This is a genomic window from Nocardia asteroides, assembly GCF_021183625.1.
Lineage (GTDB): Bacteria > Actinomycetota > Actinomycetes > Mycobacteriales > Mycobacteriaceae > Nocardia > Nocardia asteroides_A.
The window spans coordinates 1,125,620-1,180,737 of record NZ_CP089214.1; the positions used below are offsets into that span (position 1 = coordinate 1,125,620).

59 protein-coding genes (2 of these 59 running past the window's edge) are annotated in these 55,118 nt (G+C 69.5%); 32 read left to right on the forward strand and 27 right to left on the reverse strand.

Features of this window, described 5'->3' with window-relative positions:
• The 3 genes in view from LTT61_RS05590 to LTT61_RS05600 are tightly spaced (at most 14 nt apart) and all read left to right on the forward strand, a layout consistent with a single transcriptional unit that may run on beyond the window.
• Positions 1-888 carry the 3' portion of a polyprenyl synthetase family protein gene (locus LTT61_RS05590; protein ID WP_233018859.1) on the forward strand. Its footprint begins 228 nt before the window's first position, so the window shows 888 of its 1,116 coding nt (coding positions 229-1,116); its start codon lies off the left edge, out of view; the stop codon is at positions 886-888.
• Positions 889-902: 14 nt separating this feature from the next.
• The gene (crtI, locus tag LTT61_RS05595; RefSeq protein ID WP_233018860.1) at positions 903-2,399 is read left to right on the forward strand and encodes a phytoene desaturase family protein; all 1,497 of its coding nucleotides are present in this window, start codon (positions 903-905) and stop codon (positions 2,397-2,399) included.
• Positions 2,396-3,343, forward strand: coding sequence for a phytoene/squalene synthase family protein (locus tag LTT61_RS05600; protein WP_233018861.1), 948 nt, complete (start codon positions 2,396-2,398; stop codon positions 3,341-3,343). The genes crtI and LTT61_RS05600 overlap by 4 nt, the downstream gene beginning before the upstream one ends.
• 64 nt (positions 3,344-3,407) lie before the next feature.
• Here LTT61_RS05600 and LTT61_RS05605 read toward each other — a convergent pair whose 3' ends face one another.
• The 3 genes from LTT61_RS05605 to LTT61_RS05615 all read right to left on the reverse strand — a co-directional run bounded on the left by LTT61_RS05605 (position 3,408) and on the right by LTT61_RS05615 (position 6,073).
• The gene (locus LTT61_RS05605; protein WP_233018862.1) at positions 3,408-3,812 is read right to left on the reverse strand and encodes an ATP-binding protein; all 405 of its coding nucleotides are present in this window, start codon (positions 3,810-3,812) and stop codon (positions 3,408-3,410) included.
• 72 nt (positions 3,813-3,884) lie between these two features.
• A complete protein-coding gene (locus LTT61_RS05610; RefSeq protein ID WP_233018863.1) occupies positions 3,885-4,328 on the reverse strand; it encodes a response regulator in 444 nt (147 codons plus the stop codon).
• Positions 4,325-6,073 (reverse strand): PP2C family protein-serine/threonine phosphatase, encoded by a 1,749-nt coding sequence (locus tag LTT61_RS05615; protein ID WP_233018864.1) that lies wholly within the window; start codon positions 6,071-6,073, stop codon positions 4,325-4,327. The genes LTT61_RS05610 and LTT61_RS05615 overlap by 4 nt, the downstream gene beginning before the upstream one ends.
• A 106-nt stretch (positions 6,074-6,179) precedes the next feature.
• On the opposite strand from LTT61_RS05615, the gene LTT61_RS05620 reads away from it, so the two are divergent.
• The 3 genes from LTT61_RS05620 (at position 6,180) to LTT61_RS05630 (ending at position 9,922) form a co-directional block, all read left to right on the forward strand.
• Positions 6,180-8,501, forward strand: a complete 2,322-nt coding sequence (locus LTT61_RS05620; protein ID WP_233018865.1) for an ATP-binding protein — start codon at positions 6,180-6,182, stop codon at positions 8,499-8,501.
• Between the two features lie 202 nt (positions 8,502-8,703).
• Positions 8,704-9,033: an anti-sigma factor antagonist gene (locus LTT61_RS05625; RefSeq protein WP_233018866.1), complete on the forward strand. Its 330-nt coding sequence runs from the start codon at positions 8,704-8,706 to the stop codon at positions 9,031-9,033.
• 52 nt (positions 9,034-9,085) lie between these two features.
• Positions 9,086-9,922 (forward strand): crotonase/enoyl-CoA hydratase family protein, encoded by an 837-nt coding sequence (locus LTT61_RS05630; RefSeq protein ID WP_233018867.1) that lies wholly within the window; start codon positions 9,086-9,088, stop codon positions 9,920-9,922.
• 109 nt (positions 9,923-10,031) lie between these two features.
• Here LTT61_RS05630 and LTT61_RS05635 read toward each other — a convergent pair whose 3' ends face one another.
• Positions 10,032-10,631, reverse strand: a complete 600-nt coding sequence (locus LTT61_RS05635; protein ID WP_233018868.1) for an NADPH-dependent F420 reductase — start codon at positions 10,629-10,631, stop codon at positions 10,032-10,034.
• Between the two features lie 65 nt (positions 10,632-10,696).
• Here LTT61_RS05635 and LTT61_RS05640 point away from each other — a divergent pair, with 65 nt between their 5' ends.
• The gene (locus LTT61_RS05640; RefSeq protein WP_233018869.1) at positions 10,697-11,071 is read left to right on the forward strand and encodes a winged helix-turn-helix transcriptional regulator; all 375 of its coding nucleotides are present in this window, start codon (positions 10,697-10,699) and stop codon (positions 11,069-11,071) included.
• Here the strand turns inward: LTT61_RS05640 and LTT61_RS05645 are convergent.
• On the reverse strand, positions 11,059-11,388 hold the full coding sequence (locus tag LTT61_RS05645; protein ID WP_233018870.1) for a hypothetical protein: 330 nt from the start codon (positions 11,386-11,388) through the stop codon (positions 11,059-11,061). The two genes, LTT61_RS05640 and LTT61_RS05645, sit on opposite strands and share 13 nt — an antisense overlap.
• Positions 11,389-11,563: 175 nt before the next feature.
• Complete coding sequence (locus LTT61_RS05650) at positions 11,564-12,745, reverse strand: FAD-dependent monooxygenase (RefSeq protein ID WP_233018871.1); 1,182 nt, start codon at positions 12,743-12,745, stop codon at positions 11,564-11,566.
• 101 nt (positions 12,746-12,846) lie between these two features.
• Between LTT61_RS05650 and LTT61_RS32610 the strand changes: the two genes are divergently transcribed.
• Positions 12,847-13,428: a TetR family transcriptional regulator gene (locus tag LTT61_RS32610; RefSeq protein ID WP_269821852.1), complete on the forward strand. Its 582-nt coding sequence runs from the start codon at positions 12,847-12,849 to the stop codon at positions 13,426-13,428.
• Here LTT61_RS32610 and LTT61_RS05660 read toward each other — a convergent pair.
• On the reverse strand, positions 13,412-13,735 hold the full coding sequence (locus tag LTT61_RS05660; protein ID WP_233018872.1) for a DMT family transporter: 324 nt from the start codon (positions 13,733-13,735) through the stop codon (positions 13,412-13,414). The genes LTT61_RS32610 and LTT61_RS05660 overlap by 17 nt on opposite strands.
• 119 nt (positions 13,736-13,854) lie before the next feature.
• Here LTT61_RS05660 and LTT61_RS05665 point away from each other — a divergent pair, with 119 nt between their 5' ends.
• Positions 13,855-14,451, forward strand: coding sequence for a TetR/AcrR family transcriptional regulator (locus LTT61_RS05665; RefSeq protein ID WP_233018873.1), 597 nt, complete (start codon positions 13,855-13,857; stop codon positions 14,449-14,451).
• Here the strand turns inward: LTT61_RS05665 and LTT61_RS05670 are convergent.
• Positions 14,441-14,944, reverse strand: coding sequence for a hypothetical protein (locus LTT61_RS05670; RefSeq protein WP_233018874.1), 504 nt, complete (start codon positions 14,942-14,944; stop codon positions 14,441-14,443). The two genes, LTT61_RS05665 and LTT61_RS05670, sit on opposite strands and share 11 nt — an antisense overlap.
• Before the next feature lie 302 nt (positions 14,945-15,246).
• Between LTT61_RS05670 and LTT61_RS05675 the strand changes: the two genes are divergently transcribed.
• From LTT61_RS05675 to LTT61_RS05700, 6 genes are all read left to right on the forward strand, one after another.
• On the forward strand, positions 15,247-15,813 hold the full coding sequence (locus tag LTT61_RS05675; RefSeq protein ID WP_233018875.1) for an alternate-type signal peptide domain-containing protein: 567 nt from the start codon (positions 15,247-15,249) through the stop codon (positions 15,811-15,813).
• A 10-nt stretch (positions 15,814-15,823) separates the two neighbouring features.
• Complete coding sequence (locus LTT61_RS05680) at positions 15,824-16,378, forward strand: hypothetical protein (protein WP_233018876.1); 555 nt, start codon at positions 15,824-15,826, stop codon at positions 16,376-16,378.
• A complete protein-coding gene (locus LTT61_RS05685; RefSeq protein ID WP_233018877.1) occupies positions 16,375-16,956 on the forward strand; it encodes a signal peptidase I in 582 nt (193 codons plus the stop codon). Before LTT61_RS05680 ends, LTT61_RS05685 begins: the two co-directional genes overlap by 4 nt.
• Positions 16,953-17,564: a TasA family protein gene (locus LTT61_RS05690; protein ID WP_233018878.1), complete on the forward strand. Its 612-nt coding sequence runs from the start codon at positions 16,953-16,955 to the stop codon at positions 17,562-17,564. The genes LTT61_RS05685 and LTT61_RS05690 overlap by 4 nt, the downstream gene beginning before the upstream one ends.
• A gap of 311 nt (positions 17,565-17,875) precedes the next feature.
• Positions 17,876-19,654: a S24/S26 family peptidase gene (locus tag LTT61_RS05695; protein WP_233018879.1), complete on the forward strand. Its 1,779-nt coding sequence runs from the start codon at positions 17,876-17,878 to the stop codon at positions 19,652-19,654.
• Between the two features lie 46 nt (positions 19,655-19,700).
• Entirely contained in the window at positions 19,701-20,561 is an 861-nt protein-coding gene (locus LTT61_RS05700) for an LLM class F420-dependent oxidoreductase (protein ID WP_233018880.1), read from the forward strand.
• Here LTT61_RS05700 and LTT61_RS05705 read toward each other — a convergent pair whose 3' ends face one another.
• Entirely contained in the window at positions 20,562-22,121 is a 1,560-nt protein-coding gene (locus tag LTT61_RS05705; RefSeq protein WP_233018881.1) for a sensor histidine kinase, read from the reverse strand.
• A 112-nt stretch (positions 22,122-22,233) separates the two neighbouring features.
• On the opposite strand from LTT61_RS05705, the gene LTT61_RS05710 reads away from it, so the two are divergent.
• Both LTT61_RS05710 and LTT61_RS05715 read left to right on the forward strand, forming a co-directional pair.
• Positions 22,234-22,620 (forward strand): DUF1304 domain-containing protein, encoded by a 387-nt coding sequence (locus LTT61_RS05710; RefSeq protein WP_233018882.1) that lies wholly within the window; start codon positions 22,234-22,236, stop codon positions 22,618-22,620.
• 59 nt (positions 22,621-22,679) lie between these two features.
• Positions 22,680-23,999, forward strand: a complete 1,320-nt coding sequence (locus LTT61_RS05715) for an NAD(P)/FAD-dependent oxidoreductase (RefSeq protein WP_233018883.1) — start codon at positions 22,680-22,682, stop codon at positions 23,997-23,999.
• A gap of 6 nt (positions 24,000-24,005) precedes the next feature.
• Here the strand turns inward: LTT61_RS05715 and LTT61_RS05720 are convergent, their stop codons facing one another.
• Together LTT61_RS05720 and LTT61_RS05725 are read right to left on the reverse strand one after the other, a co-directional pair.
• Positions 24,006-25,019: a crotonase/enoyl-CoA hydratase family protein gene (locus tag LTT61_RS05720; RefSeq protein ID WP_233018884.1), complete on the reverse strand. Its 1,014-nt coding sequence runs from the start codon at positions 25,017-25,019 to the stop codon at positions 24,006-24,008.
• 86 nt (positions 25,020-25,105) lie between these two features.
• Entirely contained in the window at positions 25,106-25,252 is a 147-nt protein-coding gene (locus LTT61_RS05725; RefSeq protein ID WP_233018885.1) for a hypothetical protein, read from the reverse strand.
• Between the two features lie 116 nt (positions 25,253-25,368).
• On the opposite strand from LTT61_RS05725, the gene LTT61_RS05730 reads away from it, so the two are divergent.
• Positions 25,369-25,764, forward strand: coding sequence for a hypothetical protein (locus LTT61_RS05730; RefSeq protein ID WP_233018886.1), 396 nt, complete (start codon positions 25,369-25,371; stop codon positions 25,762-25,764).
• Between the two features lie 60 nt (positions 25,765-25,824).
• On the forward strand, positions 25,825-26,649 hold the full coding sequence (locus LTT61_RS05735) for a hypothetical protein (protein WP_233018887.1): 825 nt from the start codon (positions 25,825-25,827) through the stop codon (positions 26,647-26,649).
• An 11-nt stretch (positions 26,650-26,660) separates the two neighbouring features.
• Here the strand turns inward: LTT61_RS05735 and galK are convergent, their stop codons facing one another.
• Both galK and LTT61_RS05745 read right to left on the reverse strand, forming a co-directional pair.
• On the reverse strand, positions 26,661-27,884 hold the full coding sequence (galK, locus tag LTT61_RS05740) for a galactokinase (protein WP_233018888.1): 1,224 nt from the start codon (positions 27,882-27,884) through the stop codon (positions 26,661-26,663).
• Positions 27,881-28,996 carry a galactose-1-phosphate uridylyltransferase gene (locus tag LTT61_RS05745; protein WP_233018889.1) on the reverse strand — a complete coding sequence of 372 codons (1,116 nt, stop codon included), beginning with the start codon at positions 28,994-28,996 and terminating at the stop codon, positions 27,881-27,883. The genes galK and LTT61_RS05745 overlap by 4 nt, the downstream gene beginning before the upstream one ends.
• A 41-nt stretch (positions 28,997-29,037) precedes the next feature.
• Between LTT61_RS05745 and LTT61_RS05750 the strand changes: the two genes are divergently transcribed.
• Positions 29,038-29,973 carry an aldose 1-epimerase family protein gene (locus LTT61_RS05750; protein ID WP_233018890.1) on the forward strand — a complete coding sequence of 312 codons (936 nt, stop codon included), beginning with the start codon at positions 29,038-29,040 and terminating at the stop codon, positions 29,971-29,973.
• Here the strand turns inward: LTT61_RS05750 and LTT61_RS05755 are convergent.
• Both LTT61_RS05755 and LTT61_RS05760 read right to left on the reverse strand, forming a co-directional pair.
• Entirely contained in the window at positions 29,946-30,542 is a 597-nt protein-coding gene (locus LTT61_RS05755; protein ID WP_233018891.1) for a hypothetical protein, read from the reverse strand. The genes LTT61_RS05750 and LTT61_RS05755 overlap by 28 nt on opposite strands.
• Positions 30,543-30,616: 74 nt before the next feature.
• Complete coding sequence (locus tag LTT61_RS05760; protein WP_233018892.1) at positions 30,617-31,354, reverse strand: MerR family transcriptional regulator; 738 nt, start codon at positions 31,352-31,354, stop codon at positions 30,617-30,619.
• Between the two features lie 21 nt (positions 31,355-31,375).
• Here LTT61_RS05760 and LTT61_RS05765 point away from each other — a divergent pair, with 21 nt between their 5' ends.
• The 4 genes from LTT61_RS05765 to LTT61_RS05780 all read left to right on the forward strand — a co-directional run bounded on the left by LTT61_RS05765 (position 31,376) and on the right by LTT61_RS05780 (position 35,533).
• Entirely contained in the window at positions 31,376-31,900 is a 525-nt protein-coding gene (locus LTT61_RS05765) for a DUF6194 family protein (RefSeq protein WP_233018893.1), read from the forward strand.
• Complete coding sequence (locus LTT61_RS05770) at positions 31,897-32,487, forward strand: PAS and ANTAR domain-containing protein (protein WP_233018894.1); 591 nt, start codon at positions 31,897-31,899, stop codon at positions 32,485-32,487. Before LTT61_RS05765 ends, LTT61_RS05770 begins: the two co-directional genes overlap by 4 nt.
• Positions 32,488-32,568: 81 nt before the next feature.
• A complete protein-coding gene (locus LTT61_RS05775; RefSeq protein WP_233018895.1) occupies positions 32,569-34,683 on the forward strand; it encodes a catalase in 2,115 nt (704 codons plus the stop codon).
• 85 nt (positions 34,684-34,768) lie between these two features.
• On the forward strand, positions 34,769-35,533 hold the full coding sequence (locus LTT61_RS05780) for a phytanoyl-CoA dioxygenase family protein (RefSeq protein WP_233018896.1): 765 nt from the start codon (positions 34,769-34,771) through the stop codon (positions 35,531-35,533).
• Between the two features lie 7 nt (positions 35,534-35,540).
• On the opposite strand, the gene LTT61_RS05785 is transcribed toward LTT61_RS05780, so the two are convergent.
• The 4 genes from LTT61_RS05785 to LTT61_RS05800 form a co-directional block, all read right to left on the reverse strand.
• Positions 35,541-36,371 carry an alpha/beta hydrolase gene (locus tag LTT61_RS05785; RefSeq protein ID WP_233018897.1) on the reverse strand — a complete coding sequence of 277 codons (831 nt, stop codon included), beginning with the start codon at positions 36,369-36,371 and terminating at the stop codon, positions 35,541-35,543.
• A 61-nt stretch (positions 36,372-36,432) separates the two neighbouring features.
• Positions 36,433-37,464 (reverse strand): ABC transporter ATP-binding protein, encoded by a 1,032-nt coding sequence (locus tag LTT61_RS05790; protein ID WP_233018898.1) that lies wholly within the window; start codon positions 37,462-37,464, stop codon positions 36,433-36,435.
• A gap of 190 nt (positions 37,465-37,654) precedes the next feature.
• On the reverse strand, positions 37,655-38,590 hold the full coding sequence (locus tag LTT61_RS05795) for an alpha/beta hydrolase (protein ID WP_233018899.1): 936 nt from the start codon (positions 38,588-38,590) through the stop codon (positions 37,655-37,657).
• 125 nt (positions 38,591-38,715) lie between these two features.
• Positions 38,716-39,048: an MmcQ/YjbR family DNA-binding protein gene (locus tag LTT61_RS05800; protein ID WP_233018900.1), complete on the reverse strand. Its 333-nt coding sequence runs from the start codon at positions 39,046-39,048 to the stop codon at positions 38,716-38,718.
• A gap of 57 nt (positions 39,049-39,105) precedes the next feature.
• Between LTT61_RS05800 and LTT61_RS05805 the strand changes: the two genes are divergently transcribed.
• The gene (locus LTT61_RS05805) at positions 39,106-39,726 is read left to right on the forward strand and encodes an alpha/beta fold hydrolase (RefSeq protein WP_233018901.1); all 621 of its coding nucleotides are present in this window, start codon (positions 39,106-39,108) and stop codon (positions 39,724-39,726) included.
• A gap of 313 nt (positions 39,727-40,039) precedes the next feature.
• Here LTT61_RS05805 and LTT61_RS05810 read toward each other — a convergent pair whose 3' ends face one another.
• From LTT61_RS05810 to LTT61_RS05825, 4 genes are all read right to left on the reverse strand, one after another.
• Positions 40,040-41,149: a pentapeptide repeat-containing protein gene (locus LTT61_RS05810; RefSeq protein WP_233018902.1), complete on the reverse strand. Its 1,110-nt coding sequence runs from the start codon at positions 41,147-41,149 to the stop codon at positions 40,040-40,042.
• A 397-nt stretch (positions 41,150-41,546) separates the two neighbouring features.
• On the reverse strand, positions 41,547-43,160 hold the full coding sequence (locus LTT61_RS05815; protein WP_233018903.1) for an ADP-ribosylglycohydrolase family protein: 1,614 nt from the start codon (positions 43,158-43,160) through the stop codon (positions 41,547-41,549).
• 38 nt (positions 43,161-43,198) lie between these two features.
• A complete protein-coding gene (locus LTT61_RS05820) occupies positions 43,199-43,855 on the reverse strand; it encodes a DarT ssDNA thymidine ADP-ribosyltransferase family protein (RefSeq protein ID WP_233018904.1) in 657 nt (218 codons plus the stop codon).
• Positions 43,852-45,237: a 3'-5' exonuclease gene (locus tag LTT61_RS05825; protein ID WP_233018905.1), complete on the reverse strand. Its 1,386-nt coding sequence runs from the start codon at positions 45,235-45,237 to the stop codon at positions 43,852-43,854. The genes LTT61_RS05820 and LTT61_RS05825 overlap by 4 nt, the downstream gene beginning before the upstream one ends.
• Before the next feature lie 691 nt (positions 45,238-45,928).
• Between LTT61_RS05825 and LTT61_RS05830 the strand changes: the two genes are divergently transcribed.
• Positions 45,929-47,002, forward strand: a complete 1,074-nt coding sequence (locus LTT61_RS05830) for a serine/threonine-protein kinase (RefSeq protein ID WP_269821853.1) — start codon at positions 45,929-45,931, stop codon at positions 47,000-47,002.
• Between the two features lie 133 nt (positions 47,003-47,135).
• On the forward strand, positions 47,136-47,474 hold the full coding sequence (locus LTT61_RS05835; RefSeq protein WP_233018907.1) for a histone-like nucleoid-structuring protein Lsr2: 339 nt from the start codon (positions 47,136-47,138) through the stop codon (positions 47,472-47,474).
• A gap of 30 nt (positions 47,475-47,504) precedes the next feature.
• Here the strand turns inward: LTT61_RS05835 and LTT61_RS05840 are convergent, their stop codons facing one another.
• Positions 47,505-47,960 carry a hypothetical protein gene (locus LTT61_RS05840; RefSeq protein WP_233018908.1) on the reverse strand — a complete coding sequence of 152 codons (456 nt, stop codon included), beginning with the start codon at positions 47,958-47,960 and terminating at the stop codon, positions 47,505-47,507.
• A 60-nt stretch (positions 47,961-48,020) separates the two neighbouring features.
• A complete protein-coding gene (locus LTT61_RS05845; RefSeq protein ID WP_233018909.1) occupies positions 48,021-49,190 on the reverse strand; it encodes a hypothetical protein in 1,170 nt (389 codons plus the stop codon).
• A gap of 228 nt (positions 49,191-49,418) precedes the next feature.
• Here LTT61_RS05845 and LTT61_RS05850 point away from each other — a divergent pair, with 228 nt between their 5' ends.
• Both LTT61_RS05850 and LTT61_RS05855 read left to right on the forward strand, forming a co-directional pair.
• Positions 49,419-49,664, forward strand: a complete 246-nt coding sequence (locus LTT61_RS05850; RefSeq protein WP_233018910.1) for a helix-turn-helix domain-containing protein — start codon at positions 49,419-49,421, stop codon at positions 49,662-49,664.
• Between the two features lie 925 nt (positions 49,665-50,589).
• A complete protein-coding gene (locus LTT61_RS05855; RefSeq protein ID WP_233018911.1) occupies positions 50,590-52,143 on the forward strand; it encodes a hypothetical protein in 1,554 nt (517 codons plus the stop codon).
• A gap of 113 nt (positions 52,144-52,256) precedes the next feature.
• Here LTT61_RS05855 and LTT61_RS05860 read toward each other — a convergent pair whose 3' ends face one another.
• Positions 52,257-53,162, reverse strand: a complete 906-nt coding sequence (locus LTT61_RS05860; protein WP_233018912.1) for a helix-turn-helix domain-containing protein — start codon at positions 53,160-53,162, stop codon at positions 52,257-52,259.
• Between the two features lie 376 nt (positions 53,163-53,538).
• Between LTT61_RS05860 and LTT61_RS32615 the strand changes: the two genes are divergently transcribed.
• Positions 53,539-53,667 (forward strand): hypothetical protein, encoded by a 129-nt coding sequence (locus tag LTT61_RS32615; RefSeq protein WP_269821854.1) that lies wholly within the window; start codon positions 53,539-53,541, stop codon positions 53,665-53,667.
• A 570-nt stretch (positions 53,668-54,237) separates the two neighbouring features.
• Here the strand turns inward: LTT61_RS32615 and LTT61_RS05865 are convergent.
• Complete coding sequence (locus LTT61_RS05865; protein WP_233018913.1) at positions 54,238-54,579, reverse strand: hypothetical protein; 342 nt, start codon at positions 54,577-54,579, stop codon at positions 54,238-54,240.
• A gap of 224 nt (positions 54,580-54,803) precedes the next feature.
• Here LTT61_RS05865 and LTT61_RS05870 point away from each other — a divergent pair, with 224 nt between their 5' ends.
• Both LTT61_RS05870 and LTT61_RS05875 read left to right on the forward strand, forming a co-directional pair.
• Complete coding sequence (locus tag LTT61_RS05870) at positions 54,804-55,085, forward strand: hypothetical protein (RefSeq protein ID WP_233018914.1); 282 nt, start codon at positions 54,804-54,806, stop codon at positions 55,083-55,085.
• A protein-coding gene (locus LTT61_RS05875; protein ID WP_233018915.1) for a DUF6879 family protein crosses the window boundary here: on the forward strand, positions 55,085-55,118 show its 5' end (the start). 515 nt of this gene lie beyond the right edge of the window; the window shows 34 of its 549 coding nt (coding positions 1-34); it begins with the start codon at positions 55,085-55,087; its stop codon lies beyond the right edge, outside the window. Before LTT61_RS05870 ends, LTT61_RS05875 begins: the two co-directional genes overlap by 1 nt.

Below are 55,118 nucleotides of genomic sequence, written 5' to 3' on the forward strand. Positions count from 1 at the left end.
TACCTGGGCTGGCTCTGCGGCGCCGACCCGAGCCCGGCCGCGCTGCGCGCCGCCGCCGCGCTGGAGCTGCTGCAGGCCTTCGCGCTGCTGCAGGACGACGTCATGGACGAGGCCGAGCTGCGCCGCGGCGAACCGGCCGCGCATCGCGCCTTCGCGAACTACCACCGCGAGCTCGGGCTGCCCGGCGACGCCGCCCGGTTCGGCGAATCGGCCGCCACCCTGCTCGGTGACCTCTGCCTGGTCTGGTCCGAGCGCATGCTGCGGGAGAGCGGGATCGACGAGCGCGCGCTGCTCCGCATGTGGCCGCGGTACGACCGGATGCGGGTCGAGCTGGCGCTCGGGCAGTTCGCCGACCTGGTGAACGACGCCCGCGTCACCCCGACGCTGGAGTCGGTGCTCGCCATCGCGCGCGCCAAGTCCGGCAACTACACCGTGCGCAGGCCGCTGGAGCTCGGCGCGCTGATGGCGGGCTGCCAGGAGCAGACGATCGAGGCGCTCTCCCGGTACGGCACGCTGGTCGGCGAGGCGTTCCAGCTCCGCGACGACGTGCTCGGCGTCTTCGGCAGCGCGGAGACCACGGGCAAACCCGCCGACAGCGACCTCGGCCAGCGCAAGGCGACCACCGTCGTCGTCGCCGCGCAGGAGATGGCCGACCCAGCCACCGCCCGCGCGCTCGCCGAGCTGCTGGCCGCGCCCGTGCTCGACGCCGCCGCCGTCACCGCGGCGCGCGCGCTGATCAGCGCCACCGGCGCGGCCGAGCGGATCGAGGCGATGATCACCGAGCGGGTCACCGAGGCCCGCGACCGGATCCGGGGCGCCCGGATCGACGAGCCCGAACTGCGCCTGCTCGACGGCATGGCGCTGATCTGCACCACCCGCGAACTCTGAGGAGAAGCAGCACGATGCGCACTGTTCCCGGTCGTACCGACCGTGTCGTTGTGGTCGGCGCCGGCTTGGCCGGGCTCACCACCGCCATGTACCTCGCGGGCCGCGGCCGGGAGGTCACCCTGCTCGAGCGCGACGACGTCCCCGGCGGGCGGGCAGGCCGCGCCGACATCGCCGGCTACCACCTGGACACCGGCCCGACCGTGCTCACCATGCCGGAGCTGCTCGACGACGCCTTCGCCGCGGTCGGCGAGCGCACCGCGGACCGGCTCACCCTCGACCGGGTGGACCCGGCCTACCGCGCCCGCTACGCCGACGGCAGGGCGCTCGACGTGCACCACGACGCCGGGCTGATGGCCGCCGCCATCACCGAGTTCGCCGGCCCCGCGCAGGCGGGCGGCTACCTGCGGCTGCGCGACTGGCTGAGCCGGCTGTACCAGGCCGAGTTCGACGGGTTCATCGCGTCGAACTTCGACTCGCCGCTCTCCCTGGTCTCCCCCGCGCTGGCCAGGCTGGTGGCGCTGGGCGGCTTCCGGCGCTGGGACCGGGCCGTCGCCGACCACATCACCGACCCGGACCTGCGCCGGATCTTCACCTTCCAGTCGCTCTACGCCGGGGTCGCGCCGAGCAAGGCGCTGGCCGCGTACGCGGTGATCGCCTACATGGACACCATCTCCGGGGTGTGGTTCCCGCGCGGCGGCATGCGCGCGGTGCCGGACGCGCTGGCCGCCGCGGCGACCGCGGCCGGGGTGAAGATCCGCTACGGCGCCGCCGTCTCGGCGATCGAGCGGGACGGCGGCCGGGTGCGCGCGGTGCGGACCGCCGACGGCGAGCGGGTGCCCGCCGACGCGCTCGTCCTCACCACCGAGCTGCACACCAGCTACGACCTGCTCGGGCACCGCTCCCGGCGCCCGGTGCAGGTGAACCCGGCGCCGTCGGCGGTCATCCTGCATCTCGGCGTCGATTCGGCCCCGGAGCTGCCGCACCACTCGCTGCTCTTCGGGAAGGCGTGGGACCAGGCGTTCCGCGACATCACCAGGGACGGCCGGGTGATGACCGACCCGTCGCTGCTGCTGACCCGCCCCTCCGCGGGCGACCCGTCGCTCGCCCCGGCCGGCCGGGACCTGCTCTACCTGCTCGCCCCGGTGCCGAACCTGGACCGCGGCCGGATCAACTGGGACCGCTTCGCCCCGGCCTACGCCGAGGAGGTGCTCGCCATCGCGAACGCCAGGCTGCCCGAGCCGCTGCCGAATCCGGAGCTGCTGCGCGTGGTCACCCCGGCGGACTGGGCCAGGCAGGGCATGCTGGCGGGCAGCCCGTTCGCGCTCGGCCACACCCTCGCCCAGACCGGCCCGTTCCGGCCGGCCAACATGATCCGCGGCCTGGACAACGTGGTCCTCGCGGGCGGCTCGACCGTACCCGGCGTCGGTATCCCGCCGGTGCTCATCTCCGGGCGGCTGGCCGCCGACCGGATCACCGGAACCACGCAGCCCACCCGATCGGACCGCCCATGACCCGCACCGAGCTCGACGCCGCAGGCATCACCGACACCGCCCTGCGCGGGTCCTACCAGGCCTGCCGGGTGCTCAACGCCAGGCACGGCAAGACCTTCTTCCTCGCCACCCGGCTGCTCGCCCCCGACCAGCGCCCCGCCGTGCACGCGCTCTACGGCTTCGCGCGCAGGGCCGACGACATCCTGGACGAGTTCGACGAACGCTCCACCGCCGAGCGCGCCGAGGGGCTGGCGACGCTGGCAGCGCAGTTCCGGGCAGGCGAGGCCGAGGCCGACCCGGTGCTCGCCGCGGTACTGCACACCGCCCGCGCGCACCGCATCCCGGACGCGCTATTCGACGACTTCCTCACCTCCATGCGCATGGACCTGGAGATCACCGACTACCGCGACCGCGCCGCACTCGACCGCTACGTCTACGGCTCGGCCGAGGTCATCGGGTTGCAGGTGCTCCCGGTGCTCGGCACCGTCGGCGACGAGGCCGAGGCCGCCCCCTACGCCGCCGCGCTCGGCAAGGCCTTCCAGCTGACGAACTTCCTCCGCGACGTGAACGAGGACCTGGCCCGCGACCGGGTCTACCTGCCCGCCGACGAACTCGCCGCGCACGGCGTCGACCGCGACCTGCTGCTCTGGTGCCAGGCACACCGCGGCACCGACCCGAGGGTGCGCCGGGCGCTCGCCGAGCAGCACGCGATCACCCGCACGATCTACCGGCAGGCCGAAGCGGGCATCGCCCTGCTGCAGCCGCGCTCGCGGGCCTGCGTGGCGACCGCGCTCACGCTGTACTCGGAGATCCTGGACCGGATCGAGGCGAGCGATTTCGCCGTCTTCGAGCAGCGGGCCCGCGTCGGGATCCCGCGCAGGCTCGCCGTCGGCGGTGCCGGGCTGGCCAGGGCCTGGTGGGCCAGGCGCGCGCCGGGCTCGGGAGTACAGCCGCACCCGGGGTGAGCGGCCGTGGCCCCGGCGGCGGCGCGGGGTGGAACAGGTTCGGTGCAGACGGTGCCGGTGCGGCTCAGGAGGGCAGCGGGGCGCTCAGCTCGACGACGGTCCCGGCGTCGCCGACGATCACCCTGGTATCCGGCACGAGCGCCCGGATCAGCATGAGGCCGCGGCCGCGGTGCGAATCGGCGTCCTCCTCGGCCGGGAGCCAGGTGCCGCCGTCGGTGATGGTGACGCAGACCCTGCTGCCGTCGACCTCCGCGCGCAGCGTGATCACCCTGCCGTCCTCGCGGTGGCCGTGCTCGACCGAGTTCGTACACGCCTCACTGGCGGCGAGCAGCAGGTCGTAGGCCCGGTCCGGGTCGGCGGTGTGCTCCGCGAGCCAGTCGCGCAGCGCGTGTCTGACATCGGCCAGTTCGGCGGCGCGCGCGGGGAACTCGATCTCCAACGCTCGCGGGGAGCGATCCGATATGTCCATCTCTCCTCTTCACGTCGAAACCGGCATTCCTGGGCCTACCCGTCTTTCCGGGATGCACACCTGAGTCTCGGCTCACCCCGGTGCCAGCGGCCCTTCCGGCTTCTCGTGGTCTCGATCCTGCTCCAGCCAGTAGTCGACCGCACCCTGGAGCACGGTCCGGAACAGGGTGAAATCCACCGGCTTGTAGATATAACTGTCCGCACCAGCGGCGTAACACCTGTCGATGTCGCCGGAGGCCGTCGACGAGGTGAAGACCACCACCGTGAGCTCCGCGGCGGCGGGCTCGGCCCGGAGCAGAGACAGCACGGTGTAGCCGTCGGTGCCCGGCATGTTCAGGTCAAGCAGGACCAGCGCGGGGCGCGGCCTCCCGGTGTCGCGCAGCCGGGCAGGCCCGTCCGCGCCGTCGGCGACGAACTCGACGAGCAGGTCCGGGTGCGAGGCGCGCAGCGCGCGCTCGATCGCCTCCCGGTCGTCGGCGGAGTCCTCGATGACGAGGACGAGGCGTTGCCCGGTCACGACGCCGCCCCCCGGTGCCGGATGGCGAGCACGGCGGCGTCGTCGCCGACCCGGTAGCGGTCGGCGCCTGCCGCGAGCGTCTCGGCGAGCTCGGCGGCGGGGAGCTCGCGCAGCCCGGCCAGCGTCGCGGGCAGCTCGTCCTCGAAGAACCGGCCGTCCGCGTCCCGCGCCTCGGTGAGGCCGTCGGTGTAGAGCAGGATCAGGTCGCCGGGGCGCAGCACGCCGTCGTAGGGCTTCAGCCCCAGCTCCGGGCGCACGCCGACGAGCAGCCCGGAGCAGTCCGGCTGCTCCACCTCGCCGTTGCGGCGCAGGATCAGCGGCGCCGGGTGCCCGCCGGAGAGCACCCGGATCGGCACCCCCTCCGGGCCGCCCGCGGCGAGGTCGAGCGTGACCGCGGTCAGGGTCAGGAAGCGGCCGACGCCGGTGCGCAGCATCTTGGTGTTCAGGATGTCGAAGGCGCGCTCCGGGCTGTGCCCCTCGGCCAGGATGGTCTCCAGCGTGTGCCTGGCCAGCCCGGTCAGCGCGGCCGCGGGCGCGCCGCGGCCGCAGACATCGCCCATCAGCGCGGTGAGCGTGTGCTCCGGCTCGTGCACCAGGCCGTAGAAATCGCCGCCGACGTCGAGGCTGTGGTCGGCGACCCGGTAGGCGGTCGCCATCTCCAGCCCCGGCACCTCGGGCAGCGCGGCCGGGAGCAGGTGCTGCTGCAGCGACATGACGTCGGCGCGCTGCTGCGCGTACAGCGCGGCGTTGTCGATCGCCAGCGCCGCCCGCCCGGCCAGGTTGCGCAGGAAGGCGTGCGTCGGCCTGCGCGCCGAGCCGTGCCGGTGGAACAGCGTCAGCAGCCCGACGTCGCGCCCGCGCGCCCGCAGCACCGAGATGGTGGCGGTGTCCAGGTTGGCGTCGGGCGGGAGCCCGGCGGGCAGCGGGCCGTCCTCCCAGCCGGAGCGGTCCGCGCGCCGCACCACCGGCGCGCCCGCCCAGCGGCCGGCGCGCAGGTGCTCGCCGAGGCTGCGCTCCCGGCGCGCGTCCAGGTGGGCCACCGCGACCAGCTCCATCTGCCCGCCGCGGGCGATGTGCACGGCGGCGCCGTCGGCCAGGCCGGGCACGGTCATCCTGACCACCGCGCGCAGCGTCTCCTCGATCTCCAGCGAGGAGCCCATCCGCAGCGATGCCTCGGCCAGGATGGCATCGGCGAGGCCGCGGTCGGCGAGCGCCCGCTGCTCGGTGACCTGCCGGTCGATGGCGATCATGATGTCGCGCGCCTGCCGCAGGGCGGTCACGGTATCCGGCGGCACCGGGGGCGCGGCGACGGTGGCCAGCGCGACGAGCCCGCACGGCCCCGCCACCGGGCGGTACGGCGCCACCAGCAGCGCGGCCACGCCGAGCGCGGTCAGCCTGGCCGCGAGCTCGGGTGATCGGGGTTCCAGTTCGGCCGGTTCGACCTCGACCAGGGTGGCCTCGGCCGAGCCGTCGGCGCGGTCGGGGTACCACTCCGCGGCGCGCGCGGCCAGCTCGGCGGCGAGCGGCGCGGGGACGAAGGCGGTGCCGTCGCGGTCGGCCCAGCGCGCGGCGACCGCGGCGTCGGTGGCCGCCACGCCGACGGCGAAGGTCGCCGCCACGCCCGGCAGCGAGAGCAGCCCGCCGACCAGCTCGTCCGGCAGGTCGGCGATGCTGCGGGCGTCGAAGGCCGAGCGCCAGGAGGCGTGCAGCAGCGTCGCCCACGGGGTGCGCGGAGTCGTCGGCATGCGTTGCTCGTCCTCCCGCTCTCCGGCGGACCCCGATCGGTCCGACCCCTACTGTAAGGTTCCGCCACGTTTGCTCCACCCGGCGACCCATACGGAAGGAGCTGCGATGACGTCGCTCTCCGACGACGACGCGCTGTTCCGGCTCGACGACCGCGACCTGGCGGCCGAGCAGGCGGTGGGGACCGCGTTCGACCTGTCGCGGTGCGTCAACGAGCCGATCCACCTGCTCGGCGGCATCCAGTCCTACGGCACCCTGCTCGCCATCGATGCCGCCGACGTGATCGCGGTCGCCGGCTCGAACAGCGAGCGGGTGCTCGGCCGCTCGGCCGCCGCCCTGGTCGGCACCCCGGTGGCCGAGCTGATCGGCCCCGACGGGCTGGCCGCCGTGCACGAGACGCTGCGCGCCCCCACCGGCGACCGCGGGCTGCTCGGGCTGCACATCCCGCCCGGCGGCCCCGAGTTCGACGCCACCGTCTACCGCTCGGACGGCGTGCTCGTCATCGAGCTGGAGCCCGCCGCCGCCGAGCGGCCCTTCCAGTTCGCCCGCTTCTACCCCCGGTTGCGCAGCACGCTGACCCGGCTGCAGAACGAGCGGACGGTGCTCGCCGCCTGCGCCGCCGCGGTCACCGAGATCCGCGCGCTCACCGGCTACGACCGGGTGGTCGCCTACCGCTTCGAGGGGCGCGAGGGCCCCGGCGAGGTGATCGCGGAGTCGGTCGCCGACGGCCTCGACCCCTGGCAGGGGCTCTGGTTCCCGGCCACCGACATCCCGCCGCAGGCGCGCAGGCTCTACGAGCGCAACTGGATCCGGGTCATCCAGGACGTGGACGACGACACCGCGGTCCTGGTGCCGCCGCTGCTCTCCGACACCGGCGCCGCGCTCGACCTCTCCGACTCCACACTGCGCACGGTCTCCGGCTTCCACCTGGAGTACCTGCGCAATATCGCGGTGCGGTCGTCCATGTCGGTGTCGCTGCTGCGCGACGGCGAGCTGTGGGGGCTGATCGCCTGCCACGGCGTCGAGCCGCGCACACTGAGCCCCGAGGTCCGCACCTCCTGCGAGTTCTTCGGGGTCATGCTCTCGCTGCAGCTCGCCGCGCTGCAGGACGCCGAGACCGCGCGGGCCAGGCAGACCGCGCGCAAGGCACTGGCCCAGCTGGTCACCGCGCTCGACACCGACATCGGGCAGTCCGTGCTCGACAACGGCGCGCTGCTGGCCCAGCTGGTGCCCGCCGACGCCGTCGTGCTGCGCGCCGCCGACGTGCGCACCGGCGAGGTCACCCGCACCCTCGCGCACGGCGACCCGGCCGAATTCGACGCGGCCGCGCTGGAGACGCTGTGGGGGCGGCTGCCCGCGATCGAGCCGGGGCAGGTCTGGAGCAGCGGCTGCCTCGGCGACCACGACCCCGCGCTCACCGCGCTCTCCCCCGCGCTCAGCGGCGCGCTCGTCCTCGCGCTGGACGGCGCGGGCACCGGCATCGCCTGGCTGCGCCGGGAGCGGAGGGCGTCGCGCACCTGGGCCACCGACCCGGCGCAGCCGGTGCGGCTCGGCCCGCGCGGCGAGCGGCTCACCCCGCGCGGCTCCTCGGCGGTGTACCGGGCGGTGGTGCGCGGCTGCTCGGTGCCGTGGACCGCGCCGGACGAGGCCGTCGTGCAGGAGTTCGGCCACGCCATCACCACCGTCGTGCTCAGGCACACCGCCCGGCTCGCCGCGCTGAACACCGAACTGCGCAGGGCCAACCACGATCTGGACACCTTCGCGCACGCCGCCGCGCACGAGCTCAAGGAGCCGCTGCGCGGAATCTCCAACTCCGCCACCTTCATCGGCGAGGACGCGGGCGAGAGCCTCGACCCGACCACCGTGCGCAGGCTCGGCACCATCCGCACGCTCGCGCTCCGGATGGACGAGCTGATCAACTCGCTGCTGCACTTCGCCCAGCTCGGCCAGGGCGAGCTGCGCCGGGAGCCGGTCGAGCTGCGCGCCGCCACCGAGCGCGCGCTGCAGATCGCGGGCGCCAGGCTGGAGGAGCAGCGGGTCGCGATCACGCTGCCCGAGCCGGGGGTGACGGTTCCGGCCGACCCGGACCGGTTGCAGGAGATCCTGATCAACCTGCTGGTCAATGCCGCCAAGTACGCCGCCGACGAGCCGCCGCGCACGGTCGAGGTCGGGGTGCGCGGCGGCGGCCCGGTCCCGGTGTACTTCGTGCGGGACAACGGGATCGGCATACCGGAGGCCGACCAGAAGGAGGTGCTCCGGCTCTTCCGCAGGCTGCACCCGAGGGAGTCGCGCGGCGGCGGCCACGGCGCCGGGCTGGCCATCGTGGATCGGATCGTGGAGCGGCACGGGGGCAGGCTGTGGCTGGAATCCGCGCCGGGGGCGGGCACCACGGTCTACTTCACCCTCGAGGCCGAGCCCGGCGCCGGGTGACCTTCCTGCGGTATGTTTTCCCGGCGACGCCCCCCGGCGGAACGGCCGGGGAAGCGGTTTCCCATGGGATACGCTGAATACGCGGTTGAGCTCACAGCCGCAGCGAACTCTTCCCCGCGATTTCCCGCGGCGGGATCCCGCGTGGCACCGGCCACCGCCGGATCCGACCACGCCCGGCCGTCGCCGTCGAGAGAGGTTCACCGTGCGCTTCACAGATCAGCCCCGCGATTTCCACGTCGAGGTCAGGTCGGTCGATGCCGCTGTCGTGGTGACCGCCCACGGCGAGGTCGACATCATCACCGCACCCCGGTTGCAGCAGGCCCTGGCCGAGGCGGGCTCCGGCGTCGTCATCGCCGACCTGACCGCCGTCCCGTTCTTCGACTCCGCCGGGCTCAACGCGCTCATCCAGGCGTCGGACGGCGCCGAGCTGCGGATCGCCGCCTCCAGGGCGGTGCACCGGCCGATGGAGGCCACCGGCCTGGTCAAGGTGATCCCGACCTTCGACAGCCTGGACGCCGCGCTGGCCGGCTGAGCCCGGTCCGCGGGCAGCCGGACCGGACATGCTGTCGTGGCATGCTGTCCGAATGCCCGACATTCGCCTCGAGATCACCGACGACATCGCCACCATCACGCTGCACCGCCCGGACAAACTGAACGCCTTCACCACGGCGATGGAGAACGAGCTGATCGAGGCCTTCGATCGCACCGACACCGACGACGCCGTGCGCGCGGTCGTGCTCACCGGCTCCGGCCGCGCCTTCTGCGCGGGTGCCGATCTCTCGGCCGGCGCCGACACCTTCGTCGCCCCCGACGACTGGCGCGACGGCGGCGGCCGGGTGGTGCTGCGGATGTTCGAGTCGCGCAAGCCGATCATCGCCGCGATCAACGGCCCCGCGGTCGGCGTCGGCATCACCATGACGCTCGCCGCCGACTTCCGGCTGGCCGCCGAGAACGCCCGCATCGGCTTCGTCTTCAACCGGCGCGGCATCGTGCCGGAGTCCGGCTCCAGCTGGTTCCTGCCCCGGCTGGTGCCGCTGCAGACCGCGCTGGACTGGGTCTACTCCGGCCGCCTCGTCGAGGCCGCCGAGGCGCACGAGGCCGGGCTGCTCTACCGGCTCTACCCCGTCGAGCGGCTGCTGGACGAGGCGTACGCGCTGGCCCGCTCGGTGACCGAGCACTCCGCGCCGGTCTCGGTCGCGCTCTCCAGGCAGATGCTGCTGCGCGGGCTCGGCGTCGAGCACCCGATGATCGCGCACCGGGTGGAGACCCGCGGCATCCTGGCCCGCGGCGCGAGCGCCGACGCCCGCGAGGGCGTCTCCGCGTTCCTGGAGAAGCGCCCCGCGCGCTTCCCGGACCGCCCGAGCACCGACATCCCGGACATCTTCGGCACCGACATGCCGGTTCCGCCGTTCCATCCGTAGCGGAATGCGCACGGGGAGTGCGGGGTCAACCACCGTCGACCGGGTGCAGGCCGGGAACCTGGCCCGCGACCCGCGGGTGACGCCGGCGAAGGTGACCGGCCGGCTCTGATCACCGGCCGGGGACCGCCGCGCGCGGGTCGTGGCCGCCGAAGGCGAGCCCGATCACGAAGCCGGCCACCTCCTCGAGCTGCCTGGCCCGGTCCAGGCCGCCGAGCACCGCCGGGGTGGCCCCGGCCGCACGCACCAGCGTCTCGGCGGTGCGCAGCGCGGCCGGGTCGTCGCCGCACAGCGCCACGGTGGCGCGCACCGGTTCGGTGCCCGCCCAGGTATCCGCCGGAAACAGGTGGAATGCCTTGACCACGTGCGCGTGCGGCGCGGCGGCGGCGATCAGCCCAGCTGCCGCGGTGCCCGGCGGGAGCGTCGGGACGCCGATGCCGTGGGTCACCGGGTTGGTCGGGTCGAGCACGGTGACGCCTGCGGGCAGCAGCGCCGCGACCCGCGCCGCCACGGCCGACGGCACGGCGAGCAGCACCGCCTCCGCACCCGCCACCACCTCGGCCGGAGTGCCCGACCGCGCGCCGATCGCCTCGGCGCTCACGGTGGCCCGCCCCGGATCCCGCCCGCCGAGCCGCACGGTGTGCCCCGCGCGCACCCACCGATGTCCGAGCGCCGCGGCCATGACGCCGCTTCCCACGATTCCGATCTGCATGGCCGCCGACGGTAGCCGCCCCGATACGCACCACCGGGTGCGTATCGGGGCGGCATGATCGGGGGATGGACGAAGCCGGGCGCGGCCGGGTGGCGGACTGCCGGGTGCGGGCCGCCACCGATCTGCTGGCGCACACCTGGGACCCGGTGGTGCTCGCCGCGCTGCAGCCAGGCCCGCGGCGCCGGAGCGCGCTGCGCGGCGGCATCGGCGGGATCAGCGACAAGGCGCTCACCGCCGCGCTCGCCCGGCTGCACCGGCGTGGCCTGATCGAGCGCCGTCGCTACGCCGAGGCGCCGCCCCGGGTCGATTACGCGCTCACCGCGCTCGGCCGCGGACTGGTCGACGGACCGCTGCGCGCGCTCGCCGCCTGGGCGCACGAGCACGGCGATGCCCTGCTCGCCGCCGATGCCCTGCTCGCCGCCGAGGCTCAGGAGGCGTAGCCGCGCAGGATCACGCCGCGCAGCGCGGCCCGGTAGTCGTCGGTCTCCTCGGCGGCGGCCGAGCGCCGGGCGCCCGGCCAGCGGTGCAGCGCGTCGTCGATGCCCTCGTTCACCGCGTCCAGCACGCGCGGGGCCGGAATGCCCTGCTTGGCGCAGGTGCGCACCGCGCGCTCCAGCCGCTCCAGCGTCGGCATCCCCGATCTCTCCGCGACCTCGAGCAGCGTCAGGACGACGTGGAAGGCCGCGTGCGTCGCCGCGCGGGTGTCGCGCTCTCCGGTACTCCTTCGGTTCTCCACGTCGCTTCCTTCCTCGCCCACCGTCTCGTTCTCCTCGACCGTGCGGCGACAGACGGTATCGGAGTGCGCCGGGGTCCGCGGGCGAGCCGGGACGGTCCCGTGCAATCCAGTTCCTACGCCCACGTATCTTGTGATCGGCCACAGTAGGCGTGAGGGCGAGTTGCAGCAAATTCCCGAACCGAGGGGCCGGGCCGGATCAGTAGACCGGGACCGCGGCCTCGTCCGCTTCGGCGAACATCCGGCGCATGAGGGGGCGGGCCGCCCTGGAGGTCATTACCCCGGCGAGGGCACGGGCCAGCCGGACGGTCGCCTTCGAGCCGGGCACCATGGCCCTGATGCCGCCGCCGGGCACCTGCTTGGCCCGCTCCAGATACGGCGCGAGCACCCGCTCGGCACGGGCCAGCGCGCCGGGGATGTCGCCGGGCGCGGCGGTGAGTTCGCCGCAGAGCACGTAGGCGCCGATGATGGCCATCGCGGTACCCATCCCGGTCAGCGGCGAGCCGCAGTACCCGGCGTCGCCGAGCAGCGTCACCCGCCCGGCCGAGAGCGACGGCATGTCGACCCGCACCAGCTCGTCGAAGTAGAAGTCCGGCGTCTCCGGCAGCGCGGCCAGGATCTCCGGCGCGTGCCCGCCGACCCCGGTCAGCCGCTGCCGCACCAGCTCCCGCTGTGCCGCGAGGTCGCCGCGCAGCGCCGGATCGGCGGGGGCGCGCAGCATGACGATCGCCTTGGCGGTGGCCGGGTCGGCGTCCGGGCGGATCCCGACCGCGACCCCGACCGCCGGGTGCAGGCTGAACCAGCCCGGCTCGGCGTCGGCCGGGGTGGGGACGGTGAAGAAGGACATGGCGCCGCCGAGGTGCGTGGCGAACCGCTCCTCCGGCCCGAAGGCGAGCGCCCTGGTGCCGGAGTGCAGCCCGTCCGCGGCGACCACCAGGTCGTACCGCCCGCGCAGCCCCGAGGCGAAGGTGACGTCGACGCCGGAGCCGTCGTCGTGCAGCGCGGTGATCGACTCGCCGTAGCGGTACTCGGCGCCGTCGCCGAGCGCGGTGAGCAGCACGTCGTTGAGGTCGCCCCTGGTGATCTCCAGGTCGGCCACCGGCCCCGCGCCGTCGAACATCTCGGCAGGCATCCTCGCGTAGACCCGGCGCTGCGCGTCCACGTACGCCATGCCGCGCTCGTGCAGCCTGCGCTCCTCGACGGCGGGGAGCAGCCCCATCCGCTCCACCACCGCGCGGCTCTGCCCGCGCAGGTCCACCGCCTGCCCACCGGGCCGCGGCGCCGCCGCGCGCTCCACCACCGTCGGGCGAATTCCCTTCGCCGTCAACCCGAGCGCGAGCGCGTTCCCCGCGATACCGCCACCGCTGATCAGAACCTGCATGACCGACCTCTCCCTGAAACGAACGTCTGAGACATATGTATAAGCGGTGTTTGCACAAATGTCTAGAACAAACGTCTAAGACGCTGGTGTACGGTCTGTTCATGGGTAATCGGGAAGATCTGCTGGCCGGCGCGCGGCAGGTGATCGTGGAGCGCGGCGTCGCCAAGGCCACCGCGCGGGAGATCGCGGCCGCCGCCGGGGTCAGCCTCGCGGCCATCGGCTACCACTTCGGCTCCAAGGAGCAGCTGATCACCGCGGCGCTCAGCGATACACTCGGCACCGCCATCGGCGACGCCATGGAGGACCGGATCCGCGAGGGCAGCGGCCGGACTCCGCTGGCCGGCTTCGCCGCCGTCTGGAACGCCATGCCCGCCGCCTTCGCCGCGAACCGCGACGCCATGCTCGCCAGCATGGAGAACCTGGTCCGGGTGGCCCGCTCCCCCGAGGCGGAGCAGCACTTCCGGGAGATGCTCGACGGCGGCTTCGGCGACCTCGCCGACGCGCTGCGCGACGCCCACCCCGAGTTCACCGACGAGCAGGTCCAGGCCGTGGCGGAGCTGCACTTCGTGTTCGCCCAGGGCCTCGGGCTGCTGTACACCATCGCCCCGGACGCCCCGCTCCCCGACGGCGACCGGCTGGCCGTCGCCATCGCGGCGCTCGCCGGGATCAGCCGGGGTTCGTGATCCGCGCCAGCACGATCCCGCCGACGATCAGCGCGAGCGCGAGCACCCGGCCCACCGTGAGCGGGTCGCGGTGCAGCACGACGCCGAGCGCGATGGCGCCGACGGCGCCGATGCCGGTGAAGACGGCGTACGCGGTGCCGACCGGCAGCGTGCGCATGGCGAGCGAGAGCAGGTAGACGGCGCTCGCCGCGAGCACGAAGCACAGCAGGGTCGGCAGGAGGCGGGTGAAGTTCCTGGTCGGCTCGATGCTCTGCGACCAGGCCACCTCGACGAGTCCGGCGAGCCCCAGAAACAACCACCCCGTCATGCCACCGACCGCCGCTCACATAGTTTGATGCGCATATCCAGGTATGGACATCTTTGCCGCCTGGAACGCCATCAGCTTAGGACGAAGCGGACAGATTGTCCACTTGCTAGGCTGAGTTCATGGACCCCCGCGAGAATCTGCTGGCCGACCGGGCCGCCCCGGTGGCCGAACGCGCCGACGCCGCGCGCAACCGGGCGCGCGTCCTCACCGCCGCCGGGCAGCTCTTCACCACCCGCGACCCGCGCACCGTCACCATGGACGACATCGCCAGGGCGGCGGGCGTCGGCCGCGGCACCCTCTACCGCCGCTACCCGGACATCGCCGCCATCGCCACCGCGCTGCTCGACGAGCACGAGCGCGACCTCCAGGAGAAACTGCTCCGCGGCGCTCCCCCGCTCGGGCCGGGCGCCCCGCCCACCGAGCGCCTCGCCGCCTTCTACGCCGCCATGGTCGAGCTGCTCGAGCACCACGCCGACCTGGTGCTCGGCACCGAGAGCGGCGGCGCCCGGTTCGACACCGGCGCCTACGGCTTCTGGTCGGCGCACGTGCGCGCGCTCCTCGCCGAGGCGGGCGTTCGCGAACCGGAGGCGCTGGTCGACGTGCTGCTCGCGCCGCTCGCCGCCGAGGTCTACCGCTACCAGCGGGCCCGCGGTATGTCACCGGAGGCCATCGTCGCAGCGCTCACCACCCTGGCCCGCGCGGCGATCAGCGACTGACCGGGCCATCGGACGACGCTGCCGGAGCGGGGGCGAACGCCCGGCGGCGCAGTGGATGCGTCTCCCAGCCGCCGCCGACATGGTCGGTGACCGCGTCGGTGAGCGCCTCGGCGCCGCGCGGTGCGCGGGCGGGCGCCCAGCTGCCCCGGTCGGGGGCGCCGAGCGCGATGGCGGCGTCGGCGCGCAGCGCCGGCCAACCGGCCCGGCCGCGCGCGATGTGGTCCAGCGAGGCGATGCGGCGGGCCAGGTTGTAGGGGTGGTCGCGCTGCGGTGAGGCGGCGGCGACGAGCCCGAGACCGGTTGCCCGCCGGACGAAGACGGTGCCGGTGAGCACGGGGCCGAGCGCGGGGCCGGTACCTGTCGCGCGGTCGGCGCCGAGCAGGACGTAGCCGACCCCGGCGGCGTCCAGCCGCTCGGGCAGCCGGTCGAAACCGGAGCCGACGGTGGTGGCCAGATCGGCATCCGGAATCTCCACTCCGACGACGAGCGCCATGCCCCGACGTCCTCCGTGTGACGGAAATATCTCGAAACGCACGCTACGAGCGCGGGTTCCGATACTGAATCCTTTTTCTCACCGCGATCGGAAGAGATGCCGCCGAATTGTGGTTAGCGGTCTTTTTTTCTGCCGGGAAACTCGATGCGTGTTCGGTGCGATCCCCGTAGGGCTTGAACTGCACATTCAGTCCTCTTTACGGTGCCGGGCGGAACGATTAGCCATAAGTTTGCTTCTCCCAATTCCCGGGCATTGTCGAAGGGCAAGTGTTCAGGCCGACAGCAACGTGAGGATGAGGACGAATGGACAAGAGAGGAAAGGCGGCACTCGCCGCCGGAGCTGCCGCGATCCTATTGCTCGGCGGCGCCGGTAGTCTGGCCTTCTGGCAGGACAGCACGCAGTCCGGCGGCGGCACCATCACCGCGGGCGAGCTGGCGCTCAGCCCCTGCGTCCCGGTCGGTACCACCGGCTGGGAGGACATCACCGGCGGCACCGCCGAGCCGATCGATGTCGCCAGCTTCCGGATCGTGCCCGGCGACACCCTGCGCTACACCTGCACGACCACGGTCAGCGCGGACGGTGACAACCTGACGGCAACGCTCGCCGCGGACACCTCGCAGATGTTCGGGGCCGGTAGCGATCCCGCGCTGCGGGCGCGGCTGATCGACACCTCGCTCACCGCGACGAGCAGCAGCGGAGCGGTGCTGCCGAACGCGCAGATCACCGAGGCGAACGACGGCCAGACCGTCACCGTCGCGGCTCGGCTCACCTTCGATCCGACCACGCCGAACCAGGAGGCGCAGAACGCGAGCGTCACCCTGAACAACGTGGCGATCACGCTGACGCAGAACACGAATCCCGCGCCCTAGCAGGGCTCCGATGCGACGGCTGCGATGGTGGGCGATCGCCGGTGCGGCGCTGGTGCTGCTGGCCTTCGGGGTGGCCGAGCAGTCCGGCGCCTACTGGCGCGGCGAAACGCGGATCGGCGGCGACATCATCCGCTCCGGCACGCTCGCACTGCGCGTCGGCGGCGCGTCCAATCAGGTGAGCAACTATGTCTTCGATGCCTTCGGCGGCGCCAATCTGGCTCCGGCGGCGGTCGTGCAGAAGCCGCTCACCGTGCGCAATTCGGGTGACGTGACCATGTTCTACCGGCTGCAGAACGTGCGGCAGAGCTCGGCGGCGCTGCCGCTCACGCTGCAGATCTGGCTGATGGGCGCGGAATCCGGCTGCCCGGCGTCGGCGACGCCCGGCGGGACCGCGCTCTACAGCGGGCCGATGGCCGGTGCCCAGGTGCCCGGCGCACCGGCCTGGGCGCCTGCGCTCACGCCGGGCGCGAGCGCCGTGTGGTGCCTGCGCGCCACCGTCGGCGCGGCCGCCGCCCCGAACACCTCGACGACCGTGACCTTCGACTTCCTGGCGAGTTCATCGTGAACGCACACCGCGGTACGGCGCCCGAGGCGCCCGCAGAGGAATCCACCGGCGCGGGCTGGTGGCTGAAGTCGGTGCTGACCTGGGTGCTGCTCTTCGTCCTCGTCGCCCTGCTGGTGGTGACCATCGTGCTGCCGCTCGTGGTCGGCGGGCACCGCTACACCATCCTGACCGGGTCCATGGTGCCGACCTACCCGCCGGGGACGCTGGTGGTGGTGCGGCCGGAGGACCCGATCGACCTCGCGGTCGGCACCCCGATCACCTACCAGCTCCGGTCCGGGCAGCCGGAGGTGGTGACGCACCGGATCGTGCAGGTCCGGCGCAATGCCGACGGCCGGATCGGCTTCATCACCCGGGGCGACGCCAACCCGGTCGACGACGAGCAGATCGTGAATCCGGAGCAGATCCGCGGTGCCGTCTGGTACTCGATCCCGTACCTCGGCTATGTCAACAACTGGTTCTCCGGGCCGAAGCGGACCTACACCATCGCCGCGCTCATCGTGCTGCTCGGCGGGTACGCGCTGTTCGCGCTCGCGACCGATACCAGGGACCGGGTGCGGGCCAGGCGGGAGGGGCGGTGAAGTACCCGATCGCGCTCGGGAACCTGTGGGCGAGTGCGCGGCTGCGCGCGCTGCTGACGCTCGGCATCGTGCTCGGGCTCGGCACCGCGGGCACGCTCGCCGCCTGGAGCGACTCGGCCACCGCCACCTCGGGCACCTTCAGCATCGGCACCCTCGACCTGCGCGTCGACGACACCAAGGAACTCGCGCTGCCCGCGCTCGCGCTCACCGGCATGCTGCCGGGCGAGAGCGTCGCCGCCCAGCTCACCGCCCAGAACAAGGGGACGATCCCGTTGACCTACACCATGGCCGCGAGCACTCCGGCGGGCAGCGCCGCGCTCGCCGGGTATCTGCAGATCTCGATCCACCCCGGTGGTGCGGCGAGCAATGCCACCGCGAACGGGATGCGCACCGGAACCTGTAGCGGGACCCGGCTCGCCCAGGGCACGCTGACCGCGGGTGGCTCGACGCCGTTGGTCACGACGGCGCGGCCGATCGCCGCGAGCACCGGGACCGACCCGCTCTGCGTGGTCGCGCAGTTGACGACCGCGGCGCCGGTCGCCGTGCAGAACCAGAGTGTCGCCTCGGTGCGCTTCGCGTTCACCGCGACCGCGGTGGGGCAGTCGTGAGCGGGGTGCCGCCGTGGCAGCGGAACCGGGGTTTCCCCGGTGCGCCCGGAGCGCCTGGAGCCGGGGTTCCCGACGCCAGGCCGGAGGGTGATTCGGCCGGACCGAACAGCCGGGTCGGCGCGAACGGTGGAGCCCAGCCGGCTGGCCGGGTCGGCGCGACCGAAGGAGCCCAGCCGACTGGCCAGGTCGGCGTGAACGGAGGAACCCGGCCGAATGGCGAGCCGGGCCGGTGGGTCGGTCGGCCGGACGATGTCGCACGGACGGTCGGGAGCGGCCACTTCGGTGCGGCCGGTGCGGCCGGTGCGACGGACGTGCGGGAGGCTGCGCCGCCGGACGATCTCGGATTGGCCAGGGGGAGCGGCGGGGCCGGGATCTCGGACGGGACCACCGGCTCGGACGGGAAGCACGCGCGCCCGGAACTGCGGACGCCCGCGCAGATCGCGCTGACGATCGGGGCGGTGGCGGGAACGATCTGCCTGCTCGCGGCGGCGGCGGCGCTGCTGTTCGGGATCAAGCCGCTGCTGTTCCGCTCGGGGTCGATGGAGCCGGAGATCGGGTCGGGGGCGGTGGCGCTGGTGCGCACGATCGACGCCGCGGAGATCGAGGCCGGTGACGTGGTGTCGGTGCGGAACGCGGCGGGCGAGCGGCTCACGCACCGGGTGGTCGCGGTGGACGCGATCACCGGCAACAGCGCGACCATCCGGCTCAAGGGCGACGCGAACGAGTCCGAGGACGCCCAGCCCTACACCGTGACCGAGGCCGAGCGGGTCTTCTTCCACGTCGAGAAGCTCGGCTACGCGGTGGCCTGGCTGGCGAGCCCCGCCGCGGTCTTCCTCGGCGGCGCCTTCGCCGGGCTGCTGCTCGCCATCGCGTTCCTGCCCCGCCCGGCCCGCACCGCCCCCGGCGCGGGCGGGAAACACGCGGCGGCGCCGCTGGTCGCGGTGGCGGCGCTGGTCACCGCGACCGGGCTGGCCGGCGCCCCGGAGGCGCGGGCCGCGGGCACCGATGCCGCCGCCGCGAACAGCGGCGCGTTCACCGCACGCACCGAGTTCGTGCCCCGGATCAACCAGTCGTTCAGCGGCGGCGCCTACGTCACCTGTAGCAGGCAGAGCGCCGCCGGGCCGGACCCGGTGACGGTGACCTGGCGGCACATCGGCGCCCCCTACCGCTACCGGCTGGTGCTGCGCGACCTGTCCGGCACCATCTGGCGCACCTGGGAGGTGACCACGGTCCCGGCCACCGCCGGGGGCACCGTGTCCTTCGTGCTCAACGGCGCCGGGCTGCCGCTCCGGCTGACGGCCTACCAGTACGACCTCGAGGTGCACACGGTGCTTCCCGGCCCGCCCGTCTCATCGGGCGCGGCGAGTACCGCGTGGCGCGGAATCGGGATCGTGCAGAGCCCCCTCGGCGCGCTCTCGCCGCCCGAGGATCTGGACTGCGGGGTGATCCGCGGCGAGCAGAGCGGTGCTCCCGCGTACGTGCCAGGCCCCGCCTCGGTCGCCTGCACCGCCGCGGCCCCGCGGGCAACGCTGACCTGGCCGCACCTCGGCTCCCCCTACACCTACACGCTGACCGTGCGCGACGGCGGCAGCCGCAACATCATGCTCACCCGGCAGGTGACCGCCGTCCCCGCGCAGGCCGGACAGAGCGTCAGCAGCACGATCGCGGTCGCCGACCTCGACCTCGGCGCGCGCACCGGCGACCCCGCGGTCGCCGAGATCCGCACGGTCTCCGGCACCACCGCCTCCACCGAGTTCGCGCAGCAGAACCTGACGGTGACCACCACCACCGTGGCCTGCCCCGTCGCGGGGCTGCGCTCGCAGTCGGTACCGCCGACCAGCACCTCCGGCGGCAGCACGACCCCGAGCGGCGCGACGACGCCGCCGACGAGCGCCGCGACCACCTCCCCCGCGCCCGGCACCGCTCCACCCCCCGCCCCGGTCACCACCACGACGACGCCCGCTCCGGAACCACCGACTCCCGCGCCCACCACCACGACGACAACGACCACCCCACCGCCCGCGGCCCGCGAACTGCCACCTCCGACGACGACCACCACGTCCTCCACGACGACAACGACCCCGCCCTGACCGGCGCGGGTGGCGAGCCGACCGAACGGTGTGAAAGATGGCGACCGTGAATCTCTCAGGTGTCGGAATTTGGAGTTCCCCGCTGCGCTACAGCGACCCGGTCGAGGCCGCGGAGGCCGCGGCCGAGCTGGAGGAGGCGGGTTTCTCCGCGCTCTGGATCCCGGACGTCGGCGGCCCGGTCCTCGACGCGGTGGAGAACCTGCTGCGCGCGACCTCGAAGACGGTGATCGCGACCGGCATCCTCAACCTCTGGATGCACGAGCCCGCCGACGTGGCCGCCGCGTACCACCGGCTCGCGGAGAGCTACGGCGACCGCTTCCTGCTCGGCATCGGGGTGAGCCACGCGCCGCTGGTCGACACGAAGTCGCCCGGCCGCTACCGCAAGCCGCTGGCCGCTACGAAGGAATTCCTGGATGGGCTGGACGCCGCCGAGCGCCCGGTCCCCGCCGACCGCCGGGTATTGGCCGCGCTCGGCCCGAAGATGCTCGCCCTGGCCGCCGAGCGCACCCGCGGCGCACACCCCTACCTGGTGCTGCCCGAGCACACCCGCGCGGCGCGCGAGGTGCTCGGCGACGGCCCGCTGCTGCTGCCGGAGCAGACCGTCATCCTCACCGGCGACGCCGCCGAGGCCCGCGAGATCGGCACGCCGTGGCTGCGCGGGTACCTCTCGCTGCCGAACTACGCCAACAACCTGCTGCGCTCCGGCTTCACCGAGGAGGACATCGCCACCGTCAGCGACCGGCTCTTCGACGCGATCATCGCCTGGGGTGACGAGGAGGCGGTGCTGCGCCGGATCGCCGAGCACCGGAAGGCGGGCGCCGACCACGTCTGCGTGCAGGTGCTCCGCGCCGACCCGCGCGTCTTCCCGCGCGCGGAGTGGCTCCGGATCGCGGCCGCGCTGCGCTGATCAGCGCGGGGCGGGCAGGGTGAAGCGGAAGCGGGCGCCGTCGGTGTAGCCGGTGTCGACGGCGATCCGGCCGCCGTGGAACTCGACGATCTTGCGGCACAGCGCGAGCCCGATCCCGGTGCCGGAGTACTCCTCCCGGTTGTGCAGCCGCTGGAAGATCACGAAGACCTTCTCGGCGAACTCCGGGGCGACGCCGATCCCGTTGTCCGACACCACGAACTCGTACCCGCCCGCCGCCGCCTCGGCGCACTCGATCCGCACGACGGGCGGCACGCCGGGCCGGGCGAACTTCACCGCGTTGCCGATCAGGTTCTGCCACAGCATGATCAGCAGGGTGGGGTTGCCGAGCACCTCGGGCAGCGCCGCGGGCCGCTCGATCGTGGCCCCGGCGCGCTCGACGACCTCGGCCAGGTTCCCGAGCGCCCGGTCCAGCGGGCCGTCCAGCGCGATAGGGGCTGTGGTGTCGTCCACCCGGCCGACCCGGGAGAAGGTGAGCAGGTCGTTGATCAGCACCTGCATCCGCTTGGCACCGTCGACCGCGAAATCGATGTACTGCTTACCTCGCTCGTCGAGCTGATCGCCGTACCGTTTCTCCAGCAACTGACAGAACGACGCCACCTTCCGCAACGGCTCCTGCAGATCGTGCGAGGCCACATACGCGAACTGCTCCAGCTCCTGATTCGACCGCCGCAACTCCACCGTCTGCGCATCCAGATCCGCCGCCTGCTCGGCCAGCTTCGCCTCCTGCGCCCGCGAGGACTGCAACTCCGCCACGATCCGCCGCCGCATATCCTCCACCGCCTCGGCCACCGTCCGCAGATCCGACGGACCCCGCGCCTCGATGTGGTGATCGAACTCGCCACCCGCCACCAGCAGCGACGCGGCGGTCAGCCCGCGCAGTGGGTGCGCGACCAGCCTGCGCACGATGGCGGTGAGCGCCAGCGCGGCCAGCACGAAGAGCACCACCAGGCCGAGCAGCACGGTGTTGCGGATATCCCTGGTGCGGGTCAGATCGGCGCGGTCGGCGGCGAGCGCGACGCCGAAATCGGCGTTCTGGGTACGGAAACGGTCGCGCAGGCCGTCGAAGACCACCTTGCTCGGCGCCACCGTCGCCGCGGCCACCGCGACGGCCTGCTCAGGGGTGGTGGTGTCGGTGACCGGCTCGGCGTGCATGGCGCGCCAGGCCGCGGCGGTGCGCTCGATCTCCTCGAGGTCGCGGAGCAGCTCGGGGCGGTCGCCGACCAGCTCCCGGATCCGGGCGACGGCCCGCTCCTCGTCCCGGCGGCCGGTCTCGTAGGGCTGCAGGAACTGCGGGTCGGCGGTGATGGCGTAGCCGCGCACCCCGGTCTCCTGGTTGAGCAGCGCGCCCTGCAGGCGGTACGCCTCGGCGGCGGCGGGCTGCAACCGGTCGATCAGCCGATTCGAGCTCTGCATGGTCTGCCCGATCACCTGGGCGCCCGCGGCTGCGCTCGCCAGCACGAGCACCACCATCAACCCGAGCACCAGCTGGAACCACGCCTCGACGGTCAGCCGCCCGGCCACCGAACCCCGGACCCGCACCCACAGCCTCCTCGTCACCGCGCCACGACGGCACCGACTGTGCCATACCGCCCCTGCGGCCGTGCCGCGTCCATACTGGGACCCCACCGCACAACCGATGGAGGCCACTCCCATGATCGTCGCCGGACTCGTCCTGGCCGGAATCGCCGCGGCGATCCACGTGTACATCTTCCAGCTGGAATCGCTGGCCTGGACCGCGCCGCGCACGAGGGCGATCTTCGGGGTGAACGCCCAGGACGCCGAGATCACCAAGCCGCTCGCCTTCAACCAGGGCTTCTACAACCTCTTCCTGGCGATCACGATCGCGGCGGGGATCGTCGCCGTCGCGCTCGACCACCTGGCGGTCGGCGCGACGCTGGTGTTCGCCGGCGCGGGCAGCATGGTCGCGGCCGGGCTGGTGCTGCTGCTCTCCGACCCGCGCAAGCTGCGGCCCGCGCTCATCCAGCTGGTCGCGCCGCTGCTCGGCATCGTGATCCTCGCCATCGGGCTGGCCGTCTGAGTTTCGGCGGCGGCAACCGGGCAACGCCCCCGATAACCGAATCGAAGGAGGGGTGCGCCGTGCCCGAGACCAGCGCCCGTGAACGCGTCGTCGTCGTCGGCAGCGGATTCGCCGGATTCACCTGTGCGGGCGAGCTGTGCCGGCGGGTCGCGAAGTCCGGCCGCGACATCGAGATCGTGCTGGTGACCCCGCAGGACTACATGCTCTACACGCCGCTGCTGCCGGATGTGGCCGGCGGGCTGATCGACCCGCGCTTCGTCGCGATTCCGCTGGCGGACGCGCTGCCGAAGGTCAGGCTGGTGGTGGCGAGCGCGGACTCGATCGACCTCACGGGCCGCACGATCACGGTCACCGGCGACCACCACGCGCCACGCACCCTCTCCTGGGATCGCCTCGTGCTGACCCCCGGCTCGGTGACCAGGCTCTTCGATGTGCCGGGGCTGCGCGAGCACGCCCGCGGCCTGAAGACCGTCGCCGAGGCGCTCTACCTGCGCGAGCAGCTGCTGCGGCAGCTGGAGCTGGCCGACCAGGAGGAGGACGAGGCGGTGCGCCGGGCCCGCCGCACCGTCGTGGTGGTCGGCGCCTCCTACGCGGGCACCGAGCTGATCGCCCAGCTCCGCGCGCTCGCCGACGACTACGCGCGGCGCCGCGGGCTTGACCGCGCGGACATCCGGTTCCTGCTGCTCGACACCGCGAAGCAGGTCATGCCCGAGGTCGGCGCCGAACTCGGCGAGAAGGTGCTGCACGAGCTGCGCGGCCGCGGCATCGAGATCCGGCTGGAGACCTCGCTGCGCGAGCTCACCGCCGATCGGGTGGTGCTCACCGACGGCACCGAGGTGCCGACGCACACCGTCGCCTGGGTGACCGGCGTGACCGGCGCCCCCGTGCTGGAGACCCTCGACCTGCCGCTGGAGCGCGGCAGGCTGGTGGTCGACGCCGAACTGCGCGTGCCCGGCCACCCGTCGGTCTTCGCCGGTGGCGACGCCGCCGCCGTGCCCGACCTGACCAAGCCGGGCGAGATCACCCCGCCCACCGCCCAGCACGCCTCCCGGCAGGGCAAGACGCTGGCCCGCAATGTCGTCGCCAGCCTGGGGATCGGCACCTTCGCGCCGTACCGGCACCGCGACCTCGGGCTGGTCGTCGACCTCGGCCCGCGCTTCGCCGTCGCCAACCCGCTCGGGATTCCGCTCTCCGGGCTGCCGGCCAAGGCGGTCACCCGCGCCTACCACACCTTCGCGGTGCCGCGCGGGGTGAACCGCTGGGCCGTCGTCATGACCTACCTGACCAACACCGTCACCCAGCGCCCGCTGGCGCTGCTCGGCCTGGTCACCCCGGAGGAGGCGAGTTTCGCGCGCGCGGAGGGGATTTCGGAGCACTGAGCCCGGTCAGCCCTTCGGGCTGCCCTTCCAGTCGCCGAACGGCTCGTCGCGCTCGCGGACCGCTTCGCGGAACCCGGCGGTGGCGGCCCGGAGCTGGAAGGCGTACCCCTCGCGGGTGTGCCGGGAGATGCCGTCGAAGACGGTGCTGACCATGCCGGAGTTGGCGACGCCCTGGGCGAGCAGCGAACTCGTCACCGCGAGCTTCGCCATGACCAGCTGGTTCAGCGGCATGCGGGCGATCCGGGCGACGAAATCCTCGGTGCGGGCATCCAGTTCGGCCGCGGGCCAGGATTCGACCGCGAGCCCCCACTCGGCGGCCTGCGCGCCGGTGAGCGAGTCGCCGGTGAAGAGCAGCCGCTTGGCGCGCTGGTCGCCGAGGCGGTGCGCCCACATGCCCGCGGCGGGGATGCCCCAGACCCGGGTGGGCGGGTAGCCGATGCGGGTGTCGTCGGCGCAGACGATCTGGTCGGCGTAGAGCGCGATGTCGGTGCCGCCCGCGATGGCGAAGCCGTGCAGCTTGGCGACGGTCGGCTTGTTCGCGTGCAGCAGGCTGGCGAAGCCGCGGTTGAAGCGGCTCATCATCTGGTAGTCGAGCACCGGGTCCCAGGTGCCCCACGGGTTGTGGTTGCGGGCCTGCACCACGGGGTCGAGCGCGGTGCCGAGCGTGGAGTCCGGATCGTCGGCGGAGCCGGACTGCTCGGCGAAGAGCGCCAGGTCGTAGCCGCCGCAGAAGCCCTTGCCGCGGCCGGAGACCAGGATGACGTGCACCGCCGGGTCCAGGTCGGCGCGCTCGACGGCGTGCGCCAGGTCGAGCGGGGTGTCGGGGGTGATGGCGTTGCCGTGCTCGGGGCGGTCGAAGGTGATCCGTGCGATGCGGCCGGTCACCTCGTAGGTGAGGGTGGCGTACCGGTGTTCGCGCACCGGCTCGGGACGGCCCGCGTAGGGCGACCCGGCGCCCGCGCTGGCGTCCTCGTACCAGGCGGCGGGGCGGGTGCCCGCGTGGTTCTCGTAATCCGGCATGGATCTCCCCTCTCGGACGGTCGCCACCGAACCTAGCCCAGGGGTCGCCGGGTGCGGCGGAGCCGGACCGGCCCCGCCGCGCGCGCTCACTCCAGGTTCGCGTCCCCGGTCTCGGCGGCCCGCTTCGCCTTCTCCAGTTCACCCTTCAGCCGCTCGGCGGTCTCGGTGTCTCCGAGGTTGTCGGCGGTGGTGATGTCCTGGTTCAGCTGGGCGATGGTGTCCCTGTCCGGCATCGCGTGCTCCTCTCGGGTCGGGGGCGTTCCATCGGCGGGGTGTCCGGTTTCCCGGCTCGGAAACCGGCGGTGAAGGCCACGGATTGGCGCCGCGGGCACGGGGTAGCCCCGCACCCATGACCTCTTCTTCGACCGCTCGGGACGTCGTCCGGTACGGGCTGGCGGGCGGCATGGTGTTCGCCGGGCTCAGCCACCTCTTCTGGGGAAGGGAGACCTTCCGCGCCCAGGTGCCGAGCTGGACGCCGCTGGACGAGGACGGCGTGGTGATGGCCTCCGGCGGGGTCGAGATCACCCTCGGCACGCTGCTCGCCGCGAGTTCGCGGGACCGGGCCCGCTTCGGGAAGCTGCTTGCGCTCTTCTTCGTCGCGGTCTTCCCGGGCAATGTCGCGCAGTACACGAACAAGCGGGACGGCTTCGGCCTCGACACCGACCGGAAGCGGCTGATCCGGCTGTTCTTCCAGCCGGTGCTGATCGGGCTCGCGCTGTGGAGCACCGCACCGCCGCGGCGCTGATTGCCAGACATTCGCCGGGGCCGGGGCTACGCTGAAATCCCGACCGTCGAGGAGGGCATCGTGAACCGTCCACACGTCTCCGGCTCCGGTCTGATCGACCGCTTCGTCGAATCCCCGCTGGCCGGGCTGGCGCCGTGGATCGTGATGTCGCTGTTCAACGGCCCCGGCCGCTTCGAGGAGGCGGTGGCGGCGGCGCTCGGCATCGCGCTGCTGGTCTTCGTCGCCGCACGGCGGCACGGGACCTCGGTGAAGTTGCTGGAGCTCTTCGATCTGGCTTTCTTCGGCACGCTGGCGGTGATCGGGATCCTGGCGACGCCCGGGGCCATCGAGTGGCTGGAGCTGTGGGCCGGGGAGATCTCGAATATCGCGCTCGCGCTCTTCGCGCTCGGCTCGCTGCTCGCGCGGGTGCCGTTCACGCTGCAGTACGCGCGCGAGCAGACGCCGCGCGAGTACTGGCTCTCGCCGCTCTTCCTCCGCGTCAACAACGCGATCACCGGGGTGTGGGCGGCGGCGTTCGGGCTCAACGCGCTGCTCGGCTTCCTCGCCGACGGGGTGCAGCACGACCCGGACAACTTCTGGACCGGGTGGGTGCTACAGCTCGGCGGCACGCTCTTCGCCATCGCCTTCACCGAGTGGTACCCGGAGTACGCGCCGAACAGGGCGGCGCAGGAGGCGGGCGAGCCGACCGAGCCGCCGCGGCCGGTGGCCCGGCTGCTGGACTGGTTCCCGCCCTACCTGATCGGCGTCGGCGTCGCCGGGTTGATCACCGACGGCACCTCCGCGGCGGTCGGAATCGGGCTGATCGTGGCCGGGATCGCCGGGGGCGCGGTGCTGCGCCGGGTCGCGCCCGCCGCGCGGGCCGGGTCGCCACAGCGGCTGAGCTGACCGGCCGCGGCTCACGAGTCCCGGTGCGCGCCGTCCGACGGGACGACGGTGAACTGCGTCGGCGGCGCGAAGCCGCGCGCGGCGAAGGCACGGTCGACCGCGTCGGAGATCGCCGCGACGGCGTCGGCGGGCGCCAGCGCGATGGCGGCGCCGCCGAACCCGCCGCCGGTCATCCGCGCCCCGAGCGCCCCCGCGCCGCGCGCGGACTCCACCGCGACGTCCAGCTCCGGGACCGAGATCTCGAAGTCGTCGCGCATGGAGACGTGCGAGGCGTCCAGCAGCGAGCCGATCGCGGCGGCGCCGTCGGCGCGCAGCGTGCGCACGGTATCGAGGACCCGGCGGTCCTCGGTGACCACGTGCCTGACCCGGCGGAAGGTGACGTCGTCGAGCAGCTCCCGCGCCCGGTCCAGGTCGCCGACCTCGAGGTCGCGCAGCGCGGGGACGCCGAGCGCGGCGGCGCCCGCCTCGCAGGAGGCGCGGCGCTCGCGGTAGCCGCCGGTGGCGTGCTCGTGCCGGACGCCGGTGTCGATGACGCGCAGCACCAGCCCGGCCTCGGCGAAGCCGAGCGGGACCACCTCGGCGGCGAGCGAGCGGCAGTCGAGGAAGACGGCGGCGTCGAGTTCGCCGAGCAGGGCGGCGGATTGGTCCATGATGCCGGTGGGGGCGCCGACCGCGTCGTTCTCCGCGCGCTGCCCCACCTTCGCCAGGGTCTCCCTGGAGAGCGCGAGACCCCACAGCTCGGCCAGCGCCAGCGCGACCGCGCTCTCGATCGCCGCCGAGGAGGAGAGGCCGGCGCCGACCGGGACGGTGGAGTCGATGGCGAGGTCGGCGCCGGGCACGGCGGCGAGGTCGGCGCCGAATTCGCCGAGCGCCCAGGCGACGCCGAGCGGGTAGGCGGACCAGCCGCGCAGCTCGCCGTCGGCGTGCGCGCGCACCAGATCGGCCACCGGGAGCGAGACCGGTTCGTCGCCGAAGGTGCTCACCACGCGCAGCACCCCGTCGGTGCGCAGTGCGGCGGCGACCTCGGTGCGCCGGTCGATGGCGAACGGGAGCACGAAGCCCTCGTTGTAGTCGGTGTGCTCGCCGATCAGGTTGACTCGCCCCGGCGCCGACCACACTCCCGCCGCGTCTCCCCCGGTCAGCTGCCGGAACAGCGCCCGCGCGGTCACGCTGCGCTGTTCCGGCCCGGCCGGGGGCCCTGCGTGGCTGTCCCGCTCCGCTCCCGAGCCGCTCATGCCAGCGCCTCCCGGATCCGGGCCGCCGCGCTCTCCGGCGGGATGTCCCCGATCCACGCGCCCATGGCCGCCTCCGATCCCGCCGGGTACTTGAGTTTGTCGATGCCGCGCCGCGGCGACGTGAGCTGCAGGTGCAGCCGCAGCGCGTCCCGGCCTGCGCGCACCGGCGCCTGGTGCCAGGCCGCGATGTAGGGCGTCGGGGTGCCGTAGAGCGCGTCGATGCCGCGCAGCAGCCGCGGCAGCAGCTCGGCTAGCTCGGCGCGCTCGGCCCCGTCGGTGCAGGCGAAATCGGGGACGTGCCGGTGCGGGAGCAGGTGCACCTCGATCGGCCAGCGCGCCGCAAAGGGGACGAACGCGGTCCAGTGCGCACCGGCCAGCACCACCCGCGGGCCCGCGCGCTCGAAGTCCAGGATGTCGCCGAAGAATCCGGGGCCGAGCCGCTCGGCGGCGTCGAGCAGGCGGGCGGTGCGCGGGGTGACGTAGGGGTAGGCGTAGATCTGGCCGTGCGGGTGGTGCAGCGTCACCCCGATCGCCTCGCCCCGGTTCTCGAACGGGAAGACCTGCTCGATTCCGGGCAGCGCGGAGAGCGCGGCGGTGCGGTCCGCCCATGCCTCGATCACGGTGCGGGCGCGGCTCGTGCCGAGCGTTCCGAGCGAGCCCTGCGGCTCCGGGCTGAAACAGACCACCTCGCAGCGCCCGACCGCGGTCAGCTCGCGGCCGAGGCCGAGTTCGGCCAGGTCGGCGAGGCCGGTCGGGGCGGGCGGCGCGCCGGTGACCTGCGGGGGCAGCGCGGGGCCGAAGGCGGGTGAGCGGTTCTCGAAGACGGCGACGTCGTAGACGTCCGGGATCTCGGAGGGGTTGCGCGGGGTCTGCGGGGCCAGCGGGTCGCGGTCCGACGGCGGGAGCACCACCCGGTTCTGCCTGGCCGCGGCGATCGAGATCCACTCCCCGGTGAGCACGTCGAGCCGCATGGCCGCGGTACCCGGCCGCGGCTCCAGCGCCCTGGTGTCGATCCGGCGCTCCGGGCCGAGCCGGGTGTCGGCGTCGTCGAAGTAGATCAGCTCGCGGCCGTCGGCGAGCCGCGCCTGCCGCTTGACGATTCCGGATGCCACCGCCCCACGATAGCCAGGAATTTTCCCCGTAGGCTCACGACGTGCTCGAATCCGCTATCACCGCCACCGGAAGGGCGGTCACGCTGGAGTCCGGCGGCGTGCGCGCCGAGATCGGCACCGTGGCCGCCGTCCTCCGCTCGCTGACCGTCGACGGGGTCGCCGTCACCGAACCGGTGCCCGCCACCGCGCCGCCGCCGCAGGGCTGCGGCCTCGTGCTCGTCCCGTGGCCGAACCGGGTGCGCGACGGCCGCTGGAGCCTCGACGGCGCCGCGCAGCAGCTCGACCTCACCGAACCGGCCCGCGGCAACGCCATCCACGGCCTGCTGCGCAACACCGACTACACCGTGCTCGAGCGAAGCGCCGACGCGGTGACGCTCGGCGCGCTGATCCCGCCGCAGCACGGCTGGCCCTTCCTGCTCGACACCACCGTGCGGTACGCGCTGCGCCCGGACGGCCTCGCGGTCACGCACGGCGTGCGCAACCACTCCGGGCGCACGGCGCCGTGGGCGGTCGGCGCGCACCCCTACCTGCGGGTCGGCGCGCACCCGATCGAGGAGCTGGTGCTCACGCTGCACGCGGGCACCCGGTTCGAGGCGGACGAGCGGATGAACCCGGTGGGCGAGCATCCGGTCACGGGCACCGCCTTCGACCTGCGCGGCGGCGTCCGGGTCGGCGAACTCGAGCTGGACACCGCCTTCGGCGACGTCGTCCCGGTCGACGGCGTGGCGGCGCGGCTGACCGCCCCGGACGGCGCCGCCGTCGAGCTGCTGCAGGGCGCGGACTGGGGGTACGCCCAGGTCTTCACGCCGCGGATCTTCCCGCGCGACGGCGTGCGCGGCCTCGCGGTGGCGGTGGAGCCGATGACCGCGCCGCCGGACGCGCTGAACTCCGGGCGCGGGCTGGTCCGGCTGGCGCCCGGCGAGCGCGCCGAACGCGGCTGGGGGCTGCGCTACACCGCCGCGGGCGGGTCGCGGTAGCGGCGCGGGGCGCTGCGCTCCCAGGCCGCGCCCCACGCGGCGTAGCGGTGCCGGTCGAAGAGCAGGGCGATCGCGCGCACCAGCAGCCGGCCGAGCCCGGCGGCGGCGAAGAGCACGAGCAGCCCGGTGCCGATTCCGCCGATCGAGGCGGCGTCCGGGCTGCGCGGCGCGAGCACCGGGCGGTTCTCGGGGTCCAGCCAGAGCGGGATCCGGTCGCCCGGCGACGCGGTCTGCGGCACCGAGGTCTCGGCCGTGCCCGACCTGCCGCCCTCGTCCCAGCGCACGGTGGCCCGGACGGTGTAGGGCGCGACCTCGACGGGCTCGGTGACCACGGTCGCCCGCACGGAAGTCCTGGTCTCCCGCTCGACCCGGATGCGGGCCGCGTCGGCGGCGTACACCTCGGTGCCGAGCCCCCAGGCCAGCGGAACGGTGCACAGCACGGCGGCCACCACCGCCAGCCGCAACAGCGCCTCCACGCGGTCCAGCGGGCGTAGCAGCGGGCTCGGATGCCACGGCCGCATCCACCCGAACCGGATGGGCCGCTCCGGACCGTGGGAAAGCGCGGACATGGGGCACCCTTCACTCGACATCGCCGCCACCTCGAGCATGCCCTGCCCGCCGCCACCCGGCGGTGAGAGATCCGTCATGCTCCGCAGAGCGGCGCCAGCGCGGCGGCCGCGCCGAGCAGAGCCAGCGACCGGGCGGCGATGTCGCGCTCCCTGGCGGCCAGCGCCGCGGCGACCGCGGCGGTGCCGCCGCGCGGCAGCCCGGCGAGCACCGCGCGCACGGCCCCGATCCGGTAGCCCGCGGCGCGCAGCTGGTGCACGATCCTGGCGTCGCGCACCTGGGCCGGGGTGTAGCGGCGGGCACCGCCGCGGTCGCGGCCGGGGCCGATCAGCCCTTCGGCCTCCCAGTGCCGCAGCGCCGAGGCCCGGACCCCGAGCGCCGCGGCGAGTTCCGCGATGCCCATGGCATCGGCCGGGCGCGGATCGGGCACCGGCTCGGCCGCGACGGCGGCGGCCGCCGCGGTCGCCTCCGCGAGCTCGGCGCGTTCCCGGTGCAGCCCGGCGTGCGCGGCGTCGAGCCGGGCAGGCACGGCGTCCGGTGGGTCGCGGTGCAGCGCGCGCAGCAGCTCCTTCGCCGTCACCGGGCCGATCGCGGCGGCCAGCGCGCGGTAGCCGAGCAGGCAGCGCAGGTGGGTGTCGCCGTAGCGGCGGTAGCCGTTGCCGGCGCGCGGGGCGGGCGGGAGCACCCCCGTGCGCTCCAGGTCGCGCACGTGCTGCACGGAACAGCCCGCGCGGCGGGCGAGCTGCGCGGTGCCGTAGTGGAGGGTCGGGTGGGCCGAATCCCCGGTCGTGCGGTCGCAAGTCTCCACAAGCACTCGAATGTAACGCTCGAAGGCATGGAAATCGACGAGATCGTCCGCCTTGTCTCCGCCCTCGACGGGGTGCTCGCGCAGTGCCCGCGCCCCGGCGACCCGGGCGTGCCCGAGATCGCCTGGGGCGACACCTTCTTCTGCTACGCCCCGGACGGCAGGCTCCCCCGCGCCCAGCCCTTCGCCACCATCGTGACCAAGGACTACCCCGGCGACGCCGGTTCGCGGCTGCGCGCCCCCCACCGCTTCCGGCTCAATATCGCCGTGGACGCGGCGGCCTTCGCCGCGCACACCGGGCACCCGCCGCGCGCCCGGGTGCCCGCCCCCGACCCCGCCGCCACCGACACCCTCTTCGCGCACCCGCTCTACGGCGCGGCGGGCTGGCTCGCCGTGGTGAACCCGGGCAGCCGAACCGCTTCCGTGCTCCCGGGGCTGCTCCGGGGTGCGCACGCCGGGGCGAAGCGGCGGCAGCGCCCCGCGCACCGCCCCGCCGGGCGGCTGGACGATACTGAAACGGCCATGACGAACTCCCCCGCCGACCCGGGCTCATGAGAAGCCGGAGATCCCCGGCCGCGCTGCGCATCGGCACCTTCGGCTACCTGGCCGCCGAGCAGCGCTGGCAGTGGTCGGCGGAGACCGCCGCCATGCACGGCTACGAGCTCGGCGAGGTCGTGCCGACGGCGGAACTGCTTGCCGCGCACCAGCACCCGGAGGATCGCGCGGTGTTCCTCGCCGCCGTCGGCAGCGGGGGCGGGTTCTGTCTGCGGCAGCGGCTCACCGACGCCGCGGGCAACGCCAGGGTGGTCATCGTGATCGCCGAGCCGGGCCCCGCCGGCTTCTACGTCGACCTCACCGGCCCGGTGCTGGCGCAGCACCGGACGCTGATCGACGCCGCGCTGCCGGAGTACGCGCGGCTGCGCGGCCCGATCGAGCAGGCCGCCGGGATGCTCATGGTGGTCTACGGCATCCCGGCCGGGCGCGCGGACGAGCTGCTGCGCGCCCGCGCCGCCGAGCACGGGCTGGCGCTGCCCCGCTTCGCCCAGCTGCTCTGCGCGGCGGTGGCCGATGGCGTCGATGTGCCGGCGCGGCTGCGAACCGTCTTCGACCACGCGCTGCTCACGGTGCATCAGCGGGGCTGACCGGGGCGGCGTTTCGGGGCCGGGGCGCCGGGTAGAACGCTTTGGCCCTGTGCCAGCCCCGATCGAGGAGGTCCTTCCGCGATGCCGGAAACCCCGCAGCCGCCCGGTGTACCGGGTACCGAACCCGCCCCGCTCGACGAGCCGACCACCCCGCGCGAACCACTGCCGCCCAAGGCCGACCAGCGCGGCCCCGCCGCGGTCTCCCCCACCGGTGGCGAGCCGGGCGTGCGGAATCAGCAGGGTGCCACCCTGACCACCGCGCAGGGCGCGAGGCTGCGCGACACCGACCACTCGCTGAAGGCGGGGCCGCGCGGCCCGGTGCTGCTGCAGGACCACCACCTGCGCGAGAAGATCACCCACTTCGACCACGAGCGGATCCCGGAGCGCGCGGTACACGCCCGCGGCGCCGCCGCGCACGGCGTCTTCGTCGGCAACGGCGCGGCCGCCGAGATCAGCTGCGCCGGGCTCTTCGCCCAGGGCGTCGAGACCCCGGTCTTCGTGCGCTTCTCCACCGTGCTCGGCTCCCGCGGCTCGGCCGACACCGTACGCGACACCCGCGGCTTCGCCGTCAAGTTCTACACCGCCGACGGCGTCTGGGACCTGGTCGGCAACAACATCCCGGTCTTCTTCATCCAGGACGCCATCAAGTTCCCGGATGTGGTGCACGCCGCCAAGCCGCACCCGGACCGGGAGATCCCGCAGGCGCAGAGCGCGCACGACACCTTCTGGGATTTCGTCTCGCTGCACACCGAGGCGACCGCGCACACCCTGTGGAACATGTCCGACCGCGGCATCCCGCGCTCCTACCGGACCATGGAGGGGTTCGGGGTGCACACCTTCCGGCTGATCGACGCCGAGGGCCGCTCGTCGCTGGTGAAGTTCCACTGGAAGCCGCGGCTCGGGGTGCACTCGCTGGTCTGGGAGGAGGCGCAGATCGCCGCGGGCGTCGACCCCGACCTGCACCGCCGCGACCTCGCCGACGCCATCGAGGCGGGCGCCTTCCCGGAGTGGGATCTGGGCGTGCAGGTCTTCCCGGACACCGAGGAGCAGACCTTCGAGGGCTTCGACCTGCTCGATCCGACCAAGCTCGTGCCGGAGGAGCTGGCGCCGGTGCGGATCATCGGCACGATGACGCTGAACGCCAACCCGCGCAACTACTTCGCCGAGACCGAGCAGGTGGCCTTCCACCCCGGGCACCTGGTGCGCGGCATCGACGTCACGAACGACCCGCTGCTGCAGGGCAGGCTCTTCTCCTACATCGACACCCAGCTCACCCGGCTCGGCGGGCCGAACTTCGCGCAGCTGCCGATCAACCGGCCGCACGCCCCGGTCAACGACATGCTGCGCGACGGCATGCACCAGACCGCCGTGCACACCGGCGTCGCGCCGTACCGGCCGAACAGCCTGGACGGCGGCTGCCCGTTCACCGCGAACCCGGCCGAGGCGCTGATCGAGTTCCCGGAGATGGTGGCCGGGAACAAGGTCCGCGAGGCGCCCGCGAGCTTCGACGACCACTTCAGCGGGGCCAGGCTCTTCTACGCCAGCCTCACCGAGATCGAGCGGGCGCACGTGGCCGAGGCGTACTCCTTCGAGCTGGGCAAGGTGTACGAGAAGGCGATCAAGCAGCGCACGCTCGGCGTGCTGCGGCACATCGACGAGGAGCTGGCGAGCACCGTGGCCGCCAACCTCGGGCTCGCGCTGGACGGGCCCGCGCCCGAGCTCGCCGAGGTGACGCCATCGCCCGCGCTCTCCCAGCTCGGCGATACCTGGCCGGTGGACGGCCGGCTCGTCGGGATCGTCGCCGACGACGACACCGACACCGGTGAGCTCGCCGACGCCGTCGCGGCGGCCTTCGCAGCCGGGGTCACCCCGCTGGTGATCGGCCCGCACGGCGGCGAGTTCGGCCCGGTGCCGATCTCCCGCACGCTGGACACCGCGCGCTCGATCGAGTTCGACGCCCTGCTGATCGCCGCGGCGCCCGCGCACCCGAAGCTCGCGGTGCTGCTGCAGGAGGCACACCGGCACCTCAAGGGCATCGCCTACACCGAGCGCGGTGCCGAGGCGCTCACCCGCGCCGGGATCGACACCGGCTCGGCAGGCGTCGACGCCGCCGCCGGGCTCACCGCCGGGTTCGAGGCGCTCGCCGCAGCGCTGCCCGAGCACCGGGTCTGGGCGCGGGCCGCGGAACTGGGCTGAACCCCGGCCCCGCCCCCGCAACTGCCGGGGGCGGGGCCGGAATTCGGTTGAAGGGAACCGCGCCGGGGTGGCATCGTCACCGCCCATGGACGACGCGGCGGTCGAGCGCTTCATCACCGATGGGTACGTGCGGGTCGACGGTGCCTTCGAGCGCGACCTCGGGCTGCGCTGCGCGGCCGAGCTCTGGGCGCACATCGGCCTCGACGCCGCCGATCCGGCGTCCTGGACCCGCTCCCTGATCTGGGTGCCGGGGATGAGCTCGCCGCCGTTCACCGAAGCGGCGGGCAGCGATGTGCTCGTCGCGGCGTACGACCGGCTGGTGGGTGCGGGCCGCTGGCGGCCCCGGCTCGGCCTCGGCACCTTCCCGCTGCGTTTTCCCAGCTCCGAGCCGCCGGAGGCGGCGGGGTGGCACGTCGAGGCGTCGTTCACCGCCGCCGACGGGGGGCCGCGGGTCGATCTGCGCTCGCGCGGGCGGGCGCTGCTGATGCTGTTCCTCTTCTCCGATATCGGGGAGGACGACGCGCCGACGCTCATCCGGGTGGGATCGCACCTCGCCGTGCCGCCCTTCCTCCGCGGCGCCGGTCCGGAGGGACGGGACTGGATGGAGCTCTGCGCCGATGTCGTGCCCGCCACCGACGGGTGCCGGGTCGTCGCCGCGACCGGCCGGATCGGCGACGTCTTCCTGTGCCACCCGTTCCTGGTGCACACCGCGCAGGCGCACCGCGGCCGGGTGCCGCGCTTCCTGGCGCAGCCGCCGCTGGAGCCGGTCGACGGGCTCGACCTCGACGCCGCCCGGCCCGCGCCGGTGGCCGAGGCGGTGCGGCGCGGGCTGGCGGCCGTCGGTCGCTGACCGGGGCTCAGGGGGTGCGGGCGATGGCGGCGTCGCGCTTGGCGAGCCAGCCGTTCATGGCGGTGAGGGCGAAGCGGAAGCCGTTGAGGCGGTGCCGGTTCAGGTAGCCGTGCCAGGAGTGCGGGACGACGGCATGCGCCACCGGGACGCCCGCCGCGGCGAGTTCGGCGGCGAAGGTCTCGCCGGAGGCGCGCAGGGTGTCGAAGTCGGCGTCCAGCATCAGGGTGGGTGGCAGGCCGGCGAGTTCGGTGCCGCCGGGGAAGGCGCCGCCGGTGAGCAGCTCCTCGTGGCCCACGTAGTTGACGTTCATCTTGTACACCGCCGCCGGGGTGAACTGGCGGTAGCCCGCGAGCCCCCTGGTCCGCCTGCGCACCGAGGCGGGCAGCTCGGGAAGCTCCGGGTGGTAGAGGCCGTAGCAGAGCAGTAGTCCGGCCGTTCCCGGCAGGCGCTCGGCCGCCGTCACGGCCAGGCACGCGCCCGCGCTGGCGCCGCCGAGCACGATCCGCCCGTGCTCGGCGGCGAGCGCGCGGCTCGCGTCGACCACGTCGTCCAGCGCGGCCGGGTAGTGGTGCCCCGCCGGGGTGTTCCTGGAGCGCCGCCCCCACGGCCGCGGCGCCAGCCGGTAGTCGACGGCGCGCACCAGCCGCCCGGCGGCGGCCAGCCGCAGCGCCACCCGGTGCGACTCCGGGGTGTCCAGGTCGCCGGTGACGAAGCCGCCGCCGTGCAGCCAGATCATGGGCGCCGCCCCCGCGCGCGGCTCCGCGGGCAGGTAGTCGCGGACCGGTATGGCGCCCTGCCGCCCCGGTATCGTCCGGTCCACGGTGCGCACGGCGCTCATCGGCTTCTCCTGTCGGGCGGGTTCTACTCCCGAGGCGTATACCCGCCGCGACCGCTGGCGATCAGTAGCGGCTCTGCGCGCCGGCGGGGTAGTGCTCGATCACTTCGGTGCGATCGCCGTCGTCGAAGGAGTTGCGGATCGCGGTCTGCGCGTTCGGCGGCAGGGTGTGCAGGATCTCCTGCACCCGCTGCCTGCGGCGCAGCATGCCCTGGCGCACCGGCATCCCCGGGGTGGCCCGCATCTGCGGGGCGATCCCCTCGACCTCCTCGGCGCCGCCGTGGTGGTGCCCGGCGTCGACCATGGCCTGCTCGCGGGCCATCTGGGTCTCGTCCTTCTCCTCGGACATGCCGATCGGCCCGATGATGCGGCCGTTGAGGAACTGCTTCACGACCGGCTCGTCGGAGGTGAGCAGCACCTCCCGCGGGCCGAACATGACCAGCTGACGCCGGAACAGCATGCCGATGTTGTCCGGAACCGTCCGTGCCAGGTTGATGTTGTGCGTGACGATCAGAATCGTCGCGTCGATCTGAGCGTTGATGTCGATCAGCAGCTGGCTCAGGTACGAGGTACGCACGGGATCCAAGCCGGAGTCGGGCTCGTCGACCAGGATGATCTGCGGATCCAGCACCAGCGCCCGCGCCAGCCCGGCACGCTTGCGCATACCGCCGGAGATCTCACCCGGCAGCTTGCCCTCGGCCCCGATCAGACCGGTCAGCTCCAGCTTCTCCATCACGATCTGCCGGATCTCGGACTCCGACTTCTTCGTGTGCTCGCGCAGCGGGAACGCGACGTTGTCGAACAGCGTCATCGACCCGAACAGCGCACCGTCCTGGAACAGCACCCCGAACAGCTTGCGAATGTCGTAGAGCTGCTTGTTCGAGCACGTCGTGATGTCCACACCGTCGATGTAGATCGACCCGCGCTCGGGACGCAGCAGCCCGATCAGCGACTTCAGGAACACCGACTTACCCGTCCCGGACGGGCCGAGCAACGCGCTGACCTCACCGGACGGCAGCGTCAGCGACACGTCCTGCCAGATCCGCTGCGAGCCGAACGATTTGGTGACCCCTTCGGTCCTGACCTCGACGCCCACGAGAACCTCCCTGCTCCCGGTGGCCCGGATCAGGGCACACCACACGATTCAGTCGGCGATGTTACCGCCGATTCCAAGACCCCGTGGTCCATATCGGCCAGAAACAACGCGCGAATTTCGCCCCCACCGGCGCACGGAAACCACTAAGTTAGCTGAGGTTCGCACTCTTGCGGGTGTCGACCGCCACCGATCAGCTGGTCTCGCCGGTGCTCCGGCCGATCGGCGCGACGGTGTCGCGCAGCCGCAGCATGACGGCGGCGAGCCGATCCAGCCCCGGCCGCTCCACCGGGAAGTGCCCGCAGCCCTCGAGCAGGACCGCCTCGGTGGGCGCCGCGATCCGCTCCAGCACCCGCAGGCTCAGCGCGGGCGGGGTCCAGGCGTCCTCGGCCGGGTGCACCAGCGTCACCGGCGGGCCGGTGTAGCGGGCGGGGGCGGTGTGCCGGAAGTTCAGGAAGCCTGCCATGAAGCCGAGCGGCACCTTCGCCCCGCCGCCGCGTGGGTCGCGGGCGCAGAACCGGGTCAGCTCCGGGTTCGCGCTCATCCGGCCGAGATCGCCGAGCAGCCGGATCGGAAACATGACGCCGCCGAGCACCGGCTCCAGCGCGGCCAGCGCCGGCGCCAGCCGCGCGGCCGCCGGGGTGCGGGCCGCGGCCCGGCGCGCGGCCGGGTCGGCGGGGTCGAGCAGGCAGGTGGCGAGCACGTGCGCGGCCGCGCCGGTGCGGGTCGCCGCCTCGTAGGCGAGCATCCCGCCCATGCTCGCCCCGAAGAGCACCAGCGGCCGCGGGTCGCGCGCGGTCTCGGCGCGCACCAGGTCGCAGACCAGCTCGACCCAGTCGCTGTACCGCACCGCGCGCGGGTTCGGCTCGACGGTCGCGCCGTAGAGCGGCAGGTCGACGGCGAGCAGCTCGACGCGGTCCGGCGCGACCGCGGCGGCCAGCGGCCAGAGCGCCCCGCTGTGCCCGCCGCCGCCGTGCAGGACCAGCACCCGCACGCCCGCCTCCGGCCGCTCCGCGCGCGCGATATGCACCCGACGGCCGCGCCACTGCCACCAGGTCGAGACCGGGGCGACGCGGGCCCGCTCCCGGTACTCCGGTGGCAGGAACTGGGCGTAGTCATCGGAATGCATGCCTCCGACGATTCTCGCCCCGCGCTCCGGGGACAACTCGCGCCCGGGCAGAGCGGCTCCCGGCGAGCAAACCCGGCGCGAACTGCCTGTATCGGCCGGCGTCCGGGAGCGATCCGGTCGGTCGCTCAGGTGTCCAGCAGCTGCTTCGGCGCGGCCAGCCGCCAGGAGTCGAGCACGATGGCGCACAGCTCCTCCCGGTCGTCCAGGGCCGTGAGCCGCACCCGGACCCAGGCGTTCCCCGCCTCGTGCGGGGCGATCCAGAACTTCTCCGGCTCTGCGGCGACCAGCTCGTCCCGGTCGACGATCGGGCAGCGCACCGCCATCGAGGTCTCGTCGTCGGGCAGCGTCAGGAAGAGCGAGCGCCGCACCCGGAAGATCGGCATCTGCCACAGGAACTCCTCGGAGGTCTCCGGCAGTGACAGGGCGTAGGCGCGGACGTCGTCCCCCGAGGCGGTCATGACCGGGAATCCTGCCATCCGCGTCCGACAGCACCGCGGCGTCTAGGCTCTCCGACCATGACCGACTCCCCCATCACCGTCCTGCTGATCCACGGCGGCGGCGCCAGCGGCTGGGACTGGCACCTGGTCGCGCCGCTGCTGCGGGAGTACGGGCACGAGGTGCTGGCGCCGGATCTGCCGATCGAGGACCCGGAGACCGGGATCGCGGAGTACGCCGACTTCCTGGCCGCCGAGCTCGGCGACGCGGAGCGGGTGGTGGTCGTGGCGCACTCGTACGGCGGGCTGGTGGCGCCGGTGCTCGCGGCGCGGCGCCCGGTGGAGCAGCTGATCCTGGTGAGCGCCATGATCCCGGCGCCGGGCGAGGCGCCGAACGAGTGGTGGTCGAAGAGCGGCTACGACGCGCTCGGCCTGAAGCCGGCCTCCTTGGGCGCTACTCGAACCCTGTCACCGCCCAGCGTCTCCGCCGAGTCATCGAACTCGTCGAGACCGAGATCCAGGCGGCGACACCGCGCACTGACGACCCGCCCCGCACCTTCCGCCTGGACAAGCGCCTGTCACCCGAAACTGTCGCTGAGCTGGTCACTGCCTACACCTCGGGTGTTGGTACGCCCGAACTCTGCCAGCGCTACGCCATCTCGAAGGGTGGCATCCTTAAGCTTCTCAAAGAGCACGGCGTAGCTATGCGCCGCCAGGGTCTCGCGGAAGCCCAAATCGACCAAGCCGTCCGTCTCTACGCCGACGGCAACTCACTTCGTGCCATCGCCGCCCAGCTCGGCAGCTCCGCCAGCACCGTCCGTGATGCCCTCCTCGCTCGCGGCGTCACCATGCGCCCCGCCCGGAAGTAGCCCATCCGCCGGGCGCGCTCGCTCCGGCCGTCCATCCAGCAGCAGCATATCTATACGAAGCTCGGTGACATCAAGCAATGGCTGGTCCGCCGCCTCATCCGCCTCGTTCTGCTCTTGGGCCTCGTGGTTCCCCTGCCATAGTGGCGTCAACTCGGTGAAATCGGCTCGCCAGGAAGATTTACCAGCCTTAGAGTCGAGGGAGGCTGAAACCCCTCAGGCCAATCAGTCAAACGGTTGTAGGTTGCGCCATCCATTTCCGCATTCCGAAGATCTGCGTTGCCAAGATCAGTTCCTTCTAGCATTGTGTCGACCAAGATAGCATTTTGCAGATGAGCTGAATGCAAATTCGTCTGATAAAGGTTGGCTCCACGCAGATTTGCGCCCATCATTCTCGCTGCACGCATCTCCGAGTTTGCGAGGTCTGCCTCCGCCAGATCTGCATCCTGCATATACACGCCAAACAAGTCTGCGGAACTCAGATTCACTTCACGAAGATCCGCATCATTAAGGCTTGCGCGCCGCAAATCTATATCTTCCATGTCTGCACCCCGGAGGTTAGCTCCGTCGAGCCGGGCGTCACGCAGGTACGCCTCGTACAAGTACGCGCACTGCAAGTCCGCGCCTGTAAGATCATGTTTATAGTCAAATTTTCGTCGAGCGTGGCGTCGGAACACGGAAACAATGGAACGTCGTACCTCCGCATCGGCTTTGCCAGCAGAAGATCGCATATAGGCGCAGAGCAGATCGAGGCAGACTCGTGCGTCGTCGTTCAACCGCTCGCCGCCATCTTCCGAAATCTCGGCGACAGGGTTTAGGCGCTGCCAGTCATCAGCCAGAGCCTCCAGAGCATAGACGCCAGCCATACGGACCGCAGGCTTCTTATGAGCAAGTTGTTCTGCGCACACGGTGTAGCGCTCACGCAGTGCTCTGATCTGCTCCAGCCCGTGCGTGTCAGCATGTTGCCGAGCCGATTGAACCCGGGTCAACTGCACACCGCCCAGGGCGACGAGTGCAGTAAGGACGGCCAGACAACCGGCAATCACAGTGGCTCTCGGTTGGTTCAGCCAGCCCGTCGATGCAGGGGGAGTCCCGACGACCGGTGGTGCGCTCGGTCCGGGCGGTGGAGAAGGGACGCTCGTGGTTGTCGGTGCGGCTGAGCTGGGCGTAGTCGGCAGAGTATTGACCTGGGCCTCGGCCGGAACTGCCATCATCGCGAGTCCAATTGCAAGAGCCAACCATGCGACGAGGTGTCTCATGTTCAAATCGTGCCATGGCACAGCGTGATTCGTGCGATCAACGTAGTGGTACGACATGGACCGGCCGTCCGTTGCCAGATACAATATCGCATGCGGCACGAAGCAGCCGCCTTGAGCCGCTGAGGCAGCAGGAAGTGCTATGCGCCGCTAGTTGGACGAGCAGATCGAGCACGCAATCCGGACCGATACCGGCGGCAACTCACTCCCACACCACCGCCACCTAGCTCAGCAGCTCCGCCAGTACCCGCCCGCGAAGCCTTGGTTGCCCGCAGAGCCATCGCCCGCTCGGCCCGGAAGCAGTCTCCCGGTTGACCGCTGCACACATGGCGAATCACAACAGTGCATGACTCGGCAGCACAGCCCTGATGACCGACGCTCGACGCAACAAAGGCACCGCTCAGGGGAATCTAACTATTTGCGTTATCTCAGCTATAAATCTCGATAGCTGCGCCGCACTACCTCTCTCTAGGATTCGCCGGAGCGCATAACCAACCGACGAGTCAGAGTACTGTTTCTGTTCCAGCCAGCGGAATATTACATCCAATTCCATCGAGCTGTCGGTCACACGAATTTCGGAATCGGGAACGCTCGAATAAGCAATGGGCTCAACGACCGATAATTCCTCTTGACTCTCTTCGTTGGCCCTGAAGGCGCGCATTGGATCGTTGTTGACCCACACTCTGGAGGTATTTGGCCAGTTGGACCGCTCGAAAGTTGGGGGCTCATTCCGAAACTTCAGCAGCATTGTCGGACCAAAAGATACTGTCATCCAGCGCCACATACCTCCCCGAGAGGAGTACTCCACGCCGAAAGGTTCCACCCACCCCAAGCCTGCCAAAGCGAGGTGACCATCCGCAATCCCCACACTGTCCATAGCAGACTTTGGTGCTGTCCAATGAAGCAGATCAGGATAGGGGAACATATCGGCAGGCCGTTCAAGCGCGATATTCGTCAATCGATCTGCTTCGGAGGTTATATATTCGGCGTCCAGCACAGGCGAGACCAACTTCGCGGGATTCGCAGCCGCAACAATTGCAGCTGCCATGGTCGCTATGGTGTCCGTGTCAGTATCGAGCCTCGAAGCAGCAAGCCGGGCCGCATCAGCAGGATGCTGAGGAAAGGCGGCCGCCAGCAGCGTAGACGCCACTGCCGTAAGTAATCCACTGCCGCGCGTACTGCCTTGGTCGAGTTCCAGTAGCCGAACAAGTTCGTCGTAGTACCGGAGAGTCGCACTGCGATCGCTGGCAGACGCCTGGAGTTCCTTGAAGATTTCGTGCGTCTCCTGGAAAGCCTGTTGAGCACTGCCGATAGTTCGTTCCCATGCAATCTCGAAAGACTCGTTCGACGCCTCTTCCCATCTCGGCTTCCAGTACGCCGCAAGCTCAGGGAGCCGCCTGAATGATTCGATCGCGCTTGACGTTACGTCAAGGATGTCCGACCAGTCAGCCGGCTGCGGCACTCGCTCCTCGGCAAGGGCAATGCTAAGCACCGTCGCGTGCAGAACGGCACCAACAATCGCATTGGGATGACCGTGTGTGACTACGGAATTCCTGACTACATCATCTAGTTGCGCAAATGAGAGCGGGTTAGGCTCGGCAAAAACGTGGGGCTGGATGCGCATCGCCGCACCATTTCCACCAGCCTGCTCCCAGCCTTTATAGAAGTTCGTCGACCAATTCGCGTTTTGTCGATTCATAGATGCCGCAGCCGCTTTAGTCGAGCGACCACCTCCGAGCGCGTAAGACAGCCACACCGGTAGTTCAACTCGGGCAAATGCCTCGACATCGAACCCGTGGCGAGAGATAGCCCGCGCTGTGGCCAGCCTGAGCTGGGTGTCGTCAGAGTAGCAACCCGCTGGTAGATCTACTCGCACTCCATTTCGACCACCGATCTGCCGCTGCCACGCGAACGGCTCTGTCAGGGGTCGACCCTTGGTGCGGCGATGCAGGTTTTCGGCTGAAGTGAGCTCGGAGATCCAGCCTAGAGCATCTGCCCACGCGGACCACAGCATCGATGATGCTGTACGTTCGCGCCGCGACCCAGCGTCACTCACTGGAAAACCTCAGGCCGACAACTGATCTCACAGTTCCGCATCCTGTTGAACGCACCAAACCAACCTTCGATCTCATCGAGGTGCTCATCTCTTGGAACGTACACGGCCTGAAGCTTACTCAGGGACAACTCGCCCGGATAAAGCACCTCTGCCTGCACGTCGGTCGGCTGGTCATGAGGAACATCAATACGTGTCTTCACGCTGCCGTAGTACCCCCAGGGGATAGGTTCACTATAGAGATCGCGAAGTCCGTCTATACCCTGTCCACGACGGACGACGGCAGAATACGTATTGTTGGTCGTCGTGAACCACACGCCTTCATCTGCCAAAATTTCGGGGGAGAAGGCCAACACCGCCCACCACACAGCTTCTCGTTCAGAGTCTGCGGGCCTGTCGTGCCATCGTTGCGAAGATCCGAGCATAGGGTTATTAACGACAGAAATCGAAAGATTGATGTAGTCGAGCCACTGCGGATCTTTGCGGACTTCACAGTTCGGCAGCGCAATATTTTCCAAATACTTGTCGATATCCAGCCGCTGCCGGCTACAGATAGCCCAACGTGAGAGAATACCGAGCAGGCCGTGATTCGTTGTGAAGTGAACTACCTCTTTGATTCCTCGGTCCTTCACGAACTCCAGGATCTCGTCGCTCACAACAGCACCTCTTCATATGTCGACTGACTGCAGTAGCCAATCAACGAGGACGCTCCGCTCTCTTTGTAGCCAATGGTCACGGTCTTTCGCGCACGACCAATTCCCATGGCGAGAAGACGCCGAAGATTCTCAAGTGTAACATCCCCAGCCTCTCGGCCATGTGGCGTCACTTCCTGGTTCAGGCCAATGATGACCACGTGGTCGAATTCGAGCCCCTTGACAGAATGTATCGTCGAGATCGCAACAGATTCGTCACCCTCTGGCCAGAATTCTTGCCTGGTCAGATCGACGTACGGTATCTGCAATCGCTTCAAACTTTTCTCGACGTAGATGAACCACCCAAGAGGGTGCAAGAAAGCAACGGACTCGCCAGCCTCAATTGCTCCGCAAATTACATGCTCTACAACCCAGTCCATTTGCTCCGAGAACAATCCCACCAGCACTTTAGGCAGAGGGCCTTCAGCAGTGGCGGCATTGAAGTCAGGAATGATGCCATCCTCGCCCAGGGTGAGACCTTCAACTAGCCCTCTCGCGAATGCGGCAATCTGTTTAGTGTTCCGATGGTTTTGCTTGAGGAGCCGAACCACAGGGTTTACGATTCCAGCTTCTTTCCACGTATAGGAGCGTGGATATATTCTTTGTGCAGTGTCGACAACGAACGTCAACGAGTAGTCGGGGGCGGCAGTATGTGCAAGAACTGCGCGGATTTGATTTGCTGAGAAGTCTTGTGCTTCATCAACGATGATCACGTCCCACGGTATCGCCGGGGCATCTTTAGCCTCGACCGCCAAGTCATTCCAATCAAGAAGGTCCCGTCGCTGCTTCTCTTTTGCGTAAGGGTACACGACCTCGTCTAGGATCTTCCGTCTGAGCGCAGAATCGACGCGCGGCGATAGACCCCTACCATCCCGTTGAGTGGTGATGTAGTCCTCAATATCTGAAGGAAGAAAACGACCCAACAAGTATTGCACCTCGTCGAGCATGAACTTTTCAGGCAGTCCAATCGGCTTAACTAGCCGCTTCAGAATAGCCACCGACTCATCATTTTGAATATTCGGGATTTGAAGAATATCTAATGCAAAGCGCGCGAAGGTCCTAACTTCTAATTGGAGATCTGGAGTACCTGCAATCTGCTGGCGAGCGAGTTCACCGACGTAGCCTTTGAGCGTACGATTATAAGTCAACACAAGCACACGAACGGGCCTTTGCAGACCAAGACGCTTATGCCTAGCAGACCAATTGGAACATAGTTGTTTCAGGCGCATGAGGGCCGTTGTGGTCTTTCCGCTACCTGCAGCACCTTTGATCACGAGCACGGGTCGATTTATCAAGAGAATGGGCAGTTGTTCTGGAGTCGGATCGACGACCGGCAGTATCCGCATGGAAGCCTCTTGTTGTTGGAAGAGTGTCGATTTGTCTTCTCAAGATTTGAAAGCTAGGCGATCTGGCTCTACAGCACCCTCACGGGCGATCGATCGGATGCCCGTGCCGTTAAAGCCCCTTGGTGCATCGGACCGCAGAGCTGCCGCGTTCCACGATCCTCCTTGGTAGCCGTCGAACCCAGGTCCGTCGGTCCTGAGTTTCGGCAGCGATGCTGGGGAACCCACTGGAGGCTGAGATAGCAGCGCCTTCCATCGGCCGACCTCAAACGAGCACACCATCAACACCCTCCCGAAGACATGCGCGAGTCTCCTGCGCATCAACAGCACGTCATTCCCCCGTGCCGTCGTTGTAGCCCGCATCAGGATACAGATGTCCTCACCCTCAGGCGTTCACGGCTCCGCCGGACTAGAGGCGAGCGGCCACTGGGCAGGCCAGTGCTCCTACAGCAGCGGGCCGACGCGAGACCGAGAGAGCAGAACCTCAGGCTTCGACCCGCTGACAAGTACACATCCAAGCCCCGACGCATCCTCGCCAGCCGAGCCACATGCAGCCTCCTGCAGGAGAGTTGGATCGTATCGCGGGCAGGACCCGGTCCATCGCCCCAGCGTGGATCAGGCACGTAAAGTCCTGTGTGTCAGTGGAACGGGAAGACGGGACACGCGGTTGGGAAGTTCGCTCGGCCAAGGTCAGATGTTCGCCGGATACAGAATCGAGCACCTCGTTGGCAAAGGTGGTATGGCTGAGGTGTACCTGGCACGCGACCGCAATCTGCCTCGGTCTATTGCCTTGAAGGTACTCTCACCGCTTGCACGCCTTGACGATGACCTGAAGAAGCGATTTCGGCGCGAGACCGAAGCCGTTGCAGCACTGTCCCATCCGAATATTGTCACTATCCATGACGGGGGCACGAACGAAAAAGTGCCATGGATCTCGATGGCATACATCGATGGCGGCGATTTGCGATCCCAGCTTCTGAGCGGCCATCTCGGGGCAGTCAGATCTGTTGCGCTTATTAGCGATATCGCAGAGGCGCTGGATCATGCGCATGAACACGGCATAGTTCATCGGGATGTCAAACCAGCAAACATCCTTATCACGAGTGGACGCAACGAGCGCGCAATCCTTACAGACTTCGGTATCGCCAAGTCGGGGAAAGAAACAAGCCACTTGACTCAAACTGCGAATATGGTCGGCTCATTTCAGTACGCCGCACCTGAGCGATTCGCGGCAACCCGAGAACTGGACCCGCGCAGCGACGTCTATTCGCTGGGCTGCACACTGTATCATCTATTAACTGGCATGCCACCATACGCTGGCGACATTGTGCAGCTGATCGCGGCGCACGCCCATGCTCCGATACCCAGCTTGAGCGAGTCGAATCTTATTGCTCCGAACGAACTTGACAGCGTCATAATTAGGGCCCTCGCCAAGAATCCCGAGGACCGTTTCGAAACCTGCTTCGAGCTGGCAGAAGCTGCTCGCGCCGCCTTGACTGGTACGACCGTGACGGCGCTTACAGCAAAGGACATTCGAGGATTCTGGCCAGAAATCCGAATGTCACTAAAAGCCGAGCACGCCTCGCTGCATGCAATGCTGTCCGGCTCTAGGTTCTCCCATCTCGATAAGAACGTGCTAGTTCTTGTCCATCAGAATGCCCCACTCATGACTCGGTTGTCTTCCGAGCATAATAGGGGCATACTGCTCGGAGCTATCCATGAGGTGCTGGGCAGTAATCTCTACGACCTGCGCTGGGAGCTCGCTTAGCCCGAATAACATGGTCGGCACCCACGGGCGTCTGCGGGAGGCAACAGCAGGATGCGTCGACCGCACTGATTCGCAATAGACCGCAGACCGGACTACGCTCCTTGCTAATATCTTCACGTTGGAAGGACCCACATTGGCGCGCAAAGTGATCGTCGAGATGGTCGATGACTTCGATGGGAAGTCGACAGCCGAGGAAACCGTGTTCTTCGCGCTCGATGGCGCTCAGTTCGAGATGGACCTCTCGACCGACAACGCGAAGCAGCTGCGAGCCTTCTTCGAGCAGTGGACGCCGCATGCCCGGAAGGTGGGTCGGGCCCCGAAGTCGAAGAGCGTTGCTCGTTCCACCGATAACCGCGAAAAGACCCAGGCCATACGCGACTGGGCCCGGACCAACGGCGTCGACGTGTCGAGCCGAGGCCGCATCGCCGCCGAGGTGGTGGACGCCTACAAGCAGGCGGTCAAGGGCGAGTAGCTCGGGCGCACAGTCAGGGGCGAGAGGACCTTACGGGACATCGTCCGTGCGCTCCAGCTGCGACAACTGCCGGTGAAGTTCAAGCTCGGCCCAGTCGTCGTCGGATGGCGACGGTGCGACCTCGCGCACGCCGAAGACATGATCGGCTTGCCTGCGCAACGTCTCGATGTCGAGACAGGCCGCCATCGCTCGCCTGATCACCGGGTAGAGCGGGCCGAACCGCTCGGCTTCGACCTGCCTGACGTGCTTGAGGCTCCATACCGCTCGGCCCGACTGCGTTCGCTCTGTTCGAGGTCCGAACACCCGCTCGAGGTCCTCCCTGCGATAGCCAGCAAGCCGAAGGTTCACTTCGTCGATCTGGCCGTTGCCGATCAGGTGTTCGCCATCGTCGGTGTTGTACTCCGGCGTGCCTCTGTACTCGCGGATGATCCGCTCGTCCGGCTCGTCTTCGAGCGCAAAATCGAACCCCGTGTACTCGTCGGCCATACACCCTCCCCGGTGCTAAGCGTGTGACGCGCATGCTCGCGTCTCCCCTGCCGCCGGAAGCTACCGGGGCACAGAGGACTTGTCGACCGCCGGGTTCTGAGTTGGGTCAAACTGCGGATCGAGGATCCAGACGAACCCGACTCCGCTTCGCGGGAAGGCCCAGCTGTCGAAGCCGACCCGCACCACCTTGCCTGGGACGGTGTCCGGCGTCCGCTCGATTCGGGCGGCCTGGCTGCTAGCGATGAAGTCGACGACGCTGACGCGTTCGATGTTGCAGTCGCTGTAGTCGAGTTCCACTGTGACGCCGCGCGTCGGCTGTTCGATGTCGATGTAGAGAAGGTTGCCACGCTGCTCAGTGACGGTGCGGTAGGTGTAGGCCACGCGCACAGGATCATCCATCTGCTCCGGGGTGAGGTTGAGGTCGACGCTGTAGACCTGGCCGCCCTTTCGAGCGGCCCGGCGGATCGGGCGCTCCGCGCCATCCACACTGAATTGCACCAGCTCAAAGGCTTCCCGCTTGGAAGGGTCGACGTTGGGCTTCGGCGACATAATCCATGCCGAGGTGCCATCGTGGCCGCCAGTGATGTCGAGGTACTGACGGCGGTTGGCGACGACCGCGAAGTGGCGGGTGTGGTGTTTCGGTGTGACGGAATACTCCCAACGCACACTCACGCCGAACAGCGCGTTCCCTGCGGCCAGATTTTGAGGAGCACCGAAGGTGCTCCCACCGGGTATACCCGGTAGCGGGGAGAGGCGGATTTCCACCGAGACGTCATGCCACCGCTCTGGTGCGCGAACGGCTTGGTCACGGATGTCGCGGTAGACCTCGTCGGCGAAGGTGGCGTCGCCCAGCCTGAGCGCTAGGCTGTTCCGCACGATTCCGTCAAGGGTCTCCGGGCTGGCGACACGCGCTAGGTCGTCGTTGCCGACGGCGAAACCATCGATCACGGCGTCGCGCATCGCAGGCGCCGACTCGGCCAGGACGCGCTTGAGCCGGGCGGTATCGCGCGCCTCGCGGTCCTTGCTCGTGAAGTAATCGATGCCGAGCCCGAGCACGCCGGCCACCAGGAGGGTGCCGCCAACCTCACTCCACGGGAAGAGGCCAAGCCAGGTCAGTCCGGAGGCTGTGGTCAGCTGAGCGTCGAACACCATGAGCCCGAGCACGCCGGCCACAGCGATTGCGGCAATGATTGTCTGCAGCTTGATGATGCGTTCGTGCGGATCTTGCATACTCTGCTTTTATTGTAGCAGAACAAAACGGCGCTTGCCGAGCAAAAGCGAAGGGCCGCAACAGCTTGTGCGCCGTTACGGCCCAAGGCAGGGGTTGTCCCTCGATTGCTAGTCGCTGTCGCCGCCCATTGTCCACCTCCCTCGCTGGCCGCCCGGCCGGTACCGCCCGCAACCGGTGCTCAGTATCCTAAATTGGGATATTCGGTTTTGCAAGGTGCGGTTGACCTTGTGGAAAAGTCGATCTATTCGGCGGAGTACCAGCGCCTTTGCGCGTTCTTGCGGCAACTGCGCCGGGAAGCCGGGCTGACTCAGGTCGAGGTCGCGCGGCGCCTCGACGTGCCACAGTCCTTCGTCAGCAAGTACGAGACCGGTGAGCGGCGGCTGGATGTTATCGAGCTGCTGCATGTGGTACGTGCGCTCGGCTCTACGTTGAATGAAGTAGTTCACCAAATCGCTCCGGGAGAGAATCCCTGACCGGAGCGGCAGCACGGCAGCGGATTCGGCTAATCCTACGGCGCTCGACTGCTCAAGCCTCTACACCGTCACTACTGTCCTACGAACAGGGGACGATAGGCGACTTCCATAAGGGCTAAGTTGGCAGCGCCGAACACTTGGTGAGCCCAGCACAATCCAAGCAGATCGTGAGCGAGGTTTGATGAGCATCGGACCGGAACCACACGCCGAGGTGTCCGCAACAGTACACCTGGGCAGCCAGGCGTCTTCCAAATTACGTGGAAAAGGTCCTGCGCTGTGGGCAGCAGCAATCGTATTCATATTCGGATTCGTCGCAATGAATTTGTATGCGCTGACCAGCAGCGGTGCGAACGACCTTCCAGGATTATATTCATTTAGATCAGCCACCGTTGGCGATGGACTATTGCTCCCGATCCTTGCCTACGGCCTGATAAAGGTTGCGTCCGAACACGAATCATGGACTCGCAGGCAATGGATTATAGTCGCATTGAGCGGTGTCACGGGGGCCATGACCGGTGGCTTTCAAGTTCTGTTGTGGTTGCGCGATGAGGCCCCTCGCCCGAACTGGACATTCCCTGCGCCGCACACTTTCACTGCACCAGGCTGGTACCATGCAACCTTTCTCGTTATTACATGTGGATTCTTCGCTGCGGCCGCGATCGCCGCCGCGATCCGGTTGCGATCTCTAGCTTCCGATTCCCCTCGGGCGAAGTCCTTTCCAGGGTCACTCGGTTCCATTGCCGTAGTGGCGCCTGGGCCCGCCTTCGTCGGGCTCTTAGTCCTCGATAATGATGCTGTTCTCTGGGTCGCATGCCTCGCAGTCATCAGCGCAAGCACGACCATAGTTGTCGCAGCTTGGGTCGCACTCCACTTTTCGCCGACTCGCTCTCTAATGTCGTTGTATGTAATAGCTACGATCGCAGGAATGGCTTTCTGCAGCCTTTCGGGATCACGCCTCACCACCGCTGTAACGGTGCTTGCTACTGTCGCAAGCAGCTTCGGAGCGGCTTCTGTAGTAGGCGTGCTACCAACTACCTCAGCTCAAACTCGCCTCGGCGTTGCTGCTCTACTCGCATTAAGTGGAGCCGGGGCCTTCAGCGCTGGTCTCAGTCTAACTGAACAACCAGTTTTGCAGCCGCTCACAGCTGTCGCTATGTCTCTAGCCACGATTGTGATTACGGCCTTGATGGCTCAAGGTCGCGACCTAATTGAGAAAGCAACAGTAGCAGACATTCTGATCGCTGTTGGCGCAGCGGCACCGGTGCTGGCTCTGGGAGGAGCGGGTATCTACTATGACCTAGCACCAGCCGAACGGTCGAGTCCTTTCCTTGTAGGCGCGGCGATTGTCGGTTTATTCATAGGCTTTACTGCGCCGGTTATCAAATCGCGTTTCGATTCTGTCATAGAAGCCGAATCCCACCGAATGTCGAGCCGTCTAATATCTGCCAAGTGGGCTGCATACACCACTACAGGTGGGTTATCCGCCGCGACGCTCCTGGCATTTCTAGCGTACGCCATCGGTGTGTATTCTCATCAAGATTGGGTTGGAGGATATTCGACATCCACGGGAGCGCTGTATAGTTTCGCGCTCGCTCTCGGCCTCGCGTTGCTTTCGCTTCTTGTCATTGGCGGTATCGCCAGAGGGGCGCGGCGCGGCACGATAGCAACGGTTTTCGCCTGCCTTACCAGCCTCAGCTGGAGCATCTACGTCCTGGTAGCCCTGGGAAAGGGATTCCATTCGTACGTCCAAGCGACTGCTGCGGTTTACGTAGGAGTCCTCGCAGCATTCTTTATTGGCCAGGGGGTGATTGCGAATACGACCACCCTGCATCGAATTCGAGTCTCATGGGCGAGCGTTGCCATCGGAGGAAGTTGCGCGGTATCTATCGGTTTAACAGTAGCTTGGTCTATCGGGCCAGCGATCGCCGATGCAAGCGGCATCCGGTCCACGTTGCCAGCAGTAGCTGGACTGCTCCTCGCGATCATTGCAGGCGTGGCGATTCCGCCGATGATGGCGATAACGCTGCCCGGATCTACCCCAAAGAGACAATATGCTGCTGCAGCGCCAATTGCAGGAGTCTTTCAGGATGCATTTGTCACCACACTTTTGTGGGTTAGCGTCGGATGGGTTCCGCTCTTTTTCTTGAACCACATAAACGGCAAGCTCGCCTGGTGTGGCCCGCTATTAATGTACGCGTCGATGCTCGGCAGCGCCTACCTTTACGTAATGTCAAACAATATCAAGCACGTTGACAACGATTGGGATCACCTTAAGTCTCAAGTTGATGGTGAAGAGCATCGAATTCCCAACGACCAGCGCGACGCACACAATGCGCTGAGACGGCATATATTTACGCAGAATTTGCTTGCACTATTCGCTATCGTACCCGCCTTCATTCTTCTGCTGCAGCAACTTCGCGGTTTCAAAGACAAAGAATCGGCAACGATTCTTCGGTGGGAACTTCGACACGGGAAGTGATTTAGCGAGAAGATGTCGCCGGGCAGGAGAGTTCGTTCATAGTCAACCGTCAAGCTCACATCGAGAGCGACAAATTCCATGCGAGCGAGGCCGCACCCGAACGGGAATCTTTATTATCGCATCGCCTTCAGGAGGGCACGGCTCACATCGGGCGACTCGGCCAAGAGCATAGCGTTGTTGAACGCTGCCATGCACCCCTCGACATCCGCCTTCCTCTCATTTATGACGACTCTGTTGAACGTCTCGTTCACTACCAGATCAGGTAGATCCTGGGACGGAAATCTCAAATAGGTGCACGAGTGAGGGAGGCTCGCGGCAGCGCACTTGGTTTCCCGAACGATCTGCAAGCTGATATGGCTCTCCGGCGCTCTCGTCATATTCAATAGATGATCAAACTGCCGTTGCCTTACGTGCTGGTCAACGAAATTACTACGCAGGGCTGCTTCCTCGACGATTACCCACACGCGCGGCGGACTCTTGTGCCGCAGGATCTGTTGACGCTTCCGTAGGATTTCCACCCGCCTCTCAGGTTCAGTCCCGTGGGTGCCTGCTGCCTGTTCGAAGATCGCGCGTGAATACTCCTCGGTCTGTAGCAGTTCTGGCACGAATCGAGTCTCGTAGCAGTTGATACGCTGCGCGGCCGGCTCCAGATCGATGAGGTGTCCCCCATCGATCGGCAAGAGTGCGACATCGTCGGCCCACCAAGGCGTCAGTCCGCCACGATGCGCCAGCAGCTGAAACTCGGCCCAGCTGTCTGATGCGGCCCCGTAGAACCTCAGCAGCTCCGCGAGGTCACTCCGAGGGCAAGGGATACGGCCGCTTTCGATCCGGCTGAGTTTTGATTTCGAGCAGCCGATGGCCTTCGCCACTTTCTGGCCGTCGAGATTGCGCTCCGAGCGCAGGCGCCGCAGGCGCGTGCCGAGCAACACTCTCGCGACATAAGGTCTGAGGTCGTCGACGGCGAGGTCCGTGTAGCGCTTGAGCTCCGGCCCCTGCGGCGGGATGACTTTCGTCAGCACGTTAACCAGTCTGGCACGGCCCCACGACATCTGCGCGCGCGGTGGGCTTGCATCTGCAAGTACAGATGCAAGTACGTTTGACCTGAGTGGTGGGCGATCCGCCCCTGGCAGATCGATCGCTCCGACTTCAGCCCTGCCGCCGTTTGCGCCGATAGTGCTCTTGCACAGCATATTTCAAGCAGCCCGATCGAGAACCATCGAACAGTCAGACGTCCCTCGCTGCGTTCGGAATCGTTGTGTCAAGCAGACCGCAGCGCGTGTCGATCTGGACGAAGCATGGCCTGCGGTCTAGCCTTTCCCCGTCGTCTCCTCGCGAAGGGCGGGGGTCTGCTCCGAGATGCGGGGTATGAACCCGCGCTCAGTGAGGAGAGGACACGTGGCTACCGAAAAGGGCGAGGATCCTGATCCGGAGGATGGCCCGGACGACTGGCTGGCGGTGGTCAACACCATCGCCGCAGCCGCCGGAACCATCATCGCACTCCTGGACCTGATTTCGCGCTGGTAGTGCCGCGTTCAGAGCGGGTCGTCGTTGCAGCGGCGGCCCGCTCTTCTCTTCTTCCCGAACGAAACCAACCGAAGGTTTGTTACGTCCGAGTAAGGAGAGCCTACTCGGTTCCTGGCCGAGCGCCAACGGGCGACCGCTACCTGACGAAGCATAGCTATCCAGTAGCCGAGGTTGCCCGTCTGCAATTGCACCATAGCGTAAAGCCAGATCAGAGGCTAGATGCCCACATGTTGACATCCCGAGTCAGCAACCGAGCCTTATCCGAACCGTTATTAAACCGGAACGAATCCGCCCATTTTTGATCGGATAGGCCACGACTCGGTGAAGAGCCGGTGTCATCGTGGGCCATCGGGCTCGCGCTCGTTGCCAGGGCAGTCATCCGTTCCACCTGGCGAGCGTGCATATTCGAGGCGCCAGCCTCACAGCCACGTCGAGCGGGCTGGACGGTGAGCGTACATATGCACGCCCTGGTGTTGACGAGATCGCTGCTCGCGGCCGCCGCTGCGGCTCGGGTTGATAGCCGACCGTCGAGCAACCTTCGAGCGACGCGCTTTGAAAGAAGGCAGGTTGTCATGCCTCCGCCGCAACCAGGTGCCGGTAGACGGCGCGCGGCCGCACCACCAGAACGGTGCAGCGCGCGCGTAGCTGGAGCAGGAGCTCCGCGTCCTGGTTCAGATGCGACAGACCGTAGATGACGAGCGCCGCATATTCACCGTGCTCCAGCCGCTCAATGAGGCGCAAATAGCTGTCGCTGGTACGTGTTTCAGCGATGAGTACGTCCTCTTCGCTGGACGCGTAGCCGTACTCCCGAGCGAGTGCCTGTCCCCCAGTCACAGTCTGGAGTACAGCCCCACGCTCCCGCACCGCGAAGGCCAGTGCCCGCCGGCCACCCGTGCTCTGTTCCTTTTCCATCCCGCCGCCCTCCTTGGGGAGCAGTCGATGCCGGGAAGAACACGCTGTCGTGATGTCCCTCAAGCGTCAACCGGCACCGACCGCCTGCTCAAGGACGGTAGAGAGATGGTCAGTCCGGACTCCATAGCTTTGCAGCTCTTTGCACACAAGGTTGACCTCGTAGTGCCGCTCAGTCAGGCTTTTGCGGGCGGCTTCCGCCGCCGTTCGCAAAGGGGAGATTTGCTATGACGACACTGCGTCTGCTCGGCTCGGGATCCGGTCACGGTGCCTGCCCGGCGGTCTACGCTACCGACACCAGCCTCATCGTCCAGGGGGACCGCATCGCCGATGGCCACGCCGTGGCCGTGCCGCATCAGCTGCTCGACTGGCTGGAGCCGGGCATGACCCTGCCGATCGAGGCCACTGAAGCGCCCGGCATGGTGCTTGTGCCCGGTCAGCCGGTCACCACGGAGGTGCTGCAGCAGCTGACGCTCGACGACCACGAGACGGCCATCGAGGTGCGATAGTGCTGCACGTCACCGGAGACGACATCTGGGAAC

Bases quoted from the DNA above. Each gene is read 5' to 3' on its own strand.
- LTT61_RS05680 (WP_233018876.1), top strand. From the start codon at position 15,824: ATGCGACGGCTGCGATGGTGGGCGATCGCCGGTGCGGCGCTGGTGCTG.
- LTT61_RS05615 (WP_233018864.1), bottom strand. From the start codon at position 6,073: ATGCCGACGACTCCGCGCACCCCGTGGGCGACGCTGCTGCACGCCTCC.
- LTT61_RS05620 (WP_233018865.1), top strand. From the start codon at position 6,180: ATGACGTCGCTCTCCGACGACGACGCGCTGTTCCGGCTCGACGACCGC.
- LTT61_RS05815 (WP_233018903.1), bottom strand. From the start codon at position 43,160: ATGCTGTGGTCCGCGTGGGCAGATGCTCTAGGCTGGATCTCCGAGCTC.
- galK (WP_233018888.1), bottom strand. From the start codon at position 27,884: ATGAGCGGCTCGGGAGCGGAGCGGGACAGCCACGCAGGGCCCCCGGCC.
- LTT61_RS05605 (WP_233018862.1), bottom strand. From the start codon at position 3,812: ATGGACATATCGGATCGCTCCCCGCGAGCGTTGGAGATCGAGTTCCCC.
- LTT61_RS05650 (WP_233018871.1), bottom strand. From the start codon at position 12,745: ATGCAGGTTCTGATCAGCGGTGGCGGTATCGCGGGGAACGCGCTCGCG.
- LTT61_RS05755 (WP_233018891.1), bottom strand. From the start codon at position 30,542: ATGTCCGCGCTTTCCCACGGTCCGGAGCGGCCCATCCGGTTCGGGTGG.
- LTT61_RS05845 (WP_233018909.1), bottom strand. From the start codon at position 49,190: ATGCAAGATCCGCACGAACGCATCATCAAGCTGCAGACAATCATTGCC.
- LTT61_RS05800 (WP_233018900.1), bottom strand. From the start codon at position 39,048: ATGACCGCCTCGGGGGACGACGTCCGCGCCTACGCCCTGTCACTGCCG.
- LTT61_RS05775 (WP_233018895.1), top strand. From the start codon at position 32,569: ATGCCGGAAACCCCGCAGCCGCCCGGTGTACCGGGTACCGAACCCGCC.
- LTT61_RS05780 (WP_233018896.1), top strand. From the start codon at position 34,769: ATGGACGACGCGGCGGTCGAGCGCTTCATCACCGATGGGTACGTGCGG.
- LTT61_RS05765 (WP_233018893.1), top strand. From the start codon at position 31,376: ATGGAAATCGACGAGATCGTCCGCCTTGTCTCCGCCCTCGACGGGGTG.
- LTT61_RS05600 (WP_233018861.1), top strand. From the start codon at position 2,396: ATGACCCGCACCGAGCTCGACGCCGCAGGCATCACCGACACCGCCCTG.
- LTT61_RS05785 (WP_233018897.1), bottom strand. From the start codon at position 36,371: ATGAGCGCCGTGCGCACCGTGGACCGGACGATACCGGGGCGGCAGGGC.
- LTT61_RS05825 (WP_233018905.1), bottom strand. From the start codon at position 45,237: ATGCGGATACTGCCGGTCGTCGATCCGACTCCAGAACAACTGCCCATT.
- LTT61_RS05840 (WP_233018908.1), bottom strand. From the start codon at position 47,960: ATGGCCGACGAGTACACGGGGTTCGATTTTGCGCTCGAAGACGAGCCG.
- LTT61_RS05635 (WP_233018868.1), bottom strand. From the start codon at position 10,631: ATGCAGATCGGAATCGTGGGAAGCGGCGTCATGGCCGCGGCGCTCGGA.
- crtI (WP_233018860.1), top strand. From the start codon at position 903: ATGCGCACTGTTCCCGGTCGTACCGACCGTGTCGTTGTGGTCGGCGCC.
- LTT61_RS05830 (WP_269821853.1), top strand. From the start codon at position 45,929: ATGTTCGCCGGATACAGAATCGAGCACCTCGTTGGCAAAGGTGGTATG.
- LTT61_RS05805 (WP_233018901.1), top strand. From the start codon at position 39,106: ATGACCGACTCCCCCATCACCGTCCTGCTGATCCACGGCGGCGGCGCC.
- LTT61_RS32610 (WP_269821852.1), top strand. From the start codon at position 12,847: ATGGGTAATCGGGAAGATCTGCTGGCCGGCGCGCGGCAGGTGATCGTG.
- LTT61_RS05640 (WP_233018869.1), top strand. From the start codon at position 10,697: ATGGACGAAGCCGGGCGCGGCCGGGTGGCGGACTGCCGGGTGCGGGCC.
- LTT61_RS05725 (WP_233018885.1), bottom strand. From the start codon at position 25,252: ATGCCGGACAGGGACACCATCGCCCAGCTGAACCAGGACATCACCACC.
- LTT61_RS05670 (WP_233018874.1), bottom strand. From the start codon at position 14,944: ATGGCGCTCGTCGTCGGAGTGGAGATTCCGGATGCCGATCTGGCCACC.
- LTT61_RS05665 (WP_233018873.1), top strand. From the start codon at position 13,855: ATGGACCCCCGCGAGAATCTGCTGGCCGACCGGGCCGCCCCGGTGGCC.
- LTT61_RS05660 (WP_233018872.1), bottom strand. From the start codon at position 13,735: ATGACGGGGTGGTTGTTTCTGGGGCTCGCCGGACTCGTCGAGGTGGCC.
- LTT61_RS05770 (WP_233018894.1), top strand. From the start codon at position 31,897: ATGAGAAGCCGGAGATCCCCGGCCGCGCTGCGCATCGGCACCTTCGGC.
- LTT61_RS05865 (WP_233018913.1), bottom strand. From the start codon at position 54,579: ATGGAAAAGGAACAGAGCACGGGTGGCCGGCGGGCACTGGCCTTCGCG.
- LTT61_RS05855 (WP_233018911.1), top strand. From the start codon at position 50,590: ATGGCTTTCTGCAGCCTTTCGGGATCACGCCTCACCACCGCTGTAACG.
- LTT61_RS05810 (WP_233018902.1), bottom strand. From the start codon at position 41,149: ATGAGACACCTCGTCGCATGGTTGGCTCTTGCAATTGGACTCGCGATG.
- LTT61_RS05720 (WP_233018884.1), bottom strand. From the start codon at position 25,019: ATGCCGGATTACGAGAACCACGCGGGCACCCGCCCCGCCGCCTGGTAC.
- LTT61_RS05730 (WP_233018886.1), top strand. From the start codon at position 25,369: ATGACCTCTTCTTCGACCGCTCGGGACGTCGTCCGGTACGGGCTGGCG.
- LTT61_RS05795 (WP_233018899.1), bottom strand. From the start codon at position 38,590: ATGCATTCCGATGACTACGCCCAGTTCCTGCCACCGGAGTACCGGGAG.
- LTT61_RS05710 (WP_233018882.1), top strand. From the start codon at position 22,234: ATGATCGTCGCCGGACTCGTCCTGGCCGGAATCGCCGCGGCGATCCAC.
- LTT61_RS05630 (WP_233018867.1), top strand. From the start codon at position 9,086: ATGCCCGACATTCGCCTCGAGATCACCGACGACATCGCCACCATCACG.
- LTT61_RS05870 (WP_233018914.1), top strand. From the start codon at position 54,804: ATGACGACACTGCGTCTGCTCGGCTCGGGATCCGGTCACGGTGCCTGC.
- LTT61_RS05675 (WP_233018875.1), top strand. From the start codon at position 15,247: ATGGACAAGAGAGGAAAGGCGGCACTCGCCGCCGGAGCTGCCGCGATC.